This window comes from Erythrobacter tepidarius (assembly GCF_002155695.1).
In the GTDB taxonomy this organism is placed as follows: Bacteria; Pseudomonadota; Alphaproteobacteria; order Sphingomonadales; family Sphingomonadaceae; genus Erythrobacter; species Erythrobacter tepidarius.
Genome location: NZ_MUYJ01000011.1, coordinates 54,824 through 111,056 on the forward strand (window position 1 = coordinate 54,824; position 56,233 = coordinate 111,056).

The 56,233-nt window shown below is 66.6% G+C and carries 52 protein-coding genes and 1 tRNA gene (2 of these 53 cut by a window edge); 36 read left to right on the plus strand and 17 right to left on the minus strand.

The features are described from left to right. The 5 genes from lepB to BZF61_RS11720 form a co-directional block, all read left to right on the plus strand. Positions 1–542: the 3' portion of a signal peptidase I gene (gene lepB, locus BZF61_RS11700; RefSeq protein ID WP_245804616.1), read on the plus strand. Its footprint begins 289 nt before the window's first position; 542 of the gene's 831 nt are visible here — the last part of the coding sequence; the start codon falls outside the window, past its left edge; it ends in the stop codon at positions 540–542. 20 nt (positions 543–562) lie between these two features. Then, a complete protein-coding gene (locus BZF61_RS11705; RefSeq protein ID WP_086619457.1) occupies positions 563–1,699 on the plus strand; it encodes a DUF3089 domain-containing protein in 1,137 nt (378 codons plus the stop codon). Next, complete coding sequence (ruvX, locus tag BZF61_RS11710; RefSeq protein WP_086619458.1) at positions 1,681–2,166, plus strand: Holliday junction resolvase RuvX; 486 nt, start codon at positions 1,681–1,683, stop codon at positions 2,164–2,166. Before BZF61_RS11705 ends, ruvX begins: the two co-directional genes overlap by 19 nt. A 109-nt stretch (positions 2,167–2,275) precedes the next feature. Next, a complete protein-coding gene (locus tag BZF61_RS11715) occupies positions 2,276–2,758 on the plus strand; it encodes a PaaI family thioesterase (RefSeq protein ID WP_425429625.1) in 483 nt (160 codons plus the stop codon). Beyond that, the gene (locus BZF61_RS11720; protein ID WP_086619460.1) at positions 2,751–3,143 is read left to right on the plus strand and encodes a PaaI family thioesterase; all 393 of its coding nucleotides are present in this window, start codon (positions 2,751–2,753) and stop codon (positions 3,141–3,143) included. The genes BZF61_RS11715 and BZF61_RS11720 overlap by 8 nt, the downstream gene beginning before the upstream one ends. A gap of 164 nt (positions 3,144–3,307) precedes the next feature. Here the strand turns inward: BZF61_RS11720 and BZF61_RS11725 are convergent, their stop codons facing one another. Then, a complete protein-coding gene (locus BZF61_RS11725) occupies positions 3,308–5,512 on the minus strand; it encodes a transglycosylase domain-containing protein (protein ID WP_086619462.1) in 2,205 nt (734 codons plus the stop codon). A 49-nt stretch (positions 5,513–5,561) separates the two neighbouring features. After that, on the minus strand, positions 5,562–6,551 hold the full coding sequence (cobS, locus tag BZF61_RS11730) for a cobaltochelatase subunit CobS (protein WP_211276770.1): 990 nt from the start codon (positions 6,549–6,551) through the stop codon (positions 5,562–5,564). A 117-nt stretch (positions 6,552–6,668) separates the two neighbouring features. On the opposite strand from cobS, the gene BZF61_RS11735 reads away from it, so the two are divergent. From BZF61_RS11735 to aac(6'), 3 genes are read left to right on the plus strand one after another with little or no spacing between them, the layout of a single operon-like run. Further along, entirely contained in the window at positions 6,669–7,520 is an 852-nt protein-coding gene (locus tag BZF61_RS11735) for an oxygenase MpaB family protein (RefSeq protein ID WP_086619463.1), read from the plus strand. Between the two features lie 20 nt (positions 7,521–7,540). Continuing rightward, complete coding sequence (locus BZF61_RS11740; protein WP_086619465.1) at positions 7,541–8,173, plus strand: glutathione S-transferase family protein; 633 nt, start codon at positions 7,541–7,543, stop codon at positions 8,171–8,173. Continuing rightward, the gene (gene aac(6') / locus BZF61_RS11745; RefSeq protein ID WP_086619466.1) at positions 8,170–8,616 is read left to right on the plus strand and encodes an aminoglycoside 6'-N-acetyltransferase; all 447 of its coding nucleotides are present in this window, start codon (positions 8,170–8,172) and stop codon (positions 8,614–8,616) included. Before BZF61_RS11740 ends, aac(6') begins: the two co-directional genes overlap by 4 nt. A gap of 4 nt (positions 8,617–8,620) precedes the next feature. Here the strand turns inward: aac(6') and BZF61_RS11750 are convergent, their stop codons facing one another. Next, positions 8,621–9,214, minus strand: coding sequence for a J domain-containing protein (locus tag BZF61_RS11750; protein WP_086619467.1), 594 nt, complete (start codon positions 9,212–9,214; stop codon positions 8,621–8,623). Positions 9,215–9,293: 79 nt separating this feature from the next. Here BZF61_RS11750 and BZF61_RS11755 point away from each other — a divergent pair, with 79 nt between their 5' ends. The 4 genes from BZF61_RS11755 to BZF61_RS11770 are packed head-to-tail and all read left to right on the plus strand — an operon-like array spanning position 9,294 to position 11,766. After that, positions 9,294–9,560 (plus strand): BolA family protein, encoded by a 267-nt coding sequence (locus BZF61_RS11755; protein WP_086619468.1) that lies wholly within the window; start codon positions 9,294–9,296, stop codon positions 9,558–9,560. Continuing rightward, on the plus strand, positions 9,557–10,009 hold the full coding sequence (locus tag BZF61_RS11760) for an NUDIX hydrolase (RefSeq protein ID WP_086619469.1): 453 nt from the start codon (positions 9,557–9,559) through the stop codon (positions 10,007–10,009). The genes BZF61_RS11755 and BZF61_RS11760 overlap by 4 nt, the downstream gene beginning before the upstream one ends. Before the next feature lie 51 nt (positions 10,010–10,060). Further along, entirely contained in the window at positions 10,061–10,873 is an 813-nt protein-coding gene (locus BZF61_RS11765) for an SDR family NAD(P)-dependent oxidoreductase (protein ID WP_086619471.1), read from the plus strand. Continuing rightward, positions 10,870–11,766: an alpha/beta fold hydrolase gene (locus BZF61_RS11770; protein WP_086619472.1), complete on the plus strand. Its 897-nt coding sequence runs from the start codon at positions 10,870–10,872 to the stop codon at positions 11,764–11,766. The genes BZF61_RS11765 and BZF61_RS11770 overlap by 4 nt, the downstream gene beginning before the upstream one ends. Here the strand turns inward: BZF61_RS11770 and BZF61_RS11775 are convergent. Continuing rightward, positions 11,763–12,857, minus strand: coding sequence for a DUF2332 domain-containing protein (locus tag BZF61_RS11775; protein WP_342742812.1), 1,095 nt, complete (start codon positions 12,855–12,857; stop codon positions 11,763–11,765). The two genes, BZF61_RS11770 and BZF61_RS11775, sit on opposite strands and share 4 nt — an antisense overlap. Before the next feature lie 39 nt (positions 12,858–12,896). On the opposite strand from BZF61_RS11775, the gene hisG reads away from it, so the two are divergent. The 8 genes from hisG (at position 12,897) to BZF61_RS11815 (ending at position 21,704) form a co-directional block, all read left to right on the plus strand. Continuing rightward, the gene (gene hisG / locus BZF61_RS11780; RefSeq protein WP_086619474.1) at positions 12,897–13,598 is read left to right on the plus strand and encodes an ATP phosphoribosyltransferase; all 702 of its coding nucleotides are present in this window, start codon (positions 12,897–12,899) and stop codon (positions 13,596–13,598) included. Further along, positions 13,595–14,890: a histidinol dehydrogenase gene (gene hisD / locus BZF61_RS11785; RefSeq protein WP_086619475.1), complete on the plus strand. Its 1,296-nt coding sequence runs from the start codon at positions 13,595–13,597 to the stop codon at positions 14,888–14,890. The genes hisG and hisD overlap by 4 nt, the downstream gene beginning before the upstream one ends. Further along, positions 14,887–15,357 (plus strand): transcription antitermination factor NusB, encoded by a 471-nt coding sequence (gene nusB, locus BZF61_RS11790; protein ID WP_086619477.1) that lies wholly within the window; start codon positions 14,887–14,889, stop codon positions 15,355–15,357. The genes hisD and nusB overlap by 4 nt, the downstream gene beginning before the upstream one ends. Positions 15,358–15,372: 15 nt before the next feature. After that, on the plus strand, positions 15,373–16,230 hold the full coding sequence (thiL, locus tag BZF61_RS11795; protein ID WP_086619478.1) for a thiamine-phosphate kinase: 858 nt from the start codon (positions 15,373–15,375) through the stop codon (positions 16,228–16,230). Positions 16,231–16,395: 165 nt separating this feature from the next. Continuing rightward, positions 16,396–18,540 (plus strand): sodium-translocating pyrophosphatase, encoded by a 2,145-nt coding sequence (locus BZF61_RS11800; RefSeq protein WP_086619480.1) that lies wholly within the window; start codon positions 16,396–16,398, stop codon positions 18,538–18,540. 179 nt (positions 18,541–18,719) lie between these two features. Beyond that, positions 18,720–19,880: a GNAT family N-acetyltransferase gene (locus BZF61_RS11805; protein WP_245804611.1), complete on the plus strand. Its 1,161-nt coding sequence runs from the start codon at positions 18,720–18,722 to the stop codon at positions 19,878–19,880. Continuing rightward, on the plus strand, positions 19,877–20,755 hold the full coding sequence (locus BZF61_RS11810) for a cupin domain-containing protein (protein ID WP_086619481.1): 879 nt from the start codon (positions 19,877–19,879) through the stop codon (positions 20,753–20,755). The genes BZF61_RS11805 and BZF61_RS11810 overlap by 4 nt, the downstream gene beginning before the upstream one ends. A gap of 22 nt (positions 20,756–20,777) precedes the next feature. Then, a complete protein-coding gene (locus BZF61_RS11815) occupies positions 20,778–21,704 on the plus strand; it encodes an acyl-CoA thioesterase (protein ID WP_086619483.1) in 927 nt (308 codons plus the stop codon). Positions 21,705–21,732: 28 nt separating this feature from the next. Here BZF61_RS11815 and BZF61_RS11820 read toward each other — a convergent pair whose 3' ends face one another. Next, positions 21,733–22,548 (minus strand): universal stress protein, encoded by an 816-nt coding sequence (locus tag BZF61_RS11820; RefSeq protein WP_086619484.1) that lies wholly within the window; start codon positions 22,546–22,548, stop codon positions 21,733–21,735. 133 nt (positions 22,549–22,681) lie between these two features. Here BZF61_RS11820 and BZF61_RS11825 point away from each other — a divergent pair, with 133 nt between their 5' ends. The 3 genes from BZF61_RS11825 (at position 22,682) to BZF61_RS11835 (ending at position 27,227) form a co-directional block, all read left to right on the plus strand. After that, positions 22,682–24,178, plus strand: a complete 1,497-nt coding sequence (locus BZF61_RS11825) for a carotenoid oxygenase family protein (RefSeq protein WP_086619485.1) — start codon at positions 22,682–22,684, stop codon at positions 24,176–24,178. A 129-nt stretch (positions 24,179–24,307) separates the two neighbouring features. After that, positions 24,308–26,128: a DUF885 domain-containing protein gene (locus tag BZF61_RS11830; protein WP_086619487.1), complete on the plus strand. Its 1,821-nt coding sequence runs from the start codon at positions 24,308–24,310 to the stop codon at positions 26,126–26,128. Between the two features lie 190 nt (positions 26,129–26,318). Continuing rightward, entirely contained in the window at positions 26,319–27,227 is a 909-nt protein-coding gene (locus tag BZF61_RS11835; RefSeq protein WP_086619488.1) for an OmpA family protein, read from the plus strand. 45 nt (positions 27,228–27,272) lie between these two features. On the opposite strand, the gene BZF61_RS11840 is transcribed toward BZF61_RS11835, so the two are convergent. Next, positions 27,273–27,884: a beta/gamma crystallin-related protein gene (locus BZF61_RS11840; RefSeq protein ID WP_086619490.1), complete on the minus strand. Its 612-nt coding sequence runs from the start codon at positions 27,882–27,884 to the stop codon at positions 27,273–27,275. 83 nt (positions 27,885–27,967) lie between these two features. Continuing rightward, the gene (gene uvrC / locus BZF61_RS11845; RefSeq protein ID WP_086619491.1) at positions 27,968–29,929 is read right to left on the minus strand and encodes an excinuclease ABC subunit UvrC; all 1,962 of its coding nucleotides are present in this window, start codon (positions 29,927–29,929) and stop codon (positions 27,968–27,970) included. A gap of 65 nt (positions 29,930–29,994) precedes the next feature. On the opposite strand from uvrC, the gene BZF61_RS11850 reads away from it, so the two are divergent. After that, on the plus strand, positions 29,995–31,188 hold the full coding sequence (locus tag BZF61_RS11850) for a BaiN/RdsA family NAD(P)/FAD-dependent oxidoreductase (protein ID WP_086619492.1): 1,194 nt from the start codon (positions 29,995–29,997) through the stop codon (positions 31,186–31,188). Positions 31,189–31,220: 32 nt separating this feature from the next. Here the strand turns inward: BZF61_RS11850 and BZF61_RS11855 are convergent, their stop codons facing one another. Next, the gene (locus BZF61_RS11855; RefSeq protein WP_086619493.1) at positions 31,221–34,430 is read right to left on the minus strand and encodes a TonB-dependent receptor; all 3,210 of its coding nucleotides are present in this window, start codon (positions 34,428–34,430) and stop codon (positions 31,221–31,223) included. A 243-nt stretch (positions 34,431–34,673) separates the two neighbouring features. Between BZF61_RS11855 and infA the strand changes: the two genes are divergently transcribed. From infA to BZF61_RS11890, 7 genes are all read left to right on the plus strand, one after another. Beyond that, positions 34,674–34,919, plus strand: a complete 246-nt coding sequence (infA, locus tag BZF61_RS11860) for a translation initiation factor IF-1 (RefSeq protein WP_007163491.1) — start codon at positions 34,674–34,676, stop codon at positions 34,917–34,919. 15 nt (positions 34,920–34,934) lie between these two features. Beyond that, positions 34,935–35,510, plus strand: coding sequence for a Maf family protein (locus BZF61_RS11865; RefSeq protein ID WP_086619495.1), 576 nt, complete (start codon positions 34,935–34,937; stop codon positions 35,508–35,510). Then, positions 35,503–36,465 (plus strand): Rne/Rng family ribonuclease, encoded by a 963-nt coding sequence (locus tag BZF61_RS11870; protein WP_086619496.1) that lies wholly within the window; start codon positions 35,503–35,505, stop codon positions 36,463–36,465. Before BZF61_RS11865 ends, BZF61_RS11870 begins: the two co-directional genes overlap by 8 nt. Next, complete coding sequence (locus BZF61_RS11875) at positions 36,462–36,647, plus strand: DNA gyrase inhibitor YacG (RefSeq protein ID WP_086619498.1); 186 nt, start codon at positions 36,462–36,464, stop codon at positions 36,645–36,647. The genes BZF61_RS11870 and BZF61_RS11875 overlap by 4 nt, the downstream gene beginning before the upstream one ends. A gap of 123 nt (positions 36,648–36,770) precedes the next feature. Beyond that, a tRNA-Phe gene (locus tag BZF61_RS11880) sits at positions 36,771–36,845 on the plus strand. A 39-nt stretch (positions 36,846–36,884) separates the two neighbouring features. Further along, entirely contained in the window at positions 36,885–37,688 is an 804-nt protein-coding gene (purC, locus tag BZF61_RS11885; RefSeq protein ID WP_086619499.1) for a phosphoribosylaminoimidazolesuccinocarboxamide synthase, read from the plus strand. A gap of 76 nt (positions 37,689–37,764) precedes the next feature. After that, positions 37,765–40,635: a M16 family metallopeptidase gene (locus BZF61_RS11890; protein WP_086619597.1), complete on the plus strand. Its 2,871-nt coding sequence runs from the start codon at positions 37,765–37,767 to the stop codon at positions 40,633–40,635. A 59-nt stretch (positions 40,636–40,694) separates the two neighbouring features. Here the strand turns inward: BZF61_RS11890 and BZF61_RS11895 are convergent, their stop codons facing one another. Next, entirely contained in the window at positions 40,695–42,935 is a 2,241-nt protein-coding gene (locus tag BZF61_RS11895; RefSeq protein WP_086619501.1) for a TonB-dependent receptor, read from the minus strand. 313 nt (positions 42,936–43,248) lie between these two features. Here BZF61_RS11895 and purS point away from each other — a divergent pair, with 313 nt between their 5' ends. Next, complete coding sequence (gene purS, locus BZF61_RS11900) at positions 43,249–43,485, plus strand: phosphoribosylformylglycinamidine synthase subunit PurS (RefSeq protein WP_086619502.1); 237 nt, start codon at positions 43,249–43,251, stop codon at positions 43,483–43,485. 4 nt (positions 43,486–43,489) lie between these two features. Beyond that, complete coding sequence (gene purQ / locus BZF61_RS11905) at positions 43,490–44,179, plus strand: phosphoribosylformylglycinamidine synthase subunit PurQ (RefSeq protein WP_086619504.1); 690 nt, start codon at positions 43,490–43,492, stop codon at positions 44,177–44,179. Between the two features lie 107 nt (positions 44,180–44,286). Here the strand turns inward: purQ and BZF61_RS11910 are convergent, their stop codons facing one another. Continuing rightward, positions 44,287–46,545 carry a putative bifunctional diguanylate cyclase/phosphodiesterase gene (locus tag BZF61_RS11910; protein WP_086619599.1) on the minus strand — a complete coding sequence of 753 codons (2,259 nt, stop codon included), beginning with the start codon at positions 46,543–46,545 and terminating at the stop codon, positions 44,287–44,289. Positions 46,546–46,712: 167 nt separating this feature from the next. Continuing rightward, positions 46,713–48,548, minus strand: a complete 1,836-nt coding sequence (glmS, locus tag BZF61_RS11915; RefSeq protein ID WP_086619505.1) for a glutamine--fructose-6-phosphate transaminase (isomerizing) — start codon at positions 48,546–48,548, stop codon at positions 46,713–46,715. A 227-nt stretch (positions 48,549–48,775) separates the two neighbouring features. Here glmS and BZF61_RS11920 point away from each other — a divergent pair, with 227 nt between their 5' ends. Next, positions 48,776–50,308, plus strand: coding sequence for a TadA family conjugal transfer-associated ATPase (locus BZF61_RS11920; RefSeq protein ID WP_086619507.1), 1,533 nt, complete (start codon positions 48,776–48,778; stop codon positions 50,306–50,308). Between the two features lie 79 nt (positions 50,309–50,387). Here BZF61_RS11920 and BZF61_RS11925 read toward each other — a convergent pair whose 3' ends face one another. After that, positions 50,388–50,630: a hypothetical protein gene (locus BZF61_RS11925; protein WP_086619508.1), complete on the minus strand. Its 243-nt coding sequence runs from the start codon at positions 50,628–50,630 to the stop codon at positions 50,388–50,390. A 64-nt stretch (positions 50,631–50,694) separates the two neighbouring features. Between BZF61_RS11925 and BZF61_RS11930 the strand changes: the two genes are divergently transcribed. Continuing rightward, positions 50,695–51,618 (plus strand): DMT family transporter, encoded by a 924-nt coding sequence (locus tag BZF61_RS11930; RefSeq protein ID WP_086619510.1) that lies wholly within the window; start codon positions 50,695–50,697, stop codon positions 51,616–51,618. Positions 51,619–51,664: 46 nt separating this feature from the next. Further along, a complete protein-coding gene (locus BZF61_RS11935; RefSeq protein WP_086619511.1) occupies positions 51,665–51,796 on the plus strand; it encodes an Entericidin EcnA/B family protein in 132 nt (43 codons plus the stop codon). A 145-nt stretch (positions 51,797–51,941) separates the two neighbouring features. On the opposite strand, the gene BZF61_RS11940 is transcribed toward BZF61_RS11935, so the two are convergent. The 5 genes from BZF61_RS11940 to BZF61_RS11960 form a co-directional block, all read right to left on the minus strand. After that, complete coding sequence (locus tag BZF61_RS11940; RefSeq protein ID WP_245804612.1) at positions 51,942–52,541, minus strand: DUF938 domain-containing protein; 600 nt, start codon at positions 52,539–52,541, stop codon at positions 51,942–51,944. Between the two features lies 1 nt (position 52,542). Next, positions 52,543–54,105 carry a long-chain-fatty-acid--CoA ligase gene (locus BZF61_RS11945; protein ID WP_086619514.1) on the minus strand — a complete coding sequence of 521 codons (1,563 nt, stop codon included), beginning with the start codon at positions 54,103–54,105 and terminating at the stop codon, positions 52,543–52,545. Positions 54,106–54,174: 69 nt separating this feature from the next. Next, a complete protein-coding gene (locus BZF61_RS11950; RefSeq protein ID WP_169711964.1) occupies positions 54,175–54,627 on the minus strand; it encodes an ABA4-like family protein in 453 nt (150 codons plus the stop codon). Continuing rightward, entirely contained in the window at positions 54,624–55,352 is a 729-nt protein-coding gene (locus BZF61_RS11955) for an NAD(P)H-binding protein (RefSeq protein ID WP_086619516.1), read from the minus strand. Before BZF61_RS11955 ends, BZF61_RS11950 begins: the two co-directional genes overlap by 4 nt. Next, positions 55,345–56,233, minus strand: the 3' portion of a protein-coding gene (locus BZF61_RS11960; RefSeq protein ID WP_086619517.1) for a deoxyguanosinetriphosphate triphosphohydrolase. Its footprint extends 275 nt past the window's final position; 889 of the gene's 1,164 nt are visible here — the last part of the coding sequence; its start codon lies off the right edge, out of view; it ends in the stop codon at positions 55,345–55,347. Before BZF61_RS11960 ends, BZF61_RS11955 begins: the two co-directional genes overlap by 8 nt.

Consider the following 56,233-nt stretch of genomic DNA (forward strand, 5'->3'; position numbering starts at 1 on the left):
TGGTGGCGTTGCCGGGCGACACGATCGAGGTGCGCGGCGGGCAGATCATCCTCAACGGGGTGCCCATCAAGCGCGAGGTGGTGCCACCGGTTCACCTGCCGTTCGAGCCCCACCTCTTGTGCCGCGGTGCGCCGTGCCTCGATGCCTTCGAGGCCTATCGCGAGACCGGCCCGGACGGGAAGGACTACTTCGCCCCGCCGACCTGGCGCGAGACCCTGCCGAACGGCGCAACCTATCTCACGATCGATTACCGCGACCAAAGGCTCGATAATTACGGGCCCTACACCGTCCCTGCGGATAGCGTGTTCGTCATGGGCGACAACCGCGACGAGAGCGCCGACAGCCGTGCCGAGGTGATCGAGAGCGGGTTGGGCGGCGCGGTGCCGCTCGCCAATATCGGCGGGCGCGCGGAGTTCATCACCTTCAGCCTCGACGGCTCGACCACCTGGAACCCGGTGACATGGTTCTCCAGCCTGCGCCCCGACCGCGCATGGCGCACCTTGCGTCCGGCCCTGGCCGAAAAGGCGCCGGCCGCGAAATAGGCGTGGATCAAGGCTGAGACATGGCCCGCAAGTTCCTCTATTTCGTCGCTTTCTGCATCGTCCTGGTGATCGGCGGACGGATCGCCTACGAACTGTTCCAGCAGGAGCTGGCCGAGATCGCGCTGGTGCCTTCGGGCGAATTCAAGCCGGTCAAGCCGCTCGAGGCGAATGCCTACGAAAGCCCCTCGCTGTGGTATTCGCGCCCCGGCATCGGGCTGAAGGATCCGGCGCGCTGGCAGCCGGCCTATGCCGCACACGCCAAGCCGATCGCTGCGCCGAGGCGGCGCTTTGCCGTGTTCTTCGTCCACCCCACCAGCTACCTCAACCGTTCGCGCTGGAATGCGCCGCTCGAAAATGGCGGCGATGCCGAGGCCGAGCGGATTGCCCGCATCTATCTGCGCGGCATGGCAAGCCCCTTCAATGCCGCCTCCGAAATCTGGGCGCCGCGCTACCGTCAGGCGACGATGGGCGCCTTTCTTACCGACGCGCCCGAGGGCAGGCAGGCGATCGCGGCCGCCTATGCCGATGTGCGCGAGGCGTTCCGCTATTTCCTCTCGAGCATCGGTCCGGACACGCCGATCGTGCTCGCGGGCCATTCGCAAGGGTCGCTGCATCTCAAGCGCCTGCTGGCCGAGGAGGTAAAAGGCTCGCCCACCGCGGTGCGGCTGGTGGCGGCCTACATCATTGGCTGGCCGGTCTCGAAGCTGCATGATCTGCCGGTCATGGGGCTGCCCGCCTGCGCCGCGCCCGACCAGACCGGCTGCGTCATCAGCTGGTCGAGCTTTGCCGAACCGGCCGAGCCCGCGCCGCTGCTCGACGCCTTTGGCAGCACGCCGGCGCTCGACGGCCAGAAGCCGGGCAATGAGCCGATGCTGTGCACCAACCCGCTCACCGGCACGCCCGGCGGCAGCGCACCGGCCAGCGCCAATCTCGGCACGCTTGTGCCCGAGGACTCGATGGAGCAGGGCACACTGCAACCCGGCCTGGTGCCCGCCCGATGCGACAGGCGCGGCCTGCTGCTGATCGGTCCGCCGCCGCAGATGGGCAGCTATGTCCTGCCGGGCAACAATTACCACGTCTATGATCTGCCGCTGTTCTGGGCCAACACCAAGGCCGATGTCGCGCGCCGGGTGGATGCGTGGAAGCCGGCCAGTTGATCTTCGAGGACGCGCGCGGCTTTGCCGATGCGGTGGGGCATGGCGGGGTGCTGCTGGGCCTCGACCTCGGCACCAGAACCATCGGCACCGCCACCTGCGATGCCGGCTGGCGCTTTGCCACCAATGGCACCACCATCCGGCGCGGCAAGTGGGGCAAGGATCGCGAAACCATCGCCGGCATCATCACATCCCGCGGCGTCACGGGCCTCGTGCTCGGCCTGCCGCGCAACATGGACGGCTCCGAAGGCCCGCGCGCCCAGGCCTCGCGTGCCTATGCCCGCAACCTCGCCGAAGCCTTTGCCCTGCCGATCCTGCTGTGGGACGAACGCTGGTCGACCCAGGCTGCCGAGGCGGCGATGATCGGCATGGACATGAGCCGCGCCAAGCGCGCCGCCGTGATCGACAGCCATGCCGCCGCGGTGATCCTGCAGGGCGCGATCGACCGGCTGGCCGGCGGCGTGCTCTGACAGCGCAGCCCGCCGCGTCCGCACCGCGCCGGCCAGCGCCTGCAAGCCTGCCAGCCCCGCGAAATTAAATGATTGTAACCGCCCCGCGCGCGCCCCTATGCACCTGTGCATGATAATGCCCCCCGCCCTGTTTGATGCGCGCGAAGCTTCGAAATGGTTCTTTCGTCACGGCCACACCGCCTGGCTTGGCCTGCGCTTCACCGATCAGGGAGAGAACTGGGTCGAACTGGAACTGCCCTGGCGGGCGGATCTGGTGGGCGACAGCCAGAGCGGCGTGCTGGCCTCCGGCCCGATCATCAGCCTGATGGACATGGCCAGCGGCATGGCGATCTGGCAGGCGAGTCGCACTTTCAATCCGGTCGCCACGCTCGACCTGCGCGTCGATTACCAGCGCCCAGCGCGCGAAGGGGCGAGCGTCAGGGGACGGGTCGAATGCTACCGCCGCACCCGTTCGGCCGCATTCGTCCGCGGCATCGCCCATGATGGCGATCCGGGCGATCCGGTGGCCCATGTCGCGGGCGTCTTCATGACGATCGGCGCCGATCCGCGCAAGGACAACCCGGCACTGGCGAGGGCGATGGGGAATGGCTGAGACAATCCTGTTTCCCGCCTATGCCCGCTCGCTCGGCATCACGATCGTCGGCGAGGAAGCCGGGATGCCGCTGCTCTCGGTCGATTTCGGACCCAACGTCGAAGGCCGCCCGGCGCACTTCCACGGCGGCGCGACCGCTGGCCTGCTCGAAACCGCCGGCTATGCCGCGCTCCACACCGCGCTGCTGGCGGCGGGGCGCGATCCGCAGCTCAAGCCGATCAACATCACCGTGCAATATCTTGCCGCGGGCAAGTCGCAGGCGAGCTTCGCGCTCGGCCGCATCACCCGGCTTGGGCGGCGCAACGCCAATGTCTCGGTGGAAGCATGGCAGGATGATCGCACCCGCCCGATTGCCACCGCGGTGATGAACATCCTGATGGTGTAGAGCGCTTTCCTACGCGGCAGCGGGATGACAGGCTTGGCCGATGGCCCGCTGTCCGCCCATGCCGCTACGCCCGTTCAGCGATGCGCAGCGGCCCGGCCGTTTTCTGTCTCTGGACAGTGTCTCATGTGTCTCCAACACGGGGTGTGCGCGTTCACGGAAATCCCTCAGGGCGGCGGCTGCGCGCTCGGGCTTGGCGCAGGCTGGACCGTCACCCCGCCCGGATCGACCCGCACTTCGACCGGCACGCCATCCTGCTTGATGGTCACGCCATTGCCGTCGATGCTGAGCGTCGCCCCGTCCTGACCGGGCAGCACCTCCCCACCTTCGATATCGAGCTGCTGCACCGGCCCTTCGGGATCGGGCGATGCTTGGGTCTTCGGCCTCGGTGCGGCTTCGAGCTTCAATGCCCCGCGCATGAAATCGCGCCAGATGCGCGCGGGCGTGCTGCCGCCGGTAACACCGTTCAGGGGCGAGTTGTCATCATTGCCGATCCACACGCCCACCACCAGGTCCCCGGCATAGCCCACGAACAGCGCGTCGCGATAATCCTGGGTGGTGCCGGTCTTGCCGTAATTGGCGATCGGCAGCACCGCATTGCGCCCCGTCCCGCGGTTGATTGCGGCGCGCAGCATGGCTTCGATGTCCTCATGCTGCGAGCGCGAGAGGCTGTCCTTGCGGGTCGTCAGCCATTCCCACCAGCCCGGCTCGCCGCGCGCAAAGGGGTGGGGTTCAACCGGGAACTCGTTGGCGGCAATCCCGGCATAGGCTGCGGTCAGCTCCATCAGCGTCATTGCCGAGGTGCCAAGCGCGAGGCTGGGATCGCCCTCGGCCATCGGCGCGGTGATGCCAAGCGCACGCGCGGTGCGGATCACCTTGTCGCTACCCACCGCCTGGAGCAGGCGCACGGCGGCGACGTTGCTCGAACTCGCGAAGGCATCCTCGAGCGTGATCCGCTCGGAATAGGCCCCGCGCGCGTTCTTGGGGCGATAGCTGCCCTGGGTGATCGGGGTGTTGGCAATGGTATCGTCCGGCTCCCAGCCGGCCTCCAGCGCGGCGAGATAGACGAAGGTCTTGAAGGTCGACCCCGGCTGGCGGCGGGCTTGCGTCACGCGGTTGAACGGCGACTTGCGGTAGTCGCGCCCGCCCACCATCGCCACCACCTCGCCGTTGCGCCGCATTGCCACCAGCGCGACCTGCGCCCTGCCCAGCGGCGCGCGCGAGACGACCCGGTTGGCCAAGGCTTGCAAGCGCGAATCGAGTGTGGTGGTGAGCACCTGCTTGGAATAGCTCGCCTCCATCCCCTCGCGCGCCAGAGGCAGCGCCCAGTCGGCAAAATAGGTGCCGGTCGGCAGATTGTCGTCGCGGGTGCGGACATCGAGGCGCGGATCGGGCAGCGCGCGGGCCTCGGCCTCAGTCAGATAGCCTTCCTCGACCATCGCCTTGATCACCAGCTCCATGCGCGCCTTGGCCTTGTCGTAATGCTTGGTCGGCGCATAGCGCGAGGGCGCCTGCAGCAGCCCTGCCAGCATTGCCGCCTGCTCGGGCCGCAGCTTTTCGGGCTGGCGGTAGAAGTAATGCAGGCTCGCCGCGCGCAGCCCGTATTGGTTGTCGCCGAAATAGGCATTGGAGAGGTAGCGTTCGAGGATCTCTTCCTTGGTCAGCCAGCTTTCCAGCCAGAAGGCGATCAGCGCCTCGCGCGCCTTCCGGCTGAGGCTCTGCTCGGGGGTGAGGAAGGTGAACTTGGCGAGCTGCTGGGTGATGGTCGAGCCGCCGCCATAGCCGGTCCACAGCGCCCGGGCGATGCCGCGCGGGTCGATGCCCCAGTGCGAATAGAACCGCCGATCCTCGATCGCGATGAAAGCCTGCGCCACGTGGGGCGGCAGGTCCGCGACCTTGACCGGCGCTTCGACAATCGCGCCCTGCCGAGCGATCGGCGTGCCATCGCTGGCAAGCAGCGTGACCTGCGGCGGGGCGATGGGTTCGAGGCTTTTCGACAGCGGCGCGGTGATCGTCAGCCAGCCGATCAGCGCCACGAACAGCGCGAGGCCGGCGATGATCGCGCGTCCCGTCCACCACAATTTCGAGCGCGCGCGCCAGTAATCGCGCTGCCACCAGCCGAGACGGCGCCTTTCCTCGCCTTCGAGCGCCTTGTCGATGCCCGCGAGCTTGGCATCCCAGGCGGCGAAATCGGGCTTGGCCGAAGGGTGCGGACGCGGGGGAAGATCGTCCTCCTCCTCGTCGAGATCGGCGCTCCGCATCGATTCGTAAAGCGGATAGAAGCCGGCCGACCTGCCCGCATCGGGGCCGGGACGCCCATCGGCCTCGGCATCGCCGCGAGAGGCTTTCCAGAGTCGGTCGAACAACGCCATGATCAGCGCTGTATTATCAGCCTATGACACTGCGGGGCAAGCGGCGAGATTAGCGCTTCCTCGCTGCGCCTTCCGGCAAGTCTTCCCCGAACACGCGCTGGTAGTATTCGGCCACCAGCGTGCGCTCGGCCTCGTCGCACTTGTTGAGGAAGCTGAGGCGGAAGGCAAAGCCGACCGAATTGAAGATCGCCGCGTTCTGCGCCCATGTGATCACGGTGCGCGGGCTCATCACGGTCGAGATGTCGCCGTTGATGAAGCCCTGACGGGTCAGCTCGGCGACCTTGACCATGTCGGCAATCAGCTTGTCGTCGGCCTGCGGGGCCTTGGACTTGACGATCTGCTCTTCGACCTCGGGTTTGAGGTAGTTGAGCGCGACGACGATGTTCCAGCGGTCCATCTGCGCCTGGTTGATCGCCTGCGTGCCGTGATAAAGCCCGCTCGTGTCGCCAAGGCCGACGGTGTTGGTGGTCGCAAACAGGCGGAACCACGGGTTGGGCGTGATTACCCGGTTCTGGTCGAGCAGGGTAAGGCGGCCGTCGAACTCGAGCACGCGCTGGATCACGAACATCACATCGGGGCGGCCCGCGTCATATTCGTCGAAGGTCAGCGCCACCGGGTGCTGGAGCGCCCAGGGCAGGATGCCTTCCTTGAATTCGGTGACCTGCAGCCCGTCCTTGAGCACGATCGCATCGCGCCCGACGAGATCGATGCGGCTGATGTGCGCATCGAGATTGACCCGCACACTCGGCCAGTTGAGGCGCGCGGCGACCTGTTCGATATGGGTCGACTTGCCGGTGCCATGATAGCCCTGCACCATCACCCGGCGGTTATGCGCAAAGCCCGCAAGGATCGCCAGCGTGGTGTCCGGATCGAACACATAGGCACTGTCGGTGTCGGGCACGTGTTCGTCCCGCTCCGAGAAGGCGGGCACCTTCCAGTCGACATCGATGCCGAACACTTCGCGGACATCAACCGTGGTGTCGGGCTGGGTGGGCATGGCGTTGTCGCCGGCGACAGTGGAGCGGGAGGATGAAGTCATTGCCGCGACCGGTTAGAACGCATGGGCGCAGCCTGCAAGCGGTGGTTTGGCGGCAAAGGCTGGCATTTTTGGCGAGTCCGGTTCCGCAGGCTCGCCTGCCGGCCTATAGTTCGCCGCATGCCTGACCCCGTCGAATCGCTGCGCCTCAAGCTGGTCGGCCAGGTGCGCGGGGTGTTCCATGATCGCGCCGAGGGCCAGCAGCCGACCGCGCCTTCGGACGAAGCCCTGTTTGAACGCGATACGCCGATCCGGCTGGTGCACGCCGATATCGTCGGCATGATGACCGGCGGGGTGCGCGCTCTGCTGCTCCAGATGCTCCATCCCGCGGCGTTGCAGGGCGTGCTCGACCATTCCAATTTCCGTAACGACATGCACGGTCGGCTGCGCCGCACCGCGCGCTTCATCGCGGTGACGACCTTCGGCCACCGCGATGAGGCGATCAAGGCGATCGACCGGGTCAACCGCATCCACGCCAGGGTCGGCGGCACGCTGCCCGACGGCACCCCCTACAGCGCCACCGATCCGCGCACCTTGGCCTGGGTCCATGTGACCGAGGCGCAGAGCTTCCTGGCCGGCTATCTGCGCCACGTACGGCCGGGAATGCCTGCCTGCGAGCAGGACGAATATTACCGTCAGTTCGCGGTGATCGCGCGGATGTTGGGGGCCGATCCGGTGCCCGAGACCCGCGCCGAGGCGGATCGTATTTTCAGGATGTTGCGGCACGATCTTGCTACCTCGCCCGAAGCGCGTGAAGTCGCGCAGCTGGTGCTCAGCCAGCGCCCCGAAGGCACGCCGCGCAGCGTGCAGGCGATGATCACCGCCGATGCCGTGGCGATGCTGCCCGAATGGGCCCGCACGATGCTGCACCTCCAGCGCCCGGTGCTCACCGCCCTGCCCGCGCGCGCGGCGACATGGGGCATGGGCCGGACTCTGCGCTGGGCGTTCCGGCAGGCACCCGCGCGCAGATAGTCGTCCCAAGGGAGAGGATAATGGCCGAATTCACCTTCTACACCGTCGCCTTGAGCCGCGGCCAGATTGCGCGCTGGGCGCTGCACGAGACGGGCGCGGATTACACCCATGAGGTGTTCGATTGGGCGACGCGGCCCGCGACCTTCCGCGACATCAACCCGATGAACAAGGTGCCCGCGCTGGTCCATCATCTGCCGGGAGGCGATCAGGTCATCACCGAATGCGCCGCGATCAACCACTACCTCGCCCAGACCCACCCTGAGGCAGGGCTATTGCCCGAAGCGCATGAGCAAGCCGCCTATTTTCGCTGGCTGTTCTTCGCCGCCGGGCCGCTGGAGCAGGCGATCATCGCCCGCTCGCTCGGCTGGGAGGTGCCCGAGGGCAAGAGCGGCACGGCGGGCTTCGGCAGCCTCGAGCTGGTGACAGACACGCTCGACAAGTGGCTGTCCGCCCATGACTTCATTGCCGGAGACCGCTTTACCATGGCGGATACCTATGTCGGCAGCCAGTTCATCTGGGGCCTGCGCTTCGGCTCCATCCCCGAGCGCCCGTCCTTCCGCGCCTATGTCGAGCGGATCACCCAGCGCCCGGCCTATGCCGAGGCCAACGCCATCGATGCGGCGATCATCAAGGCGGGGCAGGCAAGCGCATGAGGATCAGACCCGCCGCACCCGAGGACGTGCCGCAATGGGCGGCGTTGCGCGCGCAGCTCTGGCCCGATGACGACGCGGCGACCCATGCCGAGGACATCGCCGAAACTTTTCTGTCGGGCGATTCGGACCAGGTCGCCTTCGTTGCCGAGAACGCGCAGGGCGGGCTTGTCGGCTTTGTCGAGGCGAGCATCCGGCGCGATTATGTCGACGGGTGCGACACCTCGCCCGTGGCTTTCGGCGAAGGCGCCTTCATCCTCCCCGAAGCGCGCGGCATGGGCGTGGGCCGCGCGCTGGTCGAGGCGGTGGCGCAATGGGGCCGCGCGCGAGGCTGCACCGAGCTCGCCTCCAACGCTCTCCTCGACAACATCGCCAGCCACGCCTTTCACGAAGCCGTCGGCTTCAAGGAGACCGAGCGGGTGGTGTTCTTCCGCCGGATGCTGTGAAGGGTCAGGCCAGCGCGGCGCTCTTGCGCAGCAGCTGGTAGGCATCAACCACCGCCGTCAGCTGCGCCTCGTGCCGCCGATCGCCGCCGTTGCGATCGGGGTGGTAGCGGCGCACCAATTCGGAATAGCGGCGCCTGAGGCGCGAGCGGTCGGTGTCCGACCCGAGGCCCATCACCTCGAGCGCCAGCGCCTCCTCCTTGGAGAAGCGACCCGACATGGCGGTGCGCGCGGCGCGCTCGGCGCGGGACTTGATTCCCCGCGCCCGCGCCGCGATGGCATCGAGCGGATCGGCATAATCGGCCCAGCGCGGGGCATCGGCGATCCCGGCGGTCGGGCGGAAGGCGCGGCTTTCGCTGCGCCAACCGGCGATCGGCGACTGGGCTTCGAGGATTTCCTCGGCGCTCATGCCGGCGAACCAGTCATAGCGCGCGTTAAATTCGCGCACGTGATTGAGGCAGAACCAGCGCCATTCGCCCGGCCCGTCAAACCCGTGCGGACGGCGCCCGGGCGCGCGGAATTCGCCGGGCTTGCAGCAGCCGGGAGCCTCGCAGCTGCGCCCCTGGCTCTCGACGCGGCCGTGGAATCGTGGTGAAGCCATGGCGCTGGAACATGGCAATGGTGCTGCGAAGTGCCAAGCCGGAATTGCCGTTCGATGCTTGCAAAGAAGGAAAGACCCGATGCCCCTCGCCGAGGAAATGCACGCGCTGCTGACCGCCGCCTTCGCCCCCACCCGCCTCGTGATCGTCAACGACAGCGCGAGGCACGCAGGCCACATGGGCGACGATGGCTCGGGCGAATCGCACTTCACCATCGAGATCGAATCCCCCGCCTTTGCTCCGATGACCCGCCTCGCCCGCCAGCGCGCGGTGATCGCGGCGCTGGGTGATATCGTCGGCCAGCGGGTGCACGCGGTGGCAATCAAGGCGAGCGTGCCCGCGCTATGACCCGCCAAACCGCCCTGCGCCTGCGCCGCGCGGCGCGGTTGATCGTGCTCGATCCCGAAATCCGCGCGCTGATGTTCCGCTTCGACGTGCCCGGCCGTCCCCCCTTCTGGGTGACGGCGGGCGGCGAGTGCGACCCCGGCGAGAGCTTCGAGGATGCGGCAAGGCGCGAGCTGTTCGAGGAGACCGGCATCACCGCCGATCCGGGGCCGCAGATCGCGCGCATGACCCCCCAATTCGTCACCGTCGAAGGCGAAGCGGTGCAGGCCGATGAGCGCTTTTTTCTCGTGCGGGTGGCCGAGGCTGAGATCGACACCAGCCGCCACACCGCGCTCGAACAGGCACTGATGACGCAGCACCGCTGGTTCACGCTCGCCGAGCTGGAAAACTGGCCCGAGGCGGTGTTTCCGGTGAACCTTGCCGACATGATCCGGTCTGCAATCGCAACCTGATTGCGCCGCGCCGGCCTGCCCGCTAGTCCTCTCGGCAAAGGGAGAGAGAGAATGGCTTACACGGGCAAGGTGGCGTGGGTCACCGGGGCATCCTCGGGCATCGGCGCGGCGCTGGCGCGCGAGCTGGCGGCACGCGGGAGCCATGTCGTCCTGTCGGGGCGCGACGAGGCGCGGCTGGCCGAAGTGGCGGCGGATTGCCGCGAGGCTCTGATACTCGCCTTCGACGTGCGTGACGCGGCCGCGCTGGCCGAGGCAACCGCCAGGGCGATTGGCTGGAAGGGGGGTGTCGATATCGCCTTCGCCAATGCCGGCATCTCGCAACGCAGCCGCGCGCTCCAAACCTCCATGCAGGTCTATCGCGACATCATCGAGGTCGATCTCGTCGCGCAAATCGCCTTTGCCCAGGGGTTGATCGGCCACATGGCCGAGCGCGGATCGGGGGCGCTCGGTTTCATTTCCTCGATCGCCGGCAAGGTCGGCGTGCCGATGCGGACCGCCTATTGCGCGGCAAAATTCGGCCTCGCAGGCTATGCCGACGCGCTCAGGGCGGAGCTTTCGATCAACGGGGTGTCGGTCCACACCATCTACCCCGGCTCGGTCGCCACCAATGTCTCGCGCAACGCGCTCACCGCCGATGGCAGACGGCGCGGCAGGTCCGATCCGGCGATCGATAATGGCATAGCCGCCGATGTTGCCGCGCGCGAGATGCTCGATGCCATCGCCTTGGGCACACGCGAAATCATCATTGCCGAGGGCGCCGAGAAGGCGATGGGCGAGCTGCGCCGCACGCCCGAAGCATTGTTCGATCAGGTCGCGGCGATGGTCGCAAGTGGTTACATGGAAAAGCTGGAGGCTGCCGAATGAGCGGGTTCGAACAGAAGCGGGTGCAGTTGCCCAACGGCATCAGCCTTGACATCGTCGATGAAGGCCCGACGCATGCGCCGGTGCTGATCTTCCTCCACGGCTTTCCCGAAAGCCACCGCACCTGGCGCCACCAGATCCGCCATTTCTCCGATCGCTATCGCTGCATCGCGCCCGACCAGCGCGGCTATCGCGGCTCGTCCAAGCCGCAGGAGGTGAACGCCTACACCCCCGACAAGCTGATCGGGGATGTTTTCCTGCTGGCGGATGTGCTGGGCATCGCCAGCTTTACCATCGTCGGGCACGACTGGGGCGGCGCGATTGCCTGGGGCGTGGCGCTGGGCGGGCAGCATGCGCGGGTAACGCGCGCGATCATCGCCAATGCGCCACATCCGGCGATCTTCCAGAAGCTGCTCTACACCCACCCCGGCCAGCGCGCGGCGAGCCAGTATATCCGGGGTTTCCGCGATCCGGCCAACGACGTGCTGGTCAAGGAGCACGGGCTCACCGCGTTGCTGCTGAAAGAGGTCAAGTGGGATCGCCCGAGCGCGATGGAGCCGGAGGAACGCGATGCGCTGCTGCGCGACTGGCAAAACCGCGATGCGGCTTTCGGGATGCTCAACTACTACCGCGCCAGCCCGATCGACGTGCCGAGCATGGACGCGCCGTTCAAAGTGCCAGCGGACTATGCGCCCCCTGCCCTGCCGAAGCTGACCATCCCGACGCTGGTGATCTGGGCAATGGACGACCTCGCCCTGCCCCCTGAGAACCTCGACGGGCTGGAGGAAATCATCGACCCGCTCACCATCGTGCGCGTGCCCGATTGCGGCCATTTCGTTCCGTGGGAGGCGCCGGAGGCGGTGAACGCGGCGATGGAAAGGTTCCTCGCGGATTAGCCCGCAATCCACTCCACCCAAGCGCCGTGCGGATGGGCGTGGGCGAGGAGGTGCTCTTCGCCGCGATGGCCTGCACCATCCCACAGGCGCACGCGCAATTCGTGGCGGAAGGTTGCGGGGTCGGTCTCGAGCGCGATCCAGCCGAGCGGGCTGTCCGCGGTCGCCGCCGCACCTTCGGCCGCGAAGGCGGCGGCAATCCGCGTCTGGGTGGCGGCAGGCAGATATTGCCACATGATTGAATGGAACATCACCCGGGCCAAGCCAGGCTGCTGCGACCGGTTGAGCATCTGTGCGGCAAAGTCGCCCACATCGGCCGCGACCAGATCGGGGGGCTTTGCGCCCGCCAGCGCAATCGCCGCATCGATCCGCGCCATGCGTTCCCCGGCGTCGGGCCAGACATAGGCTTTCAGGCGCAGCGCCGCATCGGGATCGGCGAGGTTGATGGGGGCGATGTCGCAGCCCTTCAGGCCCGTGATCGCGAAGCCGGAGGGCGGCGCGGGGGGCGAGGCACCGCGCCACTCTGGCACGATCCGCATCGGCGATTGCGGCGGGCCAAGCTCTTTGTCCCCCAGCCGGAAGAAGTAGCGATCGATCATCGTGTTGACCCCGGCACTCGCGCCCAGTTCGAACAGGTCGAAACGCGGCACCTGCACCCGCTGCGCGAGCCACAAGAGTCCGGCCATGATGCTCGCGGCGCGGCCTGCCTCGTTGGTCTGCGGCGGGCGATCGAGCCACGGCAGCAGCCGCGCGTCGAACCTGTGTGTCAGATCGAGCACCAGCGCGTCCACCGCGGCCTGATCGGTGATCCGCCCCGCATAGATTTCCGCAAGCCGCGCGTCGGCGCCCGTCAGCACGAGATGGTGGAAGCCCGCGGCAATCCGCAGCGGCATCGCGTCCTTGAGCGTCAGTCCCGGCCAGTTCGCGATCCGGCGTCCGGTCGCCGTATCGCTCGCCCGAACCTTGGCGAGCGCACGGATCACCCGTGCGGTGGCGGGGGCACCATTTTCCTCGGCATGCCGCGCTTGCCATTCAAGCGCGGCGGTAAAGTCTGCCAGCCCCATGATTGCCGCCTCGCTCGTCGCCATTGCCATTGCCCTTTTGCCCGCTCGCCCCTATTTGCGCGGCCAATCATGAACACCGCCGGCCTTCCCGACAACAGCATCTTCCGGCCCGGACAGCTCACCTTTGCTGTCCCGAAGGGGCGCATCCTCGAGGAGGCGCTGCCGGTAATGGCGCGCGCGGGCGTGGTGCCGGAGGCGGAGTTCCACGATCCCAAGAGCCGCGCGCTGGCCTTCGCCACGACCCGCGAAGACATGCGGATCATCCGCGTGCGCGCTTTCGATGTCGCAACCTTCGTCGCCCACGGGGCAGCGCAGGTGGGCATTGTCGGCTCGGACGTGATCGAGGAATTCGACTATGCCGATCTCTACGCGCCGGTCGATCTCGGCATCGGGCTGTGCCGCCTTTCGGTCGCGCGGCTGGCCGAGGACGTCGACGCGCCGGCGGGGGCAAGCCACCTGCGGGTCGCGACCAAGTATCCCAACCTCACCCGCCGCCATTTCGAGGCCGCCGGGGTGCAGGCCGAATGCGTCAAGCTCAACGGCGCCATGGAACTGGCGCCCTCGCTCGGCCTTGCGCGGCGGATCGTCGATCTCGTTTCGACCGGCAAGACGCTCAAGGAAAACGGGCTGGTCGAGACCGACGTGATCCTCGAAATCTCGGCGCGGCTGATCGTCAACCGCACCGCCTTGAAGACCGATCCGCGCGTCGCTGCGCTGGTGGCCGCCTTCCGTCGTGATGCCGATCTGCGCCAGGCGGGGTTGGCCGCATGATCCCGATCCTTTCCACCCTCGCGCCCGATTTCGAGAAGAAGTTCGCGCGCATCGTCGATTCGCGGCGCGAGGCCGATAGCGATGTCGCAGCGCAGGTAGCGGACATTCTCCGGACGGTGAAGCTGCGCGGCGATGCGGCGCTGGCCGAATACACCCAGCGCTTCGATGGCTATGCGCTGGCCGATGATGCCGATTGGGAGATCCCGCGCGCGGCCTGCGAGGCGGCCTACGCGGCGCTCGCGCCGGAACTGCGCGAGGCACTCGAACTCGCGGCGGCGCGCATCCGCGCCTATCACGAAGCACAGCTGCCGCAGAACCGCGACTACACCGATGCAGCGGGCGTGCGCCTCGGCGCGATCTGGCGACCGGTCGATGCGGCGGGGCTCTACGTTCCGGGCGGGCGCGCGGCCTATCCTTCCTCGCTGCTGATGAACGCCATTCCCGCGCGCGTGGCGGGGGTCGAGCGGCTCGTGGTCGTCACCCCCACTCCCAGAGGCCAGACCAACCCGCTGGTGCTCGCCGCGGCGCATATCGCGCAGGTGGACGAAATTTGGCGTGTCGGCGGGGCGCAGGCGGTGGGCGCGCTGGCCTATGGGACCCAGCGCATCAAGCCCGTGGACGTGATCACCGGCCCCGGCAATGCCTGGGTCGCCGAGGCCAAGCGCCAGCTTTACGGCGTGGTCGGGATCGACATGGTCGCCGGCCCGTCCGAAATCATCGTTATCGCCGACGGCAAGAACGATCCCGACTGGATCGCCGCCGACCTGCTCAGCCAGGCCGAGCATGATCCCACCTCGCAGTCGATCCTGATCACCGACGATGCCGGCTTCGCGCGGCAGGTGGAGGATTGCATCGACCTGCAACTGAGCCAGCTCGCCACCGGCAAGACGGCGCGGGCCAGCTGGGAGGCGCACGGGGTGATCATCGTCGTCAACGATCTCGCAGCCGAAGCGCCGGCGCTGGCGAACCGGCTGGCCGCCGAGCATGTCGAACTCGCAGTCGACAACCCCGACGCGCTGATGCACGCGATCCGCCACGCCGGCAGCATCTTCCTTGGCCGCATGACGCCCGAGGCGGTCGGCGATTACGTCGCCGGGCCGAACCACGTGCTGCCGACCGGCCGCCGCGCGCGCTTTTCGAGCGGGCTGTCGGTGCTCGACTTCATGAAGCGCACCAGCTTCCTCGGCCTCGATCAAGCCTCCTTCGCCGCGATCGGCCCTGCCGCGGCCACCCTCGCCCATGCCGAGGGGCTGCCGGCGCACGCCAAATCCGTGGAACTGCGAATCCGATGAACCATCCCGCCCGTTCTCAGGCCCGCTCGGCCGCGCGCCTTGCCGCCGTCCAGGCGCTCTACCAGCAACATATGGAGGGCACCGCGCTCGCCAGGCTGCTCGATGAATTCCACCGGCACCGGCTGGGTCGCGGGATCGACGAGGACGCTTTCGGCGAGGCCAGATATGCCGAGGCCGAGGTGCCGTTCTTCGATGATCTCGTGCGCGGGGTGGATGCCCGCCGGGACGAGATCGATGCGCTCGTCGCCGGCAAGCTCGCCAGCGGATGGAGCCTTGCGCGGCTCGACAAGGCTATGCTCCAAGTTCTGCGCGCCGCCACCTACGAGCTGCTCGCCCGCGCCGATGTGCCCGCAGCGGTGGTGATCAACGAATATGTCGAAGTCGCCAAGGCGTTTTTCGATGACGGGCAGGCCAGGTTCGTCAATGGCATTCTCGATGCCGTGGCCAAAGAGGCGCGCGCGGGCTAGACTTGGCCCCGCATCATGAACGAGACCGAATTCGTCGCCGCCCTGCGCAAGCTGCCGCTCCATCCCGGGGCGCGCGGGCTGGAGGATGATTGCGCGGTGCTGCGCGTGGGTGGCGAGACCCTGATCATCACCCATGACATGATGGTGGAGGATACCCACTTCCTCGGTGATGCCGACATGGCCGATGTCGCGTGGAAGCTGCTGGCCGCGAACCTTTCCGATCTGGCCGCGAAGGGCGCCGAGCCGGTCGGCGTGCTGCTGGGCTATTCGCTCGGGGGTGACGATGCCCGCTTCCTCGCCGGTCTCGACGAGGGCCTGCGCACCCACGGAGTGGCGCTGATGGGCGGCGATACCGTCGCCACCACCGGCACCAGCACCTACGGCCTGACCGCGATCGGGCGCGCCACCCATTGCCCCGTGCCCTCACGCAAGGGCGCGCAGGCTGGCGATGCGATCTACGTCACCGGCCCGATCGGGCGGGCGATGCTGGGCTACGAGGGCGATGCGCAACACCTTGTCGCCTTCAACCGGCCAGTGCCGCGCCTTGCCGAAGGCATCGCGCTGGCCCCGCTGGTGAGCGCGATGATGGACATCTCCGACGGGCTGCTGCTCGATTGCTGGCGCATGGGCTGGGCCAGCGGCGTGACGCTCGCGATCGAGAGTGCCGCCGTTCCCGTGGCCTGCCGCGCGCGCGCTGGCGAATGTTTGCGCTGGGGGGACGATTACGAATTGTTGTTCACCGTGCCGGAGAGCACCCGTGTGCCCGTGCCGGCGACCCGCATCGGCACGGTGTGCGCGCGCGAGCGCGCCCCCCTCTGGCTCGACGGGACCCCGCTCCCCGATCCTGCCGACCTCGGCTACTGCCACGGCTGACCTGCCAAATCTGGTGAAAGCCCAGCAAAAGCCCGCTTTCGCGCGCCCCCGAGGCTTGCCAGCCGGAATCGAGCGCCTATGAGTAAGCGCCCTCGCGCCCGCGGGATGTCGGACGCGCGCGGGGCTTCCCGTCAGGGACAGAACACAAACGAGAGGGGATAACTCGTGAACCTATTGCTGATTTCCATCGGGCTGGGATTGCTCGCCGTTGTCTATGGGGTGATCACCGGCAGCCAGGTGCTCGGGGCGAGCGCCGGCAATGCGAAAATGCAGGAGATTGCCGCAGCGATCCAGGAAGGCGCAAAGGCCTATCTCAACCGCCAGTACACGACCATTGCCATCGTTGGCCTCGTCGTTGCGGCTGTGGTCGCGGTTGCGCTCGGCGTGATACCGGCGATCGGCTTCGTTACCGGCGCGGTCCTTTCGGGCGTCGCCGGCTATATCGGCATGAACATCTCTGTGCGCGCCAATGTCCGCACCGCGCAGGCGGCGAGCACCGGCCTGCAGGCGGGCCTGACCCTGGCCTTCCGCGCGGGCGCGATCACCGGCCTGCTGGTCGCCGGGCTCGCGCTTCTGGCGATTGCCGTGTTCTTCTATGTGCTGGTCGGCCCGATGGGCCTGAGCCCGTCGGCGCGCACCGTGGTCGATGGTCTTGTCGGCCTTGCCTTCGGCGCCTCGCTGATCTCGATCTTCGCGCGCCTTGGCGGCGGCATCTTCACCAAGGCCGCCGATGTCGGCGCTGACCTCGTCGGCAAGGTCGAAGCGGGCATTCCCGAGGATGATCCGCGCAACCCCGCGGTGATCGCGGACAACGTCGGCGACAACGTGGGCGACTGCGCCGGCATGGCCGCCGACCTGTTCGAGACCTATGTCGTCACCGTCGGCGCCACCATGGTGCTCACCGCGCTGCTGCTGACCCAGCTCGGCGATCTGCTGCTGCCGCTCATGACGCTGCCTTTGCTGATTGGCGGCGCGTGCATCGTCACCTCGATCCTCGGCACATTTTTTGTCCGTCTCGGAGGCGGCACCAATGTGATGGGCGCGATGTACAAGGGGTTCATCGTCACCGCCGTTACCTCAATCCCGCTGATCTGGTTCGTGACGCAGTTCGCGCTGGGTTCGGTCGGCATGGACATGAACACCATCATCAACCCGGATCAGGGCATGGTGGAATTCAACGGCCGCGAGTTGTTCTACTGCGCGCTGCTGGGTTTGGTGATCACCGGTCTGATCATCTGGATCACCGAATATTACACCGGCACGGGTTATCGTCCGGTGCGCTCGATCGCCAAGGCCTCGGAAACCGGCCACGGCACAAATGTGATCCAGGGCCTTGCCATCAGCCTCGAATCCACCGCGCTGCCGACCATCGTGATCGCGGGCGGCATCATCATCGCCTTCCAGCTCGCCGGTCTGATGGGTATCGCCTATGCGGCCACCGCGATGCTGGCGTTGGCGGGGATGGTCGTGGCGCTCGACGCCTATGGCCCGGTCACCGACAACGCCGGCGGGATTGCCGAGATGTCGGGGCTGGAAGACAGCGTGCGCGAGAAGACCGACCTGCTCGACGCGGTGGGCAACACCACCAAGGCGGTGACCAAGGGCTACGCGATCGGTTCGGCGGGCCTCGGTGCGCTGGTGCTGTTCGCCGCCTACACCACCGATCTGCGGGCGTTCTTCCCGGCCTTCCTCGACGGCGATCCCGGCAATGGGGAAATCTCGTTCAGCCTGGAAAACCCCTATGTCATCGTCGGCCTGTTCCTCGGCGCGCTGCTGCCCTACCTGTTCGGGGCGATGGGCATGACCGCGGTGGGCCGTGCGGCGGGCGACGTGGTGGTCGACGTGCGCGAGCAGTTCGCCAATGATCCGGGCATCATGGCCGGCACCAGCAAGCCGAACTACGCCAAGACCGTCGACCTCGTCACCAAGGCGGCGATCAGGGAGATGATCATCCCCTCGCTGCTGCCGGTGTTGACCCCGGTCGTGGTCTACTTCGTGATCACCCTGATCGCGGGGCAGGACAATGGCTTTGCCGCGCTGGGCGCGCTGCTGCTGGGCGTGATCGTCGGCGGGCTGTTCGTGGCGCTCTCGATGACCGCCGGAGGCGGCGCGTGGGACAACGCCAAGAAGTATATCGAGGACGGCAATCACGGCGGCAAGGGCAGTGAAGCCCACAAGGCCGCGGTGACAGGGGACACCGTCGGCGATCCCTACAAGGACACCGCTGGCCCGGCCGTCAACCCGATGATCAAGATCACCAACATCGTCGCGCTGCTGCTGCTGGCGGCGCTGGCGCACAGCGCGGCGTAAGCCACCGCCGATGGTGTAAACCTTCACCCCGCCGGAGCGATTCCGGCGGGGTTTATCTTTGCTGCTTTGCTTGTCCCCCCATCGGACAGGCCCGCAGGCCGCTGAGGCTTTCTTAATCGCTGTGTGGCATAGCGCCCGCGAAACGCGCGGTTCGGTGCGGCAAGGCAGGGTTAACGGCAATGGACATGGCAGGCGCGGACAGGTTTCGCAACCGCAGCGCGTCTGCCGCGCCCGGCACGCAATCCGGCATCGTCCGCCTGCTCTCGCTCACCGACCTCACCGAACCCGCCTTCATCGCCGCCTGGGAGCAGCTGGTAAAGCGCGCGGCCGAGCCCAATCCCTTCTTCGAACCGTGGTTTCTCGTCCCCTCGCTGCGGCATCGCGGCGCGGCTGGCCCGGTGACCGTCAAGGCCTGGTTCCACGCCGGACGCCTTGCCGGACTGCTGCCGATCGTCCGCAGCGCGCGTTACTATAGTCATGTCGTCACCCATGCGACCGTCTGGCTCCATGCCAATGCCTTCTGCGGCGTCCCGCTGGTGGCGGCCGGACTGGAGCAGGAGTTCTGGCGCGCTCTGCTCGCCCATTTCGACCGCACGGCCCGTCGCGCGCTGTTCCTGCACCTGCCGCTGCTGCCCGCCGATGGCCCGGTAAACGCCGCGCTCGAACGCGTGCTTGTCGGCGGAGCGCGCGCCTATTACCGCGTGGCCGAGGAAAACCGCGCCCTGCTTGGCGGTGAGGCGACGGCCGCCGAATATCTCGCAGCATCGCTGAGCGCCAAGAAGCGCAAGGAACTGCGCCGCCAGCACAATCGCCTTGCCGAAGAAGGCACGCTTGTCTTCGAGCGGCTGGAGGGCGCGGCCGGGCTGGCCGACTGGACAGCAGAATTTCTGGCGCTCGAGGCGGCCGGGTGGAAGGGCAAGGCCGGCTCGGCGCTGGCCTGCGCGCCCGAAACCACCGCGCTGTTCACGCAGTCGCTTGCGGGTGCGGCCGCGGCCGGACGGCTCGAGCGGCTGGCGCTGCGGCTCGACGGGCGGGCGATTGCGATGCTGGTCAATTTCATCACCCCGCCCGGCGCCTACAGCTTCAAGACCGCCTTCGACGAGGCCTATGCGCGCTTCTCGCCGGGGATGCTGCTGCAACTGGAAAACCTCGCGCTGCTCGAACGCCCCGATGTGCAGTGGGCCGACAGCTGCGCGATCGAGGGCCACCCGATGATCGAACGCCTGTGGCGCGCAAGGCGCCGCATGGTCAGCTGCAACATTGCCATCGGGGGTGCGGCGCGGCGCGCGCTGTTCCACCTGCTGATGGCCTATGAAACCCGCCCGAGGAAGTCCGCATGAACGCTCCGACCCCTTTCACCGACGCGCGGCCCGCGAGCGTGTTCGGCCCGTCTGCCCGCGCCCGCTTTGCCGCACATTATCCCGAGCGCCCGCATATCCTGACGCACAGTCTTACCAGCCATCCGCTGCTGGAAATCGAAGCGCTGGCGCAGCTCGCCGAGAAGCTCCCGATCGCATCGGTCGAATACAACCGCGGCGATCTGCCGATCGGGGTGGACGGCAAGCCGGGTTCCAACGGCCTTACCATCGCCGAAACCATCCGCCGCATCGCCGAAGCGCAGAGCTGGGCAGTGCTCAAGAACATCGAACAGGTGCCGGCTTACGAAGACCTGCTGCTGGGCCTGCTGGAGGAAATCCGCCCTGAAATCGAAGCTGCCACGGGCGCGATGCTGACACCACAGGGCTTCGTCTTCGTCTCCAGCCCCAATTCGGTCACGCCCTATCACTTTGATCCTGAACACAATATCCTGCTCCAGATCAGAGGAAGCAAGGTGATGACCCAGTTTCCGGCGGGCGATACCCGCTTCGTGCCGGACGAGGCCCACGAAATCTACCATTCGGGCGGCCCGCGCGAATTGAAGTGGGATGACGGCTTCCTCGCCCATGGCACTGAATTCCCGATCGGCCCAGGCGAGGCGCTGTTCGTGCCGGTGATGGCGCCACACTTCGTAAAGAACGGCCCGGCGCCCTCGGTCTCGCTGTCGATCACCTGGCGCAGCGCGTGGAGCTACCGCGAAAGCGACGCGCGCGTGTTCAATGCGATGCTGCGCCGACGCGGGCTGTCCCCCAAGGCTCCGGGGCGCTGGCCGCGTCAGAACTATGCCAAGGCCTATGCCTTGCGTATCATGCGCCGTCTCGGCTTGACGGGTTCCTAAGCCGAACGCATGGCCTTGCGCCATGACTGATACGACCGACCCTGAAGAGCTCCTCACCAGCCTGATCCGCCTTTTGACCGTCGAAAAGCGTGCCGCCGACGTTTACGCCGGGCCACCCCAGGCCGACGGAGTCGGGCGCGTGTTCGGCGGGCAGGTGCTGGCCCAGGCGCTCCAGGCGGCGCAAGCCTCGGTCACCGACGGCAAGCGCGCCCATTCACTGCACGCCTATTTCCTGCGCGGCGGGCGCGAGGGGGCGCCGATCGAATATCGCATCGCGCGCGATTTCGACGGACGCAGCTTCGCCAACCGCCGGGTGGTCGCCAGCCAGGAGGATGAGCACGGAATGCCGGTGCCGATCCTCAACCTCACCGCCAGTTTCCAGAGGCCCGAGGAGGGCCTTGAGCACAATGATGCGCCGATGCCCGATGTGCCCCACCCCGATGATCTGCGCCCGGATATGGAGCAGCGCCGCGCGCTCGTCGAAGCCTGGGGTGACCGTCTCGGCGAAAGCCAGCGCCGCCTGATGCTGCGCCCGCGCCCGATCGAGATGCGCACCTGCGATGCGCTCCACTGGATGAGCCGCGAGCCGCGCCCGCCTCGCGCGCATACGTGGTTCCGGGTCTGTGCGCCGATCACGGGCGCGGACGACACGCCCGAACTCCACCGCGCGATCATCACCTATGCCAGCGACTACACCTTGCTCGGCACCAGCGCCCTGCCGCACGGCCTGAGCTGGATGCGCGGCGAGCTGGTCGGCGCGAGCCTCGATCACGCGATCTGGTTCCACCGCGATGCGCGCGCGGACGAATGGCTGCTTTATGCCACCGACGCGCCGTGGAGCGGCGGCGGGCGGGGGTTCAACCGCGGGCGGATATTCAATCAGGCGGGCGAGCTGGTCGCGAGCGTCGCGCAGGAAGGGATGATGCGAAAAAGGCTTGCCCGGCCCTAACCCGCCCGGCGCCCGAGCGCGCGAGCGACTAATGCGCCAGAAGAATGGGCATGGCCGGCTTGGTCAGCATCTTGCGGGTCACTCCGCCGAGCAGCAGTTCCGCCAGCCGCGAATGGCCATAGGCGCCCATCACCATCAGCCCGCATTCGCGCATCCGTGCCGCAGAGAGCAGCGCGTCGGCGACACCGGCCGCGCTCTTGGGCACCTCGACCACTTCGCAGGCGATCCCGTGGCGGCTGAGATATTGCGCCCCTTCGAGCGAAGGAAAGTCGAAACGCGGCTTATCCTTTTCCTCGGCCACGCTCACCAGCCATACCTTGCGCGATGCCGCCAGCAGCGGCACCGCCGCGCGCAGGGCATGGGCGGCCTCGGACGAGCCGTTCCAAGCCACCATCACCGGCGCGCTGACATCGTAACGGGCGGTGTCCTGCGGCACCACCAGCACCGGCACCGGGGCGCGCAGCGCCAGATCGCCGGCCAAGGCCGACGGCCCGCGTCCGCCCGATCCGGAATCCGATGGGCCAACGATCACCAGATCGGCCAGCGGAGAATGTTCCAGCAGACGATCGGGCGCGATCCCGTAGACGAAGCGCCAGTCCCAGGCGACATCCTCGCCCGCCAGCCGCGCTTCGGTTTCGGCGCGCAGCTTTTCGGCGTTCTCCTTGATCACCGGCATCGCGGCGGCAATCGCCGAGCCATAGAAGTCGCCGGGGGCGAAGACTTCGTAGCTGATCGCCTGCAGGCAGGTGATGTGGCCATTGGTCGCCCGGGCAATGTCCAGCGCCACTTGCAGCCGCGCGATCATCGCCGCGTCGTGATCGATGTGCAGCAGGATCGATTTCATAACTGTTCTCCTACAGATGAGACCGAAGATGGCCAGGGAATGTTACGCCCGCCTTGACCCAGATCAATTTTCGCGCCGCGGCTTGCACGGCACGCCTTGCCGGTTCATTTTCCTGTCTCATGGGAGAGCAAGCATGCAGATCACGCGCCATCCGCCAATAAAGACCAGCCTCGAGCCGTCGAACCACCCCTATCTCACGGGTCCCTGGACGCCGCTGCACGAGGAAGTCGACGTTGCCGAACTGCCGGTGCTCGAAGGCGCGATTCCCCCCGACATCGACGGCATCTACCTGCGCAACACCGAAAACCAGGTGCATCAGCCCTTGGGCCGCCACCACCCCTTCGATGGCGATGCGATGATCCATCAGGTCAATATTTCCGGCGGCAAGGCAAGTTACCGCAACCGCTTCGTGCGCACCCATTGCTTCGAGGCCGAGCAGATCGCAGGCCAATCGCTGTGGGGCGGGCTGATGGATCCGTGGGGCACCTCGAAACGTCCCGGCTTCGGCGCGCATGGAGGCCTCAAGGACACCGGATCGACCGACATCATCGTCCATGCCGGGATCGCCTATGCGACGCTCTACCAATGCGGCGAGGCGTGGATGCTTGATCCGGTGACACTCGCGAACCTTGGCAAGGCTCCATGGGTGCCGCTCGATGGCATCTCGGCCCATCCCAAGGTGGATGAGGAGACCGGCGAGCTGATGTTCTTCAACTACGCGAAATATCCGCCTTTCATGCATTACGGCGTGGTCAACCGCGAAGGGCGGCTGGTGCACTACGTCCCCGTCCCGCTACCGGGGCCGCGCCTGCCGCACGATATGGCAATCACCAAGAACTGGTCGATCCTCAATGACATGCCGCTGTTCTGGGACGAGGCGCTGCTCACCCGCAATATCCACGCCGCACGCCTGCATCCGGACCTGCCGACCCGCTTCGCGCTGATCCCGCGCCACGGCGGCACGGCGGATATCCGCTGGTTCGAGGCGGCGCCAACCTATGTGCTGCACTGGACCAATGCGTGGGAAGAAGGCGACGAGGTGATCCTCGAAGGCTACCATCAGGCCAAGCCCATGCCCGATCCGCTCGAGGAGATGGGTCGATACAGCCACATGATGGCCTACGTCGACGAACATTCCTTCCAGAGCCGCCTGCACCGCTGGCGCTTCAACTTGCGCACCGGCGAGACCCGCGAGGAGCGGCTGAGCGAGCGCATCGTCGAGTTCGGCATGATCAATCCAAAGTTCGCTATGCGCAAGAGCCGCTATGTCTGGTCCACCACCACGCGGCCCGGCTGGTTCCTGTTCAACGGCTATGTCCGCCACGATACCCAGACCGGCGAGGAACAGGTCTATCGCCTGCCGGAAGGCGTCTATGCCAGCGAAAGCCCGATGATCCCGCGGAAAGGCGCCAGCATGGAAGACGACGGCTATCTCGTGACCTTCCTCATCGACGAGAATAGCGGCACGTCCGAATGCGCCATCCTTGATGCCAGCGATGTCACCAAGGGTCCGATCTGCCGCCTCGCGCTGCCGCACAAGATCTGTTCGGGGACGCATTCGGTGTGGGTCGAACATGATCAGCTGCGCAAGGATGCTGCCTTTCACGCAAGCCGGTTCGCGGTTGCCTGACTCAGCCTGCCGCCAGCCGGAGGCATGACATCGGTCGAAGCGCCTCGCGCGCTCGTCGCCCGCACGCTTGTGCAGGCATGGCTGCCGTCCTAGCGGCTGGCGAGAATTCCGATCCCCGGGGGAGCACCAATGAATCTTCGCCTTGTCCTCGCCGCGTCGAGCGCGCTGCTGCTTGTCGCTACCCCTGCGCTGGCTGGAAGCGCGCCGCCAGATGCCGCAGCCGCCCCGATCGCCCAGAGCGAGCACGACAAGCTCTTCGCGCTGTTCGACGATGCCGACGCGCGCGAACTGGCGCTCAATCCGCTCAACCGCCTGTTCCGCGGCGACGACACGAACGCCCGGCGGCTCGGCGACTTCCTGACCGACTCTGCCTTCCTCGCCGCGCGCACCGACACCCAGCTCAATCTCGCGCTGCTCGCCCAGATCGATCGGAGCAAGCTTTCGCCCACCGATCAGCTTGCCTATGACGTGTTCAAATATACCGAGCAACAGAAGCTCAAGGGTGCGAGCGACGATATCCGTGCGCTGACCGAGGTGCGCCCGCTCAACCACTTCTTCGGGCTGCACACCTTCTATCCGACCTTTGCCAGCGGCAAGGGCGTGGCGCCCTTCAAGACCCTTGCCAATTACGAGGACAATCTGGCGCGCCACGACGACTATATCGCCTTCATCGACCGGGCGATCGCCAAGTTCCGCGAAGGCATGGCCAGCGGCGTGGTCGAGACCAAGCTCACGGTCGGGATCATGATCACCCAGCTCGATACCCAGCTGGCGATCCCGCTGGCGGATTCGCAATACATGGCGCCGACCAAGGCATACCCCGAAGGCATCAGCGAACCCGACAAGGCGCGCCTGACCGCCGCCTACGAGGCCAAGACCCGCGAGCTCTATGCCGCCAACACACGTCTGCGGGACTTTCTCAAGAACGAATATCTTCCCGCTGCGCGCGACAGCATCGGCCTTTCCCAAATGAAGGGCGGCGCCCGGCTCTATGCCCAGCTGGTCGAGGAATCGACCACCCTGCCGCTCGATCCCGAAACCATCCACCAGCTTGGCCTGTCCGAGGTGGCGCGGATCAAGGCGGAGCTGGAAAAGGTCAGAAAGGAAGTGAAGTTCAAGGGCACGCTGGCCGAGTTCTTCGACTATGTCCGCACCGATCCCAGGTTCCAGCCCAAGACCCGCGAGGCGCTGACGCAGGACTATTACCGGATCGGCCGTGCGGTCGATGCCAGGATCGGCGAGCTGTTTTCGCTGATCCCCAAGTCGCCGCTCGAAATCCGGCCCTATGATCCTTCGACCGAACAGTTCGAGGCGGGCGGCTCCTACCAGGCGGGCTCGCCCGACGGGTCGCGCCAGGGGGTGTTTTACTTCAACGCCTATGACCTGCCGAGCCGCCTGACGCCGGGCAACGTCACACTTTATCTGCACGAAGGCGCGCCGGGGCACCACTTCCAGATCAGTCTGGCACAGGAAAACGAGGCCCTGCCCGCTTTCATGCGCTTCGGCGGCACCACCGCCTTTGTCGAAGGCTGGGCGCTCTATGCCGAGACGCTTGGCAACGAAATGGGCTTCTACAAGGATCCGTGGAACCGCTACGGCACCTTGCAGGACGAGCAGCTGCGCGCCATGCGGCTGGTGGTCGATACCGGCATCCACGCCAAGGGCTGGACGCGCGATCAGGCGATTGACTTCATGATGGAGAATTCGGGCATGACCCGCACCGAGGTGGTGGCCGAGGTCGATCGCTACATCGCCATTCCTAGCCAGGCGCTGGCCTACAAGATCGGCGCGCTCAAGATCCAAGAACTGCGCAAGCGGGCCGAGACCAGACTTGGTCGGCGGTTCGATATCAAGGCCTTTCACGAACAGGTGCTGAGCACCGGCGGCTTGCCGCTGACGATCCTCGAAGAAAAGATCGACCGCTGGATCGCCAGCCAAGCGGCGCGCTGATCGCCGCCTGCCGGGCGCCTGCACCAATCAGCTTATCGCATACTGTACTCCGGTTGCCCGCTCCGGCGGGTGCCGAGGCTTGCGTGTTCATTTGCCAGCAAGGATCGGATGAACACCTCTGCGCGGGCAACACGCCAACAAGGGCCGAACCGCAAGGGATCGCCGGCCCGAACACAGGAGCAGTGCCACCATGATCACCCCTGCCCCCGGCATTCGTCGCAGCCGTTTCGCGCTCGCGCTGTTGGCCGGTACCCTCGCCCTTTCCGCCACACAGGGGCTTTGCGCCCAGAACAGCGATGGGGGCGAGGTGCTGACCACCGTCTATGGCAACCTGCCCGCCATGGCGGAGATGAACGAAGGCCCGCGAATCGAAGGCATCATATCGGCGCGGCAGGGCCAACGCCTTCAGGTGACCAGCGAAGACGGCACCAGCACCATCCTCACGCTTCACCCCGATACCGAGATCCGCACCCGCGGCGGGTTCCTCGGGATCGGCAACAAGACCTTTGACCAGAGCGCGCTGATCAACGGCCTACCGGTCAAGATCCGCACCCGCCAGTATGGCGAGGGGCTGGTGGCGAGCGAAGTGCGCTTTACCAGCGACGATCGGCTGATCGCGGCGATGATCCGCGGCGGCACGGCGCAGAAATTTGCCGAACAGGGCGCGGCGATCCAGCAGAACGCCGCCGCTACCGAAGCCCTGCGGGGCCGCCTCGGCGATATCGACAAGTACAACCTCAAGAGCACCACCAACGTCTATTTCGAGGTTGGCAAGGCGGTGCTTTCGCCGCGTGCCAAGAGCGAGCTTTGCGCTGCCGCGCAGGCCGCCAGCGCGAATGAGAACGCGCTGATGCTGGTGCTGGGCTACACCGATTCCACCGGCTCGGCCGAGGTCAATCAGGCGCTTTCGGAAAAGCGCGCCGCAGCCGTGGTCAACCACCTGCAGCAGGTGTGCAAGTGGAAGCCCTATCGGATGCTCACCCCGACCGGCATGGCGACCGCCGATCCGGCCGCTGACAACGCCACCGCCGCCGGCCGGGCGCAGAACCGCCGCGTTTCGGTCAACGTGCTGGTCAGCAAGGCGCTCGACGGACAGTAGGACAATGGCGGGGCAGGCTATTTCGCTCCTGCCCCGCCGGCCCCGTCAATAGCCCGTGTTGGAACACAGAACGTCGGCAAGATAGACCTCGCGTCGTACCGTCTCCATCATCTGCCGCACCGAACGCCGCCAGCCCATCGCCACGCAGAAATCATTGGCGGTGCGTGCCGCGCAATTGCTGCTGGGATTGCCATTGGGGCAGGCGAGCACGCGGTAGCCCCCCCGAGCCGGGGCCGGATAGAACTCCGCGGCCATTCCGCGCAGCGACGGATTGCGGCCAGGTTCACCGCCCGGCGGGCTCCAGCCGAGCGGGCGCATCGACTGCACCATCAGGCCACGCAGCGGTCGGCCCAGAATAGGCCGGTCGCTTTCGATAATCTGGCAGTTTCCGCGATAATTGATCCGCTCGCACAATTCCCACCGGCCTGCGCGCACGCGGATGGAATTGACCCGCCATGCAAGGCCCAGATTGGGCTGCGGCTCGCTGACATTGACAGCTGGCCCCTGATAGCCCGCATCGCGATAGATGATTGCTTCCGGTGCGGGATCGGGCCGCCACATCTTGTCTTCCTGCGCTGCCGCGCCGGTCATTCCCATGCCTGCAATGCCAGCCAGCGCCAGCGCACCGATTGCCAACGCAAATCCTTTGCCAATCATGGCATTCTCCCCCCCATTGCCGCGCCTTGGCGCATCCAGAGGCAAGAGTGACCGACATTGCGGGACACTGCAAGCTTTTGCAGTCAGCCGCCCGCGTGATAGAAATCATAGACCTTTCGCGCGACGGCGGCGCTGACACCGGGTGCGCGCTGGAGATCTTCGAGCGCGGCGGCGCGGACTTTGCTGGCGGTGCCGAAATGCAACAGCAGCGCGCGCTTGCGGGCCGGGCCGATGCCGGGAATCTCGTCGAGCGGGCTTGCGGTGATCGCCTTGGAGCGCTTGGCCCGGTGCGCGCCGATCACATAGCGATGCACCTCATCGCGCAGGTTCTGGAGGTGGAACAAGAGCGGTGAACCGGGCGGCAGCATCTTCTCGCGCCCGTCGGGGAAGTGGAACACCTCGCGCGCTTCGCGCCCATGATGCGGCCCCTTGGCGATGCCGATCACCGCGATCTCGTCGGCGATCCCGATCTCCTCCAACACCGCCATCACGCTGGAGACTTGCCCCTTGCCGCCGTCGATCAGGATGAGATCGGGCAGTGTCGTTTCGTGCCCGCCGGGCTTGGCCCCGGGGTTTTCCGCGCCTTCCGCGAAATTGCGGAACCGCCGCGTCATCACCTCGCGCATCATCGCGAAATCGTCGTTGGTCTGCGCCTCGCGGATGTTGAACTTGCGATACTGGCCCTTCTCGAAGCCCTCTGGCCCCGCGACCACCATTGCGCCGACAGCCTTCGCCCCCTGGATATGGCTGTTGTCATAGACCTCGATCCGCTGCGGGGGCGCGTCGAGCTCCAGAAACTCGGCCAGCTCGCGGTTGAGCTTGGCCTTGGTGCCGGTCTCGGCCAGCCGCCGCTCCAGCGCCTCGACGGCATTGCGCTGGGCCTGCGCCATCAGCTTGCGCCGGTCGCCGCGCTCGGGGATCGAGACGCGCACCTTGCGGCCCGCCAGTTCGGACAGTGCCGCCTCGATCAGCTCGGCCTCGGGCAGTTCGCGGCCCACCAGAATGGTCGGCGGCGGGGGCACCTCCTCGTAGAATTGCAGCATCACGTCGGCCAGCACCTGCGCCTCGTCCACATCCGCGGTGTGGCGCGGGAACAGCGCGCGGTGGCCCCAGTTCTGCCCGCCGCGGATGAAGAAGGACTGGACGCTCATCTGCCCGTTCCTGGCCGCCAGTGCGAAGACATCGGCATCGCCCAGGCCTTGCGCATTGATCGCTTGGCTGCCCTGGATGAAGGTCGCCGCGCGCAGCCGGTCACGCAGTATCGCCGCGGTCTCGAAATCGAGGTTCTCGGCCGCCTCGGCCATCTGCCGCTCCAAGTCAGCCTGCACCGCACTGGACTTGCCGGAGAGGAAATCCTTCGCCTGCCGCACCAGTGCGTCATAGCCGGCTGCATCGATCCGCCCGACGCAGGGTGCAGAGCAGCGCTTGATCTGGTAAAGCAGGCAGGGCCGGTCGCGGTTGTTGAAGAAGCTGTCGGTGCAGCTGCGCAGCAGGAACAACTTCTGCAGTGCTTTCAGCGTAGTGTTGACGCTGCCCGCACTAGCGAACGGCCCGTAGTAATTGCCCTTCGCTCGCCGCGCGCCGCGGTGTTTCTGGATGCGCGGGAAAGGATGGTCTGTGCGCAGCAGGATGAAGGGGAAACTCTTGTCGTCGCGCAGCAGCACATTGAAGGGCGGGCGGAAGCGCTTGATCAGCTGCGCTTCGAGCAGCAGCGCCTCGGCCTCGGAATTGGTGATGACGATTTCCATGCTGCGGGTCTGGCTGACCATGCGCTGGAGCCGCCCGGAAAGCTGGGCGATCTGCGTGTAATTCGCCACCCGCGCCTTGAGCGAGCGCGCCTTTCCGACATAGAGCACCTCACCCCGCGCATCGAGCATCCGGTAGACGCCCGGCACCGGCTTCAAGACCTTCACCGTCTCGCGGATCGCCCGCACCCCGCCCTCCAGATCGGGCTGGGCCGAGGCGACGGTATGGGCGGCGCGCTCCTCGTTGAAGCGCTCCGCGCCGCGCGGATCGTGGGGGGTGCCTGCGGGGGTTCGGGCCATGGGGGCCAGATAGGGATGATGGGGGACGATTGGCAATTGCCGAGCGGCGCCCTATCGGCAGGTTCGTGGAAACGAGCGATGTCATCATTCTCGGTGCGGGCGCCGCCGGACTGTTCTGCGCCGGACGGGCCGGCCAGCGCGGGCTCAAGGTCGTGCTGCTGGAGAAAACCGATGCGCCGGGGAAGAAAATCCTGATTTCGGGCGGCGGGCGCTGCAACTTCACCAATCTGGGTGCAGGGCCGGGCAATTACCTCTCGGCCAATCCGCATTTCGCCAAGAGCACGCTCGCCCGCTACACCCCGGCAGATTTCATCGCGCTGGTCGAAAAGCACAGGATCGTTTGGCACGAAAAGACGCTGGGGCAGCTGTTCTGCGACGGTTCGGCCAAGCAGATCGTGGCGATGCTGCTGGCCGAATGCCCGTCAGAGCAGGTGGCGCTGACCTGCGGGGTAGAGGTGGCAAGCGTGGCGCGCGGCGAGGATGGCAGCTTCACCGTCACCGCCAACGATGGCCGCCAATGGCAGGCCCCCGCGCTGGTGATCGCCACCGGCGGGCCTTCCATTCCAAAAATGGGTGCAAGCGATTTCGCCTACCGCCTCGCCCGCCAGTTCGGATTGAAGGTGGTCGAGCCCCGTCCAGCCCTTGTGCCTCTTACGCTCGGTGGTGAGGAGGCGCTGTTCCGCGAGCTGTCGGGCGTCGCCGCGCCGGTGCTCGCCCGGGCCGGGAAAGCCCAATTCGCCGAGGCCGCGCTGTTCACCCACAAGGGCCTCTCCGGCCCGGCGATCTTGCAAGTTTCGTCCTATTGGCGCCATGGCGAGGCGGTCGGCATCACCTTCCTTCCCGATGCCGCGACCGACTGGCTGATCGACGCCAAGCGCGATCGCCCCCGCGCCCAGCTTCGCACGCTGCTGAGGGAGCGCCTGCCCGATCGCTTGGCCGATGCGCTGGCTGAACGGCTCGGACTGGAACGCGCGTTGGGGAACCTTGCGGACAAGGAACTGCGCGAAGCACAAGTCAGGCTGGCCGACTGGCGCTTCCATCCCAACGGCACCGAAGGCTATGCCAAGGCCGAAGTCACCGCAGGCGGCATCGCCACGGCGGAGCTTTCCAGCCGGACGATGGAAGCGACAAAGGTGCCGGGCCTTTATGCCATCGGCGAGGCGGTGGACGTCACCGGCTGGCTGGGCGGCTACAATTTCCAATGGGCCTGGGCGAGCGGCCATGCCTGCGCCGAGGCCTTGGCCGAGGCAAGCACCTGAACCCCGCCGAGGCACCGGCTGCCGGGCCGCGCCTAGAACAGCTTTCTGAGGTCGATGCCGAGATAGAGGCCCACCGGATCAATCACGAAGGGCTGGTAGTTGATCGGCGTGTCGCCGTTCGAATCCCGAACCTTGCGCTGCGCATCGAACAGGTTGTCAGCGCGCAAGGATACCCGCGTGTCCTTCAGGAAGCCCTGGTTCTTGCCGGTGATCTCGCCGATATTGGCAAAGAGGCGCAGGTTGAAGGTGACAATATCGTCGAAGAACAGATCGGTGCTGCCCGGCAGACCTGAGCCATCGAGGCGCGTCTTGCCAGTATAGATTCCCGACAGGCGCACACCCATGCCCTTGCCGAACAGACCCGCTTCGAGCCGGCTCGAATAGCGCGGCAGGCCGAAAGCGCCGGTCGCCTGCCCGTCGAGCTGATCGAGCGGGGCCAGGCCGTCGGCGATGAGGATCTCGTTGTCGAGCTCGATCGTGTGGGTCAGGTTGACGAAGTAGCGGAAGCCGGGGAACTGGCGGCCGCCCAGCGGGTTGAACGCCGACCCGCCCGTGGGCGCACCGCCGCCGGTCGCCGCAGCACCGCCGGCACGGGCCTGCGCCGGCGCGGGCGCCATCGCGCAGAAGCGCTGCTTGAACTGCTCGAGCGCTTGCGGAGGGATGGTGCCATCAGGCGCGCGCGAACGATCCAGCGCCATCTTGATGAAGGCGGGATCGACACCCGGAAGCTCGGCCGAGACATCCTCGCCGCGCTCGATCTTGCCGACCAGCTCGGCAATCGCAGCCGTGCCGTCAGGGCCGCAAGCGCGTTCCCGGAAGGCGGCGAATTGCGGGTTGGCCACCGGCGCACCGCCCTGCCCCGGCGCTCCGCCGGGAGCGCCGCCGCCCTGACCGCCACCCATGATCATCGCCGGATCGAAGCTGCAGATGCGGGTGCGCAAACCCGCAAGGCGCGCAGGATCGATCTTGCCGTCCTCACCGCGCTGGCGCGCAAGCATCGGTGCAAGGCGCGCCGGATCGATGCCGGGAAATTCGGCGGAAATATCGGCCCCGCTTTCGATCGCGGCGAGGAGCTTCTCGAGGAAGGAAAGCCCGTCATCGGCGCACAGCCGCGCGCGGAAGGCCATGAACTGCTCGCGCTGTTCAGGCGTGGGCATAGCCCCGTCGCCGAAACGCGGCGGACCGCCTGGCGGTGCCTGCACCGGGGCCTGAGCGGGGCCGTTTGTCGGCGGCGCCGCCACCCTCGCCGGAGGCCCGCCGGCACCCGCCGGACGGCCGCCGTCTGGTCCGCCGAACCCGCCGCCCGCCGGCGCGCCGATGCTGCCATTGGTCGAGAAGATGAACTGCACCCGGTTGGCGCGGGTCTTGGCAAAGCTCACCGCACGCCGGTCGACCGCGATCAGGCGGCCATTGGCATCGCGTGTCACCCGGCCGGGGAAGGCGGCCTCGATCTCGGGAGTGATCTGCGGAAAGGCGCTGACGACATTGTCCGAACGGTTGCGGATATATTCGACCGTCAGCCGGGTGTTGTCCCAGAACGGCAGCGACCAATTGGCAGCGAATTTCCAGTCGCGCTGCGTCTCCGCCGGAAGCGCCGGATTGCCGCCGGTGATGACATCGGCCAGCACCGTCTCGCCATTGGTGAAGTCGAACACCGGCACGTTGAAATTGGTGATGATCGGATTGCCAAGCGCCGCCAGCCCCGGCGCGACTTCGCGCCAGATATAGGTTGCCGACAGATCGAGGCCGTCAACCGGCGACCAGTTGAGCCCCGCGTTCCAATCGCCCAGCAAACCGAAATCGCTCAGATCCTCCACGCCCGCCTGCACGTTGAGCGTGAAAGTCCCCAGAGCATCGGCCACCCCGGCGCGGCGGCTGGTGAGCGGGATCACGACATTGGCCCCGGTTGAAAGATTGCGCCGGGTCAGCGTCGTATTCTGGTTGCTGCGGGTGTCGCCGCTTTCGATCCGCTGCCAGTCGATCCCGACATCGAAAGTCGCCAGCACCTCGCCTGCAGGCAGTTCACCGAGCGGTCCTTCGAGCGTGGTGCGTGACTGGCCGGTGATGTTGCGACTGCGCGCGATATCAAACCCGGCATCGGCGCTAGTCGGCAGCGGGCCGGTGGGCGCGAGCGTCCCGGCGAGCGCCGCCGCGCGCAGCGCAGCCGTATCGAAACGCCGGTCGATCCGGGTCTCGGTTTCCGAAAGGCTTGCGTCGAAGGTGGTGGTGAGGCGGAAATTGTTGACCGGCCTGTTCAGCGATCCGGCGGTCGAGACGGTGTCGGTCGCGCTGCGGCGTTCGAGCGGCGTGTCGGCACCGAAGGTGCGCAGGATGCCCGGCACCGACGGATCGGCGGTCAGCACCACGGTGTTGAGCCCGTCGAGACTGCGGCTTGCGTTGCGCTGGTAACTGAGGTTGGCGCTAAGCGAGGTGCCGCTGTCGATCAGCGCCTTGGCCCAGCTGAGGTTGCCCTCGAAGCTGAAGGTGTCGGCGGTGAGGCTGCGGAATTCAGCCTGCGCGGGATCGCCCGGCACGGTGCTCACCGAACCCGGGGTCTGGATGATGTCGCGCTCGGCCTCGGTCAGCAGCGAGGCGTCGGAGAGTTCGAAATCGAGGTTGAAGCGGCCGCCATCGGCGATGCGCAGGGTGCCGAAGTCCTGTTCGGTGCGCACGAACCCGCCACGCGAAGGGGTCTCGAACTCGAACTCGACTTCCCGGTTGGAGTAGTTTTCCTTGAGAATCAGATTGATCACCCGGCGATCGGGCGGAAAGCCAAAGCGCTGGGCGACTTCCTCCGGGAATACCTCGACCCGCGCCAGGGCCTCGGGCGGATAGGAGGCGAATTCGCGGAAAGACCCGATGCGGATACCGTTGACGAGGATCACCGGTTGCCCGCCGCCGCGCCCGCGCGCCGAGCCGGTCTGGGCGCTGATCTGGGCGATGAGATCGGTGATCGAGGTCACCCCCTCGGCCGCGATCGCCTGCTCGTCGAGCTGAAGCAGCGGGGCCTGATCGACCATGAGCTGGCCGCGGATACGCTTGCCGCTGACGACGATCTCGTCCGCGGAGACAGCCACGCCGCTGGCGCTCTCCGGCTCGTCCTCTTCGGTCGTCTGCGGCAAAGCGACCGGTTGCGGCTGCGCGGTTCCGGCAGTGCGGGCCAGCACCGGCAGGGCCGCGGCAAGGCTGGCAGCGCAGGTGCCTGCGCACAGCATGGCGCGGAAAAGCGGGGAGAGGTTCATGATGTCCCTTCGATCTTGGTTTTGGTTATGGTGCAGGCCACTCTTGCGGTGATTGCGGTTTCGCCCGGCTATCCGGCTTACAGCCGAAAAAGCAGAGGCTCGCCAACAGTGAGACAGAAGGCCCGAACCGTTTTGCCCGCGCCGCTTAAAGCTGGAGCCTTCCCTTTTGGTTCCCGCATCGCTAAAGCGCGCTAGCTTTTCGACCGGCGCAATGTGCGTCGCACCAGTACCAGAAGGGATTTCATGGCCAAGGAAGAACTCCTCGAAATGCGCGGGCGCGTCGTCGAACTGCTGCCCAATGCGATGTTCCGGGTGGAGCTTGAAAATGGCCATGAAGTGCTCGGCCACACCGCAGGCAAAATGCGCAAGAACCGCATTCGCGTGCTGGTGGGCGATGAAGTGCTGTGCGAGCTGACGCCCTATGATCTCACCAAGGCGCGCATCACCTATCGCTTCATGCCGGGTCGCGGCGGCCCCGGCCCGCAATAAGCGGCAGCGCCGCTGATGGGCGCGCCCCTCCATCTGACGCTGGCTTCGGCCTCGCCCCGGCGGCGTGAATTGCTCGCGCGGCTGGGCCTTGCGCCCGATGCCGTGACCCCTGCCGAAATCGACGAGACCCCGCTCAAGGGCGAAAGGCCGCGCGCCTATGCCTTGCGCATGGGGCGCGAGAAGGCGTGCGCGCTCGAGGCTCCGGGCTTTGTGCTGGCGGGCGATACCGTGGTGGCGGTGGGGCGGCGCATCCTGCCCAAGGCCGAAAGCGAAGCAGAGGCCCGCGCCTGTCTCGAACTGATGAGCGGGCGGCGGCACCAGGTGCTTTCCAGCGTGGTGCTGCGCACGCCTGATGGCCGCTTGCGTGAGCGGCTCGACGTGACGGTGGTGTGCTTCAAACGCCTCTCCGCCGAGGAGATTGCGGCCTATCTCGCCAGCGGTGAATGGCGTGGCAAGGCGGGCGGCTATGCCATTCAGGGCAGAGCCGAGGGGCTGATTGCATGGATCAGGGGCAGCCATTCGGGGGTGATGGGCCTGCCGCTCTACCATACCCGGGCGCTGCTCAAGGCGGCGGGGTTCCCGCTTGGCTGAGTGGCTGATCGAGGAAGGGATTGCGGAGACCCGCGCCCTGATGGTCCAAGGCGAGCGCGTCCTTGCCGCCAAGCTGATGTGGCCGGGCGAACGCGCCGCCGGCACCCGCTGCACCGGCCGGCTCGCGGCCAAGCTCACCGGCACGCGGCGCGGGGTGGCGCTGCTCGATGATGGCACCGAGGCGCTGGTCGATCATCTCCCCCCGCAAGTGACCGAGGGCCAGAGCCTCGATCTCGTCATCACCCGCGCCGCCCTTGCCGAACGCGGGCGCTTCAAGCGGGCGCAAGCGCGGGTCGCGGCCGCCGATGCGCCCTCCCCCGCCCCGGTCTGGCCGGATGGGCGGGTGGTTCGCCGCTTCCCCAGCGGCCTGTGGGACGAAGTGTGGCACGCCGCCTCATCGGGCAGCATCGCCTTTCCGGACGGCGAAATCCTCGTCAGCGTCACCCCCGCGATGACCGTGATCGACGTCGACGGCATCGGCACCGCACGCGCGGTGGCGCTGGGAGGCGTGCCCGCGATTGCCCAGGCGCTGGCGTGGTTCGACCTTGGCGGTAGCATCGGGATCGACTTCCCGACCTTGCCGAGCAAGCAGGATCGCCGCGCTCTCGACGAGGCGCTGGGAGCAGCGCTCGATCACTGGCCGCATGAACGCACCGCGATGAACGGCTTCGGCTTCGTCCAGCTGGTCGCGCGGCTCACCGGCCCTTCGTTGCTCCACCGATTTGCCACCGCCAGGCTCGGCATGGCCGCCCGCATGGCGCTGCGCCGGGCGGAGCTGGCAAGCGATGGTGGCACCGGACGGGTGCTGGAACTGACGATCCACCCCGCGCTCAACGCCAAGCTCAAAGCGCCGTGGCTCGCCGAACTCGCCCGCCGCACGGGGCGCGAGGTGCGCGTCGCACTCGATCCGGCCCTTGCCATCGAAGCGGCCCATGCCCAACTTCGGAACGCATGACACTCGCCTCCAAGCCCTGCCCGATCTGCCGCAAGCCCCGCCAGCCGGAGCACGCCCCCTTCTGCTCCGCGCGCTGCCGCGACCGGGACCTGGCGCGCTGGTTCTCGGATTCCTACGCCGTGCCCGGCCCGCCGGCCGACCCTGAGGAACTGGCGCGCGAGGAATGGCGAGATCCGGATTGACGCGAGGGCGCAATTATCCTGCCGGACAGACGCAAAACCCCCTTGCCAACCCCTGCCGCCTTCGCCATAGGGCCGCTCTCATTTGCTCGCCGGGCTGTTCAAGGCCCGTCGCTTGCAGCGAATGCCCGAGTAGCTCAGGGGTAGAGCAGCGGATTGAAAATCCGCGTGTCGGTGGTTCAAATCCGCCCTCGGGCACCATTCGCTGAACAGGGCTGATCGCCCAGAGGGAAAGTGCCAATGTCCCGCCGCACCAAGCTCTATGAAGGCAAGGCCAAGATCCTCTACGAGGGGCCAGAGCCGGGCACGCTGATCCAGTATTTCAAGGACGATGCGACTGCCTTCAACGCCGAGAAAAAGGGCACGATCGCCGGCAAGGGGGTGATCAACAACCGCATTTCCGAGCACGTCTTCACGCGCCTCGGGCATATCGGCATCCCCACCCACTTCATCCGCCGGCTCAACATGCGCGAGCAGCTGATCCGCCAGGTCGAGATCATTCCGCTCGAAGTGGTGGTGCGCAATGTCGCGGCCGGTTCGCTCTCCAAGCGCCTCGGGATCGAGGAAGGCGAGCCGCTGCCGCACACGCTGATCGAATATTATTACAAGGACGATGCGCTGGGCGATCCGCTGGTGGCCGAAGAGCACATCGCCTGCTTCAACTGGTGCAGCCACGAGGAAATGCACGACATTTCCTCGATGGCGATCCGCATCAACGATTTTCTGTGCGGGATGTTCGCTGCGATCGACATCCGGCTGATCGACTTCAAGCTCGAGTTCGGGCGGCTCTATGATGGCGATTACAGCCGCGTGATCCTGGCGGACGAGATCAGCCCCGATGGCTGCCGGCTGTGGGACATGGCCACCGGCGAGAAGCTCGACAAGGACCGGTTCCGCCGCGATCTGGGCGGCGAGGAGGAGGCTTACCGCGAAGTCGCGCGTCGGCTCGGCCTGCTCAACGGGGAGGATAACGGCCCGGGCGAGGTGTTCGACCTGTCCCACGCCCGCAGCCGCCTGCGCGGCCCGCCGCCGCTCAAGAAATAGGCTGACACACCGGTTTCAGCGGTTAGACTCGCTTGCGATGATCGGCGGTGATCGAAGCGAGAGACATCTGAAATTCATGCGAAACTTCCCCCTCGCCGCTAGCGTGCTGCTGGCGCTCTGTCCGCCTGTCTTCAGCACCGCACTGGCGGCGCCGGAAACCCTGCCTGCGGTCGAGACGGCAACGACAGCGCCCGCCCCGGTCTGGGCCTTCGAGACCAGCGACTTGCCGGTCGATCCCGGCTACGTTTTCGGGCAGCTCGACAACGGGATGCGCTACATCATCCTCCGCAACGCCACGCCCCAGGGCACGGCGCTGGTGCGGATGCGGATCGATTCCGGCAGTCTCGAGGAGCGCGACGACGAGCGCGGCCTTGCGCATTATCTCGAACACATGGCCTTCAACGGCTCTGCGGGCATCCCCGAGGGCGAGATGATCAAGCTGCTCGAACGCGAAGGGCTGGCCTTCGGGGCGGACACCAATGCCGCGACCGGGTTCGAGAGCATCACCTATATGCTCAACCTGCCGCGCAATGACGCCAAGCTGCTCGACACGGCGCTGATGCTGATGCGCGAGACGGCGAGCGAGCTGACCATTTCCGAGGACGCGGTAGAGCGCGAGCGCGGCGTGATCCTCGCCGAGCGGCGCGACCGGGCAGGCTTCCAGCAGCGCAATTTCGAGGACAATGCCGCCTTCCTCGCGCCCGGCGCGCGCTACACCCAGCGCCTGCCGATCGGCGCCATCGAGGTATTGGAAAGCGCGACGGCCGAGCAGATCCGCGGGCTTTATCGGCGCACTTACACCCCGGCCAACACCGTGCTGGTGGTGGTCGGCGATTACCCGGCCGACCAGGTCGAGACGGCGATCCGCGCACGCTTTGCCGACTGGGCCCCGGCGCCTGCTCCGGCCGATCCGGTCACTGGCCCGATCGACATCACCCGCAAGGGCCTCACCGACATCCATCTCGATCCGGCGCTGGCCGAGCAGGTAACGCTGTCGCGCCTTGCGGCATGGCGCGACGAGCCGGACACCATCGCCAACCGCGATGCCGCGCTGGTGCGAGGGATCGGATATGCCATCATCAACCGTCGCCTCGCCCGCCTCGCCCGCGGCGAAAACGCGCCTTTCCGCGGGGCGCGTTTCGGCACGGGCGACCTGTTCGAGGATGCGCGCATCACCAGCCTCGCCATCAGCAGCGCCGATGGCGAATGGAAAAAGGGGATGCTCGCCGCGCTGCGCGAGGTCAACCAGGCGCTCACCTATGGCTTCACCCGTGCCGAGCTCGACGAACAGCTCGCCAACCTGCGCACCGCTGCCGAAAATGCGGTCAAGGGCGCTGAGACGCGCAACCACGCGGTGTTCGTCAACGCCGCGCTCGCGCTGGCGAGCGACAAGCGTGTTCCGACCACTCCGCAATTCCAGCTGGCCGCGTTCGAGCGGATCGCCCCCACCCTCACCCCCGAAGCCGTGTGGCATGCAGTCAAGGACGATGCCGCGCCGCTCGTTGAGCCGCTGATCCGCTTTGAAGGCCGCACCGCGCCCGAAGGCGGCGAAGCCGGCCTGCGCGCCGCCTTTGCCGAAGCCATGGCGCTGCCCATTGCGCCACCGGCCGAAGATGCCCCGCTCGCCTTCGCCTACAGCGATTTTGGCACGCCCGGCACCATCGTCTCGGACACCACGGAGCCACGCCTCGGCCTGCGCATGATCCGCTTTGCCAACGGGGTGCGACTGACCCTCAAATCCACCCCAATTCGCGAGGACCGGATTGCCTATCGCCTGTCGCTCGATGGCGGCGATCTGATGAACACGCGCGAAGCCCCGATGCGGGTGGCGCTCACCGATGCGCTCGCGCTGGGCGGGCTTGGCAAGCATTCGCAGGACGCGCTCTCGAGCGTGCTCGCCGGACGCAATGTCGGTCTCGGCCTTGCCAGCGGTGCGGACGCCTTCAGCGCCTCCGGCAACACCACGAGACGCGATCTTGCCTTGCAGATGCAGGTGCTGGCCGCGCTGCTGACCGACCCAGGCTATCGCCGCGAGGGCGAGGAGCGGTTCCGCAAGAGCATCGAAAATTACTTCGCCACGCTCGATGCAACGCCGCGCAACGCGCTCAGCACGGCGATCGGCGGGATCCTGTCGGACAATGATCCGCGCTTCACGCTCCAGCCCAAGGAGGCCTTCCTTGCGCTGGATTACGCCGGATTGAAGGACGCGATCGGCGACCGGCTGGCGCGCGGCGCGATCGAGCTGGCGCTGGTAGGCGATCTGGACGAAGCCGAGGCGATCGCCGCGGTTGCCGCGACACTCGGCGCGCTGCCGCCTCGCGAGCCGGAGTTCAACCGGCGCGAAGAGGCGCGCGCCCGCAGCTTCACCACCACCCGCGGCCAGCGCATCCTCACCCACAAGGGCGAGGCTGATCAGGCGCTGTTGCAATGGACCTGGCCGACCACCGATGACAGCGATCTGGCCGAGACCCTGCGCCTCGGCCTGCTTGCGCGCGTGGCCCGCATCGCCCTGACTGAAAAGCTGCGCGAGGAGCTGGGACAAGCCTATTCGCCTTCCGCCGGGGCGGCGAACAGCCGGGTCTATCGCGGTTACGGCACCTTCAGCCTCTCGGTTGCGGTGGACGTTGCCCAAGTCGATGCGACCCGTGCGGCTGTGCACGAAGTGCTCGCCACGCTGCGCAATCGCGGGCCGAGCGCGGACATGATCGAACGCGCGCGGCGGCCGCTGTTGGAGGAATATGACAACGCCTTGAAGGATCTCGACGGCTGGATGGGCCTTGCCGCCCACGCGCAGAGCGATCCCGAACGGCTCGACCGCTGGTTTGCCGCACCCGATCTGCTCCGGGCGATCACCCCCGCCGATTTGCAGGCGACCGCAGTCCGCTGGCTGCCTGCCGGCGAGGCGGTCGAGGTGGCGGTGGTGCCGCAAGCCGCAGCTGCCAGATAGGCACGAAAAAGGCCGGCAGGATCGCTCCTGCCGGCCGGCACTGCCACCGCGGATGCGGATCAGTATTTTACGCCGAACGACACGCCGATCACGCGCGGATCGTTGACGAAGGCCGTGTTGTTGTTGAAGTCCACCACGCCCAGCACATTGTCTTCATTGGTGATGTTGCGGGCGAAGGCCGCCACTTCCCACTCGCCGTTGCCGCCCGAATAGCCGATCCGCAGACCACCTTCGATGCGGCTGTCGGCGTTGAACTCCTCGCTGGTGTAGAGCAGGAAGTTGGTCTGGCCGAGATAGGTCCAGTCGGTGAAGATGAAGAACTCGCCGCTGTCGCCCACCGGAATGGCATAGCGGGCGGTGAAATCGCCGCTCCACTCGGGCGCGTTGGGGAAGGGGTTGCCGTCGATCAGCGCGCGGGTGCTGCCGCCGATCACGCGGGTCGGATCGGTGACGGTACACTGCGCACAGATCCCCACCGCCAGCGTATCATCCTGAATTTCCGTATGATTATAGGCAAGGCCGAGGGTGACGAGGAAGTTCGGCGTGATCTGGAACGCCGAGTCCAGCTCGAAGCCATAGGCCTCGCCCTTGTTGGCGTTGATCAGCTGCACCAGATTGCCCGCCCCGCCCACTGCGGTGAACTGCGGATCTTCGACGGTGTAGTAGAACAGAGCGCCGTTGAGGCGGATGGTGCGATCGGCCAGCTCGCTCTTGAAGCCCACTTCGTAGGAGGTGATGTTCTCCGACTGGGCGACCGACGGGGCCGAGAAGAAGGCGACGTCACGGCCCTGGATGGTCGGCGCGCGGAAGGCATTGGCGATCTTGGCATAGACGCTGACGTCATCCGACACGTCCGCGAACAGGGCGATGTCCCAGTTGAGCTGGCTGTCGCCCACGCTGACCGGCTGCGGTGCGGCGCCCGAGCGGACGAAAAAGTCCTTCTCGTCGTCGGTGTAGCGCAAACCGCCGGTGAGCTTCAGCATATCGTTGAGCTGGTAGGACAACTGACCGAACAGCGCCCAGGCATCGTTGGTGTGATTGACGGTGACCGGCGGCGGGAAGTTGAAGCCGACCGTGGTGACATCGAAATCGCTCTCGAAGTAGAAACCGCCGATCTGCCAGCCGAGCGGGCCTTCGCTGTTCGAGGCAAGCCGGATTTCGTGGGTATATTGTTCAAGATCGATCGAGTCCTGCGTGTCCGCAGGGAATGGGATGAAGCCCGGACCCATCACCGGCAGGAACGAGGCGCCGAAGCCGCCGTCGATATCGCCGCGGCTCGAACCCTCGCTGGTCCAGTAACTGCCGATCGAGGTCAGCGTGGCGAAGTCGAATTCATAGGCCGTGGTCAGCGTCAGCCCGAACTGCTGGTAATTCGCCTTGTTGCCGCCGCCGCCGTCATAGAACACCGTGCCGCGATCATAGTTGTCGTTGAGCTGGTTGGTGTTGTTCGGGCGGGCGGTCGTCGGGCCGAGCACATTGGCGCGGAAGAAGGTCGAGGAACCGTCGAGGTCGCGGAAATTGACCGAGGCGTTCATGCTCAGGCGCTCGGTCGGAGTAAGCAGCAGCTGGCCACGGATGGCGAAATCGGTGAAGCCGCCCAGCGCGTTCCGCTGATTGGTGAAGCCGTTGTCGATCCAGTCGCCGCGCCTCTGGAACTGGGTGGCGAGGCGGAAGGCGAGCACGTCCTCGACCAGCGAACCGCCGACCGCACCGTTGAGCGTGATCGTGTCGAGGCTGGCGAAAGAGAACGAAGCGCGCACGTCGGTCTCGTGGCTCGGCTTGATCGAATCGACCTTGACGATGCCCGCCGGGGTGTTGCGGCCGAACAGCGTGCCCTGCGGGCCGCGCAGCACCTCGACGCGCGCGACGTCGAAGATCGGGAAGCTCTTGAGCGTGACATTTTCGAGCACCACGTCATCGAGCAGCACCGAAACCGGCTGCGAGGCGGCAAGGTCGAAGTCGGTGTTGCCGAGGCCGCGAATGTAGAACCGCGGCGCGACCCGGCCATTAGAACTTTCGATGTTGAGGCCCGGAACCGAGCCGGCCAGCGCGGTGACATCGCCGGCAGCGCTGAAGATCACGTCGACCCGGCCCTGATCGAGGATTTCGGCCGAGACCGCGACATCCTGCAGGTTTTCCTGACGGCGGTTGGCGGTGACGATGATGGTGTCGAGCTGGCCGCTGTCGCTGGCGGCAGGCGCGCCCTGCTGCGCGGCGGCAGGGGCGGCAAGGGTGCAGGCGGCCGCCAGGATGGTCGAACCGGCCCATGCGGCACGGATGGCACGGAAATGCTGAGACATCGAACGAACCCCTTTCGGATTGATCGGTTCAAGGAGGGAGGGTGCGCCCGCGCGCTGGCACCTTTCGGCGATTCGGGCGAGATTGGCCGCGGCAAATCTCGCGGGAAATGGCCCGTTCGACGACAGTCTGTTTGCAGTTGTTGCACAAAGGTTACAGATTCGTGCGGGAGGCGAAGCGACTACGACAAGCGCGGCATGACGGCCCGTTCCGCAGCATCGTGAACAACCCTTCGCGCTGCGATTGCGCCTTGCCCTGCACACGCTATAGCGGCGCCTGTTGTCCGCCCATCCGCCTGCGCGAGGAGCCCCGCCCATGAACGTCCGCGTCCTTGTCCGATTGAAGCCCGGCGTGCTCGACCCGCAGGGCCGCGCCGTGCATCATGCGCTCGAAGGCCTCGGCTTCGAGGGCGTGGCCGATGTCCGCGTCGGTCGCCTGATCGAACTCGAAGTCGCCGAGGGCACCGACCATGCCGCGCTCACCGAAATGTGCGAGAAGCTGCTCGCCAACACCGTGATCGAGGATTTCACGATCGAAACCGAGGGAGCCTGAGATCATGGCATTGCGCGCCGCTGTCATCACCTTTCCCGGCTCCAATTGCGACCGCGACATGGCGAGCGCGCTGGAGGCGGTCTCGGGCCAGCCGGCGATCCGGGTGTGGCACGGCGATGCCGATCTTCCCTCCGGTCTCGATCTGATCGCCCTGCCCGGCGGCTTTTCCTATGGCGACTATCTGCGTTCCGGCGCGATGGCCGCGCAAAGCCCGATCATGCGCGCGGTGATTGCAGCGGCGCAGCGCGGGGTTCCGGTTCTGGGCGTGTGCAACGGCTTTCAGGTGCTGACCGAAGCCCGCCTGCTGCCCGGCGCGCTGATGCGCAATGCCGGCCAACGCTTCATCTGCCGCACCGTGCGGCTGACGGTCGAGAACACCTCCTCGCCGTTCACCCATGGCTTTGCCCAGGGTGAGGCGCTGCGTATCCCGGTCGCCCATCATGACGGCAATTATTTCGCCGATGCCGAAACGCTTGACCGGCTCGAAGGCGAAGGCCGCGTGGCCTTCCGCTATGCCGAAAGCGTCAACGGCTCGGCGCGGGACATCGCCGGGGTGCTGAGCGCGAATGGCCGGGTGCTCGGCATGATGCCACATCCCGAACGCGCGATCGAACCGGCAGCAGTGCCGGCACTGGGCGGAGCAGACGGTCGGCGGCTGTTCGAGAACATTCTCGCGGCGCTCGCCAGCGCCTGACACCAAGGCCCGATGAGCTTGGCTCATCGCGCCTCGGTTAAGCCCGCCCGGCGCTTGAGCAAAGCCAGCGCGTGATGCGTCAGCATCGAGGCGCGCTGGAAAAGGCCTCAGGCGCGCAGCCGCTGCGGGGTGCTGAACAGCCGCCTGGCTTCGTAGCCCGCCATCGGTCGGCCGAAATAGTAGCCTTGGATCTTGTCGCAGCCGAGGTTGCGAATCAGTTCGGCTTCCTCGGCGGTTTCCACACCTTCCGCGGTGGTGGTCATGTCGAGGCTCTTGGCCATCGCCACCACCGCGTTGATGATCGCCAGGCTTTCGGCACTGCCTTGCGCTGCCCCCTGCACGAAGGTGCGATCGACCTTGATGGTCGAGAAGCGCAGCTTGCGGATGTAGCCGAGCGAGGAATAGCCGGTCCCGAAGTCGTCGAGCGCAACCGAACAGCCCAGCGCCATCACCTGCTCGAGCGCATTGCGGGCCACGCTCGCGTCGCGCAGGAAGATGCTTTCGGTCACTTCCACTTCGAGCCGTTCAGGCTTGAGGCCGCTGGCCGCCAGCACTTCGACCACTTCCTGATGAAAGCCAGGTTCGAGCAACTGTTCGGGTGAAACGTTGACATTGACCTTGACATGATCGGGCCAGTTGCGGGCTTCCTCGCAAGCCTTGCGCATCACCCATTTGCCGATCGGCACGATCAGGCGGGTGTCCTCGGCCAGCGGGATGAACTTGCCGGGGCTGACGAAGCCGTGGTCGGCGCTGTTCCAGCGCACCAGCGCCTCGAAGCTCACGACATTCTCGCTCCGCGCGTCGACCACCGGCTGGTAATGCAGCTCCATCTCCTCGCGGCCCAGCGCCTTGCGCAGCGCAACTTCTAGCCGGCGGCGCTCTTCGGCCGAGACGTGCAGCAGCGGCTCGAAGCGGCAATGTTCGCCGCCGCCGGAATCCTTGGCGCGATAAAGCGCAAGGTCGGCACTGCGCATCAGCTCCTCGACCGTCTTGCCATCGCGTGGCCCCATCGCCGAGCCGACGCTTGCACCGACGTAAAGCGTGTGCTCATCGACCTGGTAAGGCTCGGACAGGCGGTCGATCACGCGCCTGGCGAGATGGCTGATCTCCTCGGCCTTGCGCAGATCGCGGATGACGATGGCGAATTCGTCGCCGCCGAGCCGACCGCACAGCTGGTTCTCGCCCATCAGCGACCTGAGCCGCGCTGAAACCTGCGCCAGCAGCTTGTCGCCGGTCATGTGGCCAAGCGAATCATTGACCGACTTGAAGCGGTCGAGATCGACCATCAGCAGCGCGCAGCGTGTGCGCCACTGCTCGGTGTAACGCAGCGCCTCGCCCAGCGCCTCGGTGAGCTGCAAGCGGTTGGGCAACTGCGTCAGCGTGTCATAGCGCGCCAGATAGGCGATCTTCTCGGATGACTTTCGCTGCTCGGTGACATCCGAACCAACACCGCGGAAGCCGGTGAAGCGCCCGCGATCATCGCGCATCGGCGTGCCCGAAAGCTCCCACCAGCGCTCCTCGCCGAGGATCGAGACCTGCACCAACAGGTTCGAGAAGCTCTCCCGATCCTTGAGCTTTTCGGCAAGGTCATGCAGGCTCGGCGGGAATTGTCCGGTTTCCCAGCTGCGCCCGGCCACCAGTTCGAGCAGCGGCATCCCCTCGACTTCGGCCTGCGGACGGCCGAGCGCGAAGGCAAAGCGCGGCGAAACAGATCGCACGCGGCGGTTGGTGTCGATCTCCCACAGCCAGTCCGCCTCGTTCTCCTGGAATTCGCGCAGCAGCAGCGAGACGACCTCGTCCTTTTCGGCGACGAGCGCTTCGGCCAGCCGCCCCTTGAGGAAGATGGTGCGGACCTGGATGGTGGCGACGAGGCTGGCGATGGTGAACAGCACCGCGCCGCCCATCGCCTGCCATTGCCCGAAAACCGCCAGCGACGCGACCGCGCCCATGCCGAGGATCCCGATGTAGAGCAGGACGCTGAGCGGCGAGGTCGAGAACACGAAGGTGGACGCACCCATCAAGGTCAGCACGGCCAAGAGCAGCGTGACATACTGCTTGCCGTCCGACAGGTAAGGGAACACGAACAGCCCAACCACCCAGCACAGGGCCGCGGCCACCGCGTTGGCGACCTTGCGACGCTCGAGCTGTGCGGTGCCGACCGGGGCTGCGCTATTGACCAGTGTGAGATCGGTCTGGCGCGTCCGGTAGAGAATCATGGCGAGCACCGCGGCCCATGGCCCGACAACCGCCATGCCGACCAGCGGAACGAAGACGGCTACCACCAGCAGCGCAACGATGCCATTGGCGAACATCCGGTTGCGGGTCGCTCGCGCCAGTTCGCCGTGTTCCTCACGACGCAGGCGCATGGGATCGAACGCCGGATTGCTCGACAATCCGAGCACATCGGCGATCGATAGACTGGTGGGGGACAAAGGCGGATTACTCACGCGGGCAAGCTAACCGACAAAGGTTAGATCACAGTAAATTCCGACCTTGCCCGAAGGGCGCGAGGGTTACCGGCGCCCCTGTCCCGTCATTCGACGGTCACCGACTTGGCAAGGTTGCGCGGCTGGTCGACATCCGTGCCCTTTATCAGGGCGACGTGATAGGCCAGCAGCTGCACCGGAATGGCATAGACCAGCGGCGCGATCAGCGGATGGACGACCGGCATCTCGATCGTCGCGATGCATCCATCGCCCGCCACTTCCAGCCCCTTGGCGTCGGAGATAAGCACCACCTGGCCGCCGCGTGCGCGCACTTCCTCCATGTTGGAGACCGTCTTCTCGAACAAGGGGCCGGAAGGCGCGATCACCACCACCGGCACCGCCTCGTCGATCAGCGCGATGGGGCCATGCTTCATTTCTCCCGCAGCATAGCCCTCGGCGTGGATGTAGCTGATCTCCTTCAGTTTGAGCGCGCCTTCAAGCGCCAGCGGAAAGTCCTGCCCGCGCCCCAGGTAAAGCACATCGCGCGCCGGGGCGATGAGGTGCGCCATGGCGGCAATATCGTCATCATGCCCCAAAGCGGCGTTGAGCGCGGCTGGCGCTTCGAGCAGGTGGCGCACGATCTCGGCCTCCTGATCGCGGGTCAGCCGGCCTTTCCTGACCGCCATATGCGCGGCCAGCGCAGCGAGCACCGCGAGTTGGCAGGTGAAGGCCTTGGTCGAGGCGACGCCGATCTCCGGCCCGGCGTGGGTCGGCAGCAGCAGATCGGCCTCGCGCGCCATGGTGCTGGTGGGCACGTTCACCACCACCGCGATGGTCTGGCCGTTCGCCTTGCAATGCCTGAGCGCCGCGAGCGTATCGGCGGTCTCGCCGCTCTGCGAGATGAACAGTGCCAGACCGCCCTCCTCGAACACCGGATCGCGGTAGCGAAACTCCGACGCGACATCGATGTCGACCGGCACGCGCGCGAATTGCTCGAACCAGTATTTCGCCACCATCCCCGCGTAGAAGCTGGTGCCGCAGGCAACGATCGTCAGGCGGCGCACCGCCGACAGATCGAAATCGAGCTGCGGCAGCGCCACGGAATTGTCCGACCGGCGCAGATAGGAAGCAAGCGTCTGCGCCACCACGGTGGGCTGCTCGTAGATCTCCTTCTGCATGAAGTGGCGATAATTGCCCTTCTCCACCGCCGCCGCCGAGGCGCCCGAGGCGCGGATCTCGCGGGTTACAGGGTTGTTCCCGGCGTCATAAATCTGCGCACCAGTCCGGCGTAGCACCACCCAGTCGCCTTCTTCGAGATAGGCGATTCGCTGGGTCAGCGGCGCGAGCGCTAGGGCGTCGGAACCGAGATACATCTCCGCTTCCTCGCCTTGGGGACCATAGCCGAGCACCAGCGGCGAACCGAGCCGCGCGCCAATCAGCAGGTCGGGATGCTGGCGGAAGGCGATCGCCAGCGCAAAGGCGCCGCGCAGGCGCGGCAGCACGCAGCGCACCGCTTCCACCGGATCGGCCCCGCGCTCGATCTCGACGGAAATCAGATGCGCGACGATTTCGGTGTCGGTCTCGCTCTCGAACGCCCGGCCCAGGGCGGCCAGTTCGGCGCGCAGTTCCTTGTAGTTTTCGATGATGCCGTTGTGGACGATCGCGACTTCGCCGGTAGCGTGGGGATGGGCATTGGCCGCGGTCGGCGCGCCGTGTGTGGCCCAGCGGGTGTGGGCGATGCCGACGGTGCCGGGCGCGGGGTCGCTGGCGAGCACACGGGCGAGATTGACCAGCTTGCCTTCGGCCCGGCGCCGCACCAGCTCACCGCCGTGCAAGGTGCAGATCCCGGCGCTGTCATAGCCGCGATATTCCATGCGCCTGAGGCCATCGAGCAGCCGTTCGGCCACGCTCGAAGAGCCCACAATCCCGATGATTCCGCACATAGCCGCCGCCGTCCCAGATTGTCGATGCTGCCGCTCTAGCCGCTCGGGCGGCCGGGGCAAGGGCTCGCGTGCTGCGCTGCCTCGCGCCGCCCGACAAGTGTCCGGATGCGACACGCGGCTTTAGGGAAAAAATAAGCTTTCCTGCCTATTCACCATTCTTCGGAAGATACCCTTCGTATCCATGCGACAGAGATTGAAGATATGATGAAAACCCTCGGGAGCCTGGAATGAGCGCGTTCGGCAAGAAGGGCAATGTTGGCGCGTTAAAGCCCGGCGGCAGGCCGGCCTTCGGCGTCGCTCGGCCGATGAAGGGTGCCGGCGCGCCCCCGCCGCGCGGTGGCGAGCAGTTCCCGCCGATTCCGGGCGAAGGCAATGCCGAACGCGTCGCGCCCATCCCCACGCCCGCGCCCTCGCGCCCGTCGAGCAGTGCCGAGGCGATCGACCGCCTGAACGAACGCATGACCGCGGTCAACCCGGTCGAATCCGAAGTCGGCGGCTTTGAAGCCAGCGTCCACAAGATCAAAGAACAGGTGCTCCCGCGCCTGCTCGAACGGGTCGATCCGGAAGCGGCGGCGACGCTGTCGAAGGAAGAGCTGTCGGAAGAATTCCGTCCGATCATCATGGAAGTGCTGGCCGAGCTCAAGGTCACGCTCAACCGGCGCGAGCAGTTCGCGCTGGAGAAGGTGCTGATCGACGAGCTGCTCGGCTTTGGCCCGCTGGAAGAACTGCTGAACGACCCGGACGTGTCCGATATCATGGTCAACGGGCCGGACCAGACCTATATAGAAAAGAAGGGCAAGCTCCAGCTCGCCCCGATCCGCTTCCGCGATGAGCAGCACCTGTTCCAGATCGCCCAGCGGATCGTGAACCAGGTTGGCCGCCGGGTCGACCAGACCACCCCGCTCGCGGACGCCCGCCTGAAGGATGGTTCGCGCGTCAACGTGATCGTCCCGCCGTTGAGCCTTCGCGGCACCGCGATCTCGATCCGCAAATTCTCCGAAAAGCCGATCACGCTCGACATGCTGCGCGATTTCGGTTCGATGTCGGACAAGATGTGCACCGCGCTCAAGATCGCCGGCGCGTGCCGGATGAACATCGTCATCTCGGGCGGCACGGGTTCGGGTAAGACGACCATGCTCAACGCCCTCTCGAAGATGATCGACCCGGGCGAACGCGTGCTGACCATCGAAGACGCGGCGGAACTTCGCTTGCAACAGCCGCACTGGCTGCCGCTCGAAACCCGCCCGCCGAACCTCGAAGGCCAGGGTGCGATCACGATCGGCGACCTGGTCAAGAACGCCCTGCGCATGCGTCCCGACCGCATCATCCTAGGCGAAATTCGCGGCGCGGAGTGTTTCGACCTCCTCGCGGCGATGAACACCGGTCACGATGGCTCGATGTGCACGCTCCACGCCAACAGCCCGCGCGAGTGCCTTGGCCGCATGGAGAACATGATCATGATGGGCGACATCAAGATCCCCAAGGAAGCCATCAGCCGCCAGATCGCGGAAAGCGTCGACCTGATCGTGCAGGTGAAGCGCCTGCGCGACGGTTCGCGCCGCACCACCAACATCACCGAGGTGATCGGGATGGAAGGCGACGTGATCGTGACGCAGGAGCTGTTCAAGTTCGAATATCTCGACGAGACCGAAGACGGGAAGATCCTCGGCGAATTCCGCTCTTCGGGGCTGCGCCCCTATACGCTGGAGAAGGCGCGCCAGTTCGGCTTTGATCAGGCCTATCTGGAAGCCTGCCTGTAAGCGGCGCGCCTCCAAGCGCCGGGCGGCGGCCGTCAAGCCGCGTGAGCGAGGATGTCGCACGGCGGATGCCGTGCGGGCATCAAAGATTCCCCAGCACCACAGGCAGGCTGACGGCCAGCATCCCGCCGCCGATGATCGCCGCGCCGATGAAAAGGCCGAGCCACGGCACCCAGCCGACCTGTTCCAGCCGCACCAGATCGCGGCGCTTCATCCGCCGCCGCTCCATGTAAGCGGCAAATCCGGCGAACAGCCAGAACAGGCCACCGGCCAGCGCGAGCTGCGCGGCATCGCTGAGCAGGGCGAAACGGGTGATCGGATCCATCGCGCGCTGATGTAGGCCCGATCGCGGCTTGCGCAATGCCCGTCGCTGCGCCAAGCGCCGCGCGATGGATGGCTCGATCGCCCGCCCCCGGCCGCTTTTGGCGCTGTTCGTGCGGCTGTTGACCGCGCTCGCGCTGGCGACCATGGCGATGCTGGTCAAGCTCGCCGGGGAACGCGGCGCGCACCTGATCGAGCTGATTTTCTGGCGCCAGGCCATCACGGCCGGGGTGATCGGCGCGGGGCTCGCGCTCACGGGCCGCAGCGCGTTGCTGCGCACCACCCGCCTTGGCTCGCACGCGATGCGCGCGGCCAGCGGCCTGTTCGGGATGATCTTCACCTATGGCGCGGTGCTGCTGCTGCCGCTGGCCGAGGCGACCACGCTGGGCTTCACCGCCCCGGTCTTCGCGGTGCTGATCGCGATGATCCTGTTCCGTGAGAAAATCGGCCCCTATCGCTGGGCGGCGGTGGTGATGGGCTTTGCCGGAGTGGTGTTGGTAATGCAGCCAGGCAGCGGGCATCACGAAGGCGTGACGCTGGCCGGGGTTGCGGTTGGGCTGATGGCACCGCTGATGGTGGCGATCATCAGCTTCCAGATCCAGGATCTCAACCAGACCGAGAACCCTTGGAGCATCGTGTTCTGGTTCGCCGCCCTGAGCACGCCGGTGGCGGCGCTGGCGCTGCCCTTCGTGAGCACCGCCCACGATGCCCAGACCTGGGGCATCATCATCGCCATGTCCCTGATGGGGGTGCTGGCGCAGATGCTGCTCACCACCTCGCTGCGTTTCGGCTCGGCGGCGGTCATCCTGCTGATGGACTACACCGCGCTGCTGTGGGCGAGCATCTACGGCTATCTTGTGTTTGACCGCGCCGCGCCCGCCAGCCTGTGGCTGGGCGCGCCGCTGATCATCGCCGCCGGGGTGCTGATCGCCTGGCGCGAACGGCAACTGGCGAAGCAGCGCATCGCCGCTTCACGCGCCGGTCAGGAATAGATTTCCATCCTCTTGCGTTGGTATCGCAAGGCAAAGGAGACCCCGCATGATTCGCAAGACCATGATCGCCATCGCGCTCGCCGCGCTCAGCCTCGCCACTGCCGCCTGCAACACCGTCGAAGGGCTGGGCGACGACATCAAGTCGGTGGGCCGCGCCGGCAAGCGCGCGATCGACTGATCGCGATCGCGCTGAAGCGCGATGCAGACCTCCCGACCCGCCTCCCCACCCGGCCACCAATGATACCATCAGACCATGGGGGCCGGGTGGGAAGGCCGGGCTGCCAGAGAGCAGCGATGTCTGCGCCAACCTGGCTGGCCAAAAACTAAACCGCCCGGTAAACTAGCATGATGTTGTTGGCCGGCATTGCGTGGCGCGCGCTGCGGGCCATGCCGTGCCGGCTGGCGAGGGCATCGAGCGCCTCGGCCTCGCGCAGACCCCAGAGCGGATTGCGCGCCTTCAGGCTGGCATCGAAATCGCGGTTGGAGGGCGCGGTTTCCACCTCCGCCTCGATGAAGGGGCCGTAGAGGATCAGCGGCCCCCTGCTCTCAGCCAGCACCCGCTCTGCCCCCGCGAACAGCCCCAGCGTTGCCTCCCACGGGCTGATATGGACCATGTTGATGCAGACCATCGCCTCGGCGGCGGCAACTGGCCAGCTATCGGGGGCCGAAGCATCGAGCCGCAGCGGCGCGGCGAGATTGTGCCCTGCATAATCCTTACGATAGGCGGCGATCGAGGCGAGTGCCTCGGGCGAGGGATCGGTCGGCTGCCATGCCAGTGCCGGGAAGGTTTGCGCAAAGAACAGCGCATGCTCGCCCGTCCCCGCCGCCACTTCGAGCACCGTGCCGCTGGCGGGCAATTCGCGCGCGAGCACCGCCGCGATCGGCTCGCGGTTGCGCAGCGTGGCAGGGGCGTGCTGCTTCACCTCACGAAACCTGCCGCTCCTGCCCCTCCCAATAGGGCGCGCGCAGCTCGCGCCGGAGAATCTTGCCGCTGGCATTGCGCGGCATGACGGGGATGACATCGACGCTCTTGGGCGCCTTGAATGCGGCAATCCGCGCGCGCGCCCAGGCGATCACGTCGGCCTCGTCGACCACCATGCCCGGCTTGGCGACGACGCAGGCCTTCACCTCCTCGCCCCACTTGGCGCTCGGCACCCCGATCACCGCGACCTCGGCGATGGCCGGATGGCCGTAGATCGCGCTTTCGACTTCGGCGGGATAGACGTTTTCGCCGCCCGAAATGATCATGTCCTTGATGCGATCCTGGATATAGACATAGCCGTGCTCGTCCATCACGCCCGCGTCGCCGGTGTGGAGCCAGCCATCGGGATCGATGGTCTTGGCGGTCGCCTCGGGCAGCTTCCAGTAGCCCGGCGTGTTGGTGGGTGAAAGGATGCAGACTTCGCCGATCTCCCCGCGCGGAAGCTGCTTGTTGTCGGGACCGCGAATTTCGATCTCCACCCCAGGACAGGCCTTCCCCGCCGAGCGCATCCGCTGGTTCCCTTCGATCGTGTGATCCTCGGGCGGCAGAACCGCGATCGTGCCGCTGGTCTCGGTCATGCCATAGGCCTGGAGAAACTTGGTGTTCGGCATGGTCCGCACCGCTTCCTTGAGCAGTTCAAGCGGCATCGGCGCGGCACCATACATCAGGTATTTGAGATTGCTGAAGTCGGTGCGCGCCGCGCGCGGGTGCTGGACGACCATCTGCAACGCCGCGGGCACGATGAACAGGTGGGTCGCGCCCGCCTCGATCGCCTCGATCACGCCGACTGGGGAGAACTCGGCCTGCACGAGGCTGCGCACCCCGCTTGCCACCGCGATGTTTACCAGCCCGGTCCCGCCGATATGCGCACAGGGCATGGCAACCAACATGCAATCGCCGGGCTCGTAGAACTGCCAGTCGAGCCCCGCCGCGATACCCGCATTGCGCAGACCGAACAGGTTGGCGTTGGTCAACTGTGCGCCCTTGGGGTTGCCGGTGGTGCCGCTGGTGTAGAGCTGGAGCACCGGATCATGCGGGCCGGGTGGCGTGTAGTCGGCCGGCGCGAAGCCGCTCGCGGCCCTGCGCGCGGCCTCGCCCTCGATCACTTCGGGATTGGCCGGAACCGCGCCCGCCACCTCGTGCGCCACCGCGACGAATTCGGCGTCGGCGAACAGCAGCTTGGCCTCGGTATCGCCGAGGATATAGGCGATCTCGCGCGGGGCGAGCCGCCAGCCGATCGGCACCATCACCGCCCCCATCCGCGCAGCGGCGATGTAGAGCAGGAAGTAGATATCACGGTTCTTGCCGAGCCAGGCGATGCGATCGCCCGGCGCGATGCCGCGCGCCTGCATCAACGCGATCAACTGGCGCGTGAGGACATCAGCCTCGGCATAGCTGGTCACCCGCCCATCCTGATCGAAGGCCGGCCCATCAGGCCGCTCCCTCGCCCAGAAATGCAGGATTTCATCGAAGGTCTGGTAATCGTGATAGGCCTCGCGCGCCATGGCGGTTGCTCTCTCCCGGAAAGATTTGGCGCAAGGTTAGGCAAATCCGCGCCAGCGTCCAGCCGCGATTTAGCGAAATCGCCCCTGCTTGCGCGCGGCAGGCTCGCGGATCAGCAGCCACAGGCCAAGGCCGAGCGGCCCGGCCATGAAGGTGGCCAGCAGGACCGGGGCCTGAAGCAGGCGCGAGATATTCTTGGCATCGCCATCGCGCGCGATCCACAGGCCGACGAACAGGTCGAAGGCAAGGTAATGCGTCCAGCCGATGGTAACCCCGGCATCGCTGGCGAAGATCGCGCGCACGCCTGCGATGGAAGTAAAATCCGTTCCTCCCCCATCGGGGTTGGGGATCAGGCCGCTCAGCAATCCCATGAGGCCGGCAGCGTAGATCAGACACAACAGGCCGACGCCCAGGTAGAGCACCCCCGACAGCAGTGCCGGCCAGCGCGGCAGCAGGATGAGCCCGGCCCAGGCGATCAGCGCCAGCAGGTTGACCATGCTGAACCATGCGTTCCAGTCGATCATGCCGCCGCTCCCGTCTCGCTCGTGCGTCGCCACTCGCGCGCCGCGCGGCGAATCGCCTCGTTGTCATGCGTGAACCGCCCGCCCGCTCGGCGCAAGGCAAGGCCCAGCGCCGCTTCGGCCACCAGCGCGGCATCGATCGAGCGAAAGCGTTCCCACGAACCCGACAGCAGCGGATCGATCAGCGGCGCAGCGATGATCGCGGCGCGCTCGGCCAGGCGCAGGTCGTCCACCCGCTCGCCGCGCAGCAGGCCGGGGCGGAGAATGTCGAGCCGCTTGAAGCCGACCTTGGTCAACGCCTCTTCGGTTTCGCCCTTGACCCGCATGTAGAAGCTGCGCGAGCGGCTATCGGCCCCGGCGGCGCTAACCACCACCATGTTGGGCACGCCCACCGCCTGCGCGGCCTGCGCCGTGGCCAGCACCAGATCCTGATCGACCGCGCGGAAGGCTTCCCGGTCGCCCCCGGCTTTCTTCATCGTCGTGCCAAGCGCGCAGATCAGCGCGCGCGGACGCACCGCGGCCATCACCTCGCCCCACTTGTCGGGCTCGGCGACGAACATCTCCATCCGCGCACCGGGGGGCAAACGCGCCTCCCGCCGGGCAATGCCGACGATTCGCGCCTCGTCGCCGGCGCTCGAAATCTCGATCACCTTGCGCCCGACCAGGCCGGTCGCCCCCACCAGCGCGACGCGGACGGGGCCACGGACCGAAGACCGCGCCTCAGACATTGATCAGCCCCGCGGGCCGCTCGCCATAGATTGCGGTGCAGGCCTGGATCGCAAAGCGATCCGACATGCCGGCGATGAAATCGGCAATCATCCGCGCGCGGGCCGGATCGCTCGCGGGCAGGCGTGCCTGCCAGTCGGCGGGCATCAGCCGCGCTTCCTGCGCATAGGCCGCAAACAGCCGCGCCACGACATCGCGGGCGCGCTCGGCGGCGGCGACCTGTTCGGGGTGGTAGTAGAGCCGCTCGTACATGAAGCTTTTCAGCCGCCGCTCCTGCGCGGCCATCGCCGGCGAGAATCCGGCCAGCTGGCGCCCTGCCTCGCGCACTTCGGCCACCGAATGCAGGCCCTTCACCTGCGCCGCCGTGTGTTCGAGCACGTCGTTGACCATCAGCCCGATCTGGTCGCGCACCAGCTCGCGCAGCAGCCGCTCGCGCGGGGCATGGGGGAAGCGCTTCTCGAGAGCGCGCCACTGATCGGCGAGGAAATCGAGGCTCAAGAGATCGTCGAGTTCGAGGAACCCGGCGCGCAGGCCATCGTCGATGTCGTGGTTGTCATAGGCTATGTCATCCGCCACCGCCGCCACCTGCGCCTCGAGCGATGGCCAGGAGCCAAGGTTCAGCGGAAACGCCTCGTCAAGCTCGGCCAGCGCCCAGTTTGGCGCAATCACCGGGCCATTGTGCTTGGCCAGGCCTTCGAGCAGATCCCAGGTGAGATTGAGCCCGTCATGCTCAGGGTAGGGACATTCGATCCGCATCACCGTGCGCAGCGCCTGCGCATTGTGATCGAACCCGCCATGACGCTCCATCGCCGCCGACAGCGCCGCCTCGCCTGCATGGCCGAAGGGCGGATGGCCGAGATCATGCGCAAGGCACAGGGCCTCG

Bases quoted from the DNA above. Each gene is read 5' to 3' on its own strand.
- BZF61_RS11825 (WP_086619485.1), top strand. From the start codon at position 22,682: ATGCAGATCACGCGCCATCCGCCAATAAAGACCAGCCTCGAGCCGTCG.
- BZF61_RS11815 (WP_086619483.1), top strand. From the start codon at position 20,778: ATGACTGATACGACCGACCCTGAAGAGCTCCTCACCAGCCTGATCCGC.
- glmS (WP_086619505.1), bottom strand. From the start codon at position 48,548: ATGTGCGGAATCATCGGGATTGTGGGCTCTTCGAGCGTGGCCGAACGG.
- BZF61_RS11865 (WP_086619495.1), top strand. From the start codon at position 34,935: ATGGGCGCGCCCCTCCATCTGACGCTGGCTTCGGCCTCGCCCCGGCGG.
- infA (WP_007163491.1), top strand. From the start codon at position 34,674: ATGGCCAAGGAAGAACTCCTCGAAATGCGCGGGCGCGTCGTCGAACTG.
- BZF61_RS11890 (WP_086619597.1), top strand. From the start codon at position 37,765: ATGCGAAACTTCCCCCTCGCCGCTAGCGTGCTGCTGGCGCTCTGTCCG.
- BZF61_RS11760 (WP_086619469.1), top strand. From the start codon at position 9,557: ATGACCCGCCAAACCGCCCTGCGCCTGCGCCGCGCGGCGCGGTTGATC.
- BZF61_RS11830 (WP_086619487.1), top strand. From the start codon at position 24,308: ATGAATCTTCGCCTTGTCCTCGCCGCGTCGAGCGCGCTGCTGCTTGTC.
- BZF61_RS11820 (WP_086619484.1), bottom strand. From the start codon at position 22,548: ATGAAATCGATCCTGCTGCACATCGATCACGACGCGGCGATGATCGCG.
- BZF61_RS11920 (WP_086619507.1), top strand. From the start codon at position 48,776: ATGAGCGCGTTCGGCAAGAAGGGCAATGTTGGCGCGTTAAAGCCCGGC.
- BZF61_RS11770 (WP_086619472.1), top strand. From the start codon at position 10,870: ATGAGCGGGTTCGAACAGAAGCGGGTGCAGTTGCCCAACGGCATCAGC.
- hisD (WP_086619475.1), top strand. From the start codon at position 13,595: ATGATCCCGATCCTTTCCACCCTCGCGCCCGATTTCGAGAAGAAGTTC.
- purC (WP_086619499.1), top strand. From the start codon at position 36,885: ATGTCCCGCCGCACCAAGCTCTATGAAGGCAAGGCCAAGATCCTCTAC.
- BZF61_RS11930 (WP_086619510.1), top strand. From the start codon at position 50,695: ATGGATGGCTCGATCGCCCGCCCCCGGCCGCTTTTGGCGCTGTTCGTG.
- BZF61_RS11705 (WP_086619457.1), top strand. From the start codon at position 563: ATGGCCCGCAAGTTCCTCTATTTCGTCGCTTTCTGCATCGTCCTGGTG.
- BZF61_RS11910 (WP_086619599.1), bottom strand. From the start codon at position 46,545: ATGCGCCTGCGTCGTGAGGAACACGGCGAACTGGCGCGAGCGACCCGC.
- BZF61_RS11735 (WP_086619463.1), top strand. From the start codon at position 6,669: ATGCCTGACCCCGTCGAATCGCTGCGCCTCAAGCTGGTCGGCCAGGTG.
- purS (WP_086619502.1), top strand. From the start codon at position 43,249: ATGAACGTCCGCGTCCTTGTCCGATTGAAGCCCGGCGTGCTCGACCCG.
- BZF61_RS11755 (WP_086619468.1), top strand. From the start codon at position 9,294: ATGCCCCTCGCCGAGGAAATGCACGCGCTGCTGACCGCCGCCTTCGCC.
- hisG (WP_086619474.1), top strand. From the start codon at position 12,897: ATGAACACCGCCGGCCTTCCCGACAACAGCATCTTCCGGCCCGGACAG.
- BZF61_RS11935 (WP_086619511.1), top strand. From the start codon at position 51,665: ATGATTCGCAAGACCATGATCGCCATCGCGCTCGCCGCGCTCAGCCTC.
- BZF61_RS11750 (WP_086619467.1), bottom strand. From the start codon at position 9,214: ATGGCTTCACCACGATTCCACGGCCGCGTCGAGAGCCAGGGGCGCAGC.
- BZF61_RS11895 (WP_086619501.1), bottom strand. From the start codon at position 42,935: ATGTCTCAGCATTTCCGTGCCATCCGTGCCGCATGGGCCGGTTCGACC.
- uvrC (WP_086619491.1), bottom strand. From the start codon at position 29,929: ATGGCCCGAACCCCCGCAGGCACCCCCCACGATCCGCGCGGCGCGGAG.
- BZF61_RS11925 (WP_086619508.1), bottom strand. From the start codon at position 50,630: ATGGATCCGATCACCCGTTTCGCCCTGCTCAGCGATGCCGCGCAGCTC.
- BZF61_RS11840 (WP_086619490.1), bottom strand. From the start codon at position 27,884: ATGATTGGCAAAGGATTTGCGTTGGCAATCGGTGCGCTGGCGCTGGCT.
- BZF61_RS11805 (WP_245804611.1), top strand. From the start codon at position 18,720: ATGGACATGGCAGGCGCGGACAGGTTTCGCAACCGCAGCGCGTCTGCC.
- BZF61_RS11875 (WP_086619498.1), top strand. From the start codon at position 36,462: ATGACACTCGCCTCCAAGCCCTGCCCGATCTGCCGCAAGCCCCGCCAG.
- cobS (WP_211276770.1), bottom strand. From the start codon at position 6,551: ATGACTTCATCCTCCCGCTCCACTGTCGCCGGCGACAACGCCATGCCC.
- BZF61_RS11835 (WP_086619488.1), top strand. From the start codon at position 26,319: ATGATCACCCCTGCCCCCGGCATTCGTCGCAGCCGTTTCGCGCTCGCG.
- BZF61_RS11810 (WP_086619481.1), top strand. From the start codon at position 19,877: ATGAACGCTCCGACCCCTTTCACCGACGCGCGGCCCGCGAGCGTGTTC.
- BZF61_RS11955 (WP_086619516.1), bottom strand. From the start codon at position 55,352: ATGTCTGAGGCGCGGTCTTCGGTCCGTGGCCCCGTCCGCGTCGCGCTG.
- purQ (WP_086619504.1), top strand. From the start codon at position 43,490: ATGGCATTGCGCGCCGCTGTCATCACCTTTCCCGGCTCCAATTGCGAC.
- BZF61_RS11720 (WP_086619460.1), top strand. From the start codon at position 2,751: ATGGCTGAGACAATCCTGTTTCCCGCCTATGCCCGCTCGCTCGGCATC.
- BZF61_RS11945 (WP_086619514.1), bottom strand. From the start codon at position 54,105: ATGGCGCGCGAGGCCTATCACGATTACCAGACCTTCGATGAAATCCTG.
- BZF61_RS11775 (WP_342742812.1), bottom strand. From the start codon at position 12,857: ATGGCAATGGCGACGAGCGAGGCGGCAATCATGGGGCTGGCAGACTTT.
- BZF61_RS11855 (WP_086619493.1), bottom strand. From the start codon at position 34,430: ATGAACCTCTCCCCGCTTTTCCGCGCCATGCTGTGCGCAGGCACCTGC.
- BZF61_RS11950 (WP_169711964.1), bottom strand. From the start codon at position 54,627: ATGATCGACTGGAACGCATGGTTCAGCATGGTCAACCTGCTGGCGCTG.
- BZF61_RS11740 (WP_086619465.1), top strand. From the start codon at position 7,541: ATGGCCGAATTCACCTTCTACACCGTCGCCTTGAGCCGCGGCCAGATT.
- BZF61_RS11715 (WP_425429625.1), top strand. From the start codon at position 2,276: ATGATAATGCCCCCCGCCCTGTTTGATGCGCGCGAAGCTTCGAAATGG.
- thiL (WP_086619478.1), top strand. From the start codon at position 15,373: ATGAACGAGACCGAATTCGTCGCCGCCCTGCGCAAGCTGCCGCTCCAT.
- BZF61_RS11765 (WP_086619471.1), top strand. From the start codon at position 10,061: ATGGCTTACACGGGCAAGGTGGCGTGGGTCACCGGGGCATCCTCGGGC.
- nusB (WP_086619477.1), top strand. From the start codon at position 14,887: ATGAACCATCCCGCCCGTTCTCAGGCCCGCTCGGCCGCGCGCCTTGCC.
- BZF61_RS11725 (WP_086619462.1), bottom strand. From the start codon at position 5,512: ATGGCGTTGTTCGACCGACTCTGGAAAGCCTCTCGCGGCGATGCCGAG.